The sequence below is a fragment of the Chitinolyticbacter meiyuanensis genome, from assembly GCF_008033135.1.
In the GTDB taxonomy this organism is placed as follows: Bacteria; Pseudomonadota; Gammaproteobacteria; order Burkholderiales; family Chitinibacteraceae; genus Chitinolyticbacter; species Chitinolyticbacter meiyuanensis.
In genome coordinates, this window is record NZ_CP041335.1 from 733,590 (window position 1) to 791,260 (window position 57,671).

The 57,671-nt window shown below is 64.6% G+C and carries 50 protein-coding genes (2 of these 50 cut by a window edge); 31 read left to right on the forward strand and 19 right to left on the reverse strand.

The features are described from left to right. The 5 genes from ftsE to leuS form a co-directional block, all read right to left on the reverse strand. Positions 1-218, reverse strand: the 5' end (the start) of a protein-coding gene (ftsE, locus tag FLM21_RS03490) for a cell division ATP-binding protein FtsE (RefSeq protein ID WP_148714237.1). Its footprint begins 436 nt before the window's first position; 218 of the gene's 654 nt are visible here — the first part of the coding sequence; it begins with the start codon at positions 216-218; its stop codon lies off the left edge, out of view. Positions 219-336: 118 nt separating this feature from the next. Beyond that, positions 337-1,788, reverse strand: a complete 1,452-nt coding sequence (gene rng, locus FLM21_RS03495) for a ribonuclease G (protein WP_148714238.1) — start codon at positions 1,786-1,788, stop codon at positions 337-339. 51 nt (positions 1,789-1,839) lie between these two features. Then, positions 1,840-2,856: a DNA polymerase III subunit delta gene (gene holA, locus FLM21_RS03500; protein ID WP_148714239.1), complete on the reverse strand. Its 1,017-nt coding sequence runs from the start codon at positions 2,854-2,856 to the stop codon at positions 1,840-1,842. Beyond that, positions 2,846-3,388: an LPS-assembly lipoprotein LptE gene (locus FLM21_RS03505; RefSeq protein ID WP_148714240.1), complete on the reverse strand. Its 543-nt coding sequence runs from the start codon at positions 3,386-3,388 to the stop codon at positions 2,846-2,848. Before FLM21_RS03505 ends, holA begins: the two co-directional genes overlap by 11 nt. Before the next feature lie 11 nt (positions 3,389-3,399). Then, entirely contained in the window at positions 3,400-6,027 is a 2,628-nt protein-coding gene (gene leuS, locus FLM21_RS03510; protein WP_148714241.1) for a leucine--tRNA ligase, read from the reverse strand. Between the two features lie 53 nt (positions 6,028-6,080). Between leuS and FLM21_RS03515 the strand changes: the two genes are divergently transcribed. After that, positions 6,081-6,950, forward strand: a complete 870-nt coding sequence (locus FLM21_RS03515; RefSeq protein WP_148714242.1) for a FecR family protein — start codon at positions 6,081-6,083, stop codon at positions 6,948-6,950. 12 nt (positions 6,951-6,962) lie between these two features. Here FLM21_RS03515 and FLM21_RS03520 read toward each other — a convergent pair whose 3' ends face one another. Continuing rightward, the gene (locus FLM21_RS03520; RefSeq protein WP_148714243.1) at positions 6,963-7,226 is read right to left on the reverse strand and encodes a hypothetical protein; all 264 of its coding nucleotides are present in this window, start codon (positions 7,224-7,226) and stop codon (positions 6,963-6,965) included. Between the two features lie 133 nt (positions 7,227-7,359). Between FLM21_RS03520 and FLM21_RS03525 the strand changes: the two genes are divergently transcribed. After that, a complete protein-coding gene (locus FLM21_RS03525) occupies positions 7,360-10,416 on the forward strand; it encodes an AAA family ATPase (RefSeq protein WP_148714244.1) in 3,057 nt (1,018 codons plus the stop codon). 4 nt (positions 10,417-10,420) lie between these two features. Here the strand turns inward: FLM21_RS03525 and FLM21_RS03530 are convergent, their stop codons facing one another. Continuing rightward, positions 10,421-11,158: a dienelactone hydrolase family protein gene (locus FLM21_RS03530; RefSeq protein WP_148714245.1), complete on the reverse strand. Its 738-nt coding sequence runs from the start codon at positions 11,156-11,158 to the stop codon at positions 10,421-10,423. 139 nt (positions 11,159-11,297) lie between these two features. On the opposite strand from FLM21_RS03530, the gene FLM21_RS03535 reads away from it, so the two are divergent. Then, entirely contained in the window at positions 11,298-12,830 is a 1,533-nt protein-coding gene (locus FLM21_RS03535; RefSeq protein WP_148714246.1) for a methyl-accepting chemotaxis protein, read from the forward strand. 31 nt (positions 12,831-12,861) lie between these two features. Here FLM21_RS03535 and ftsY read toward each other — a convergent pair whose 3' ends face one another. Then, positions 12,862-13,992 carry a signal recognition particle-docking protein FtsY gene (ftsY, locus tag FLM21_RS03540; protein WP_373281801.1) on the reverse strand — a complete coding sequence of 377 codons (1,131 nt, stop codon included), beginning with the start codon at positions 13,990-13,992 and terminating at the stop codon, positions 12,862-12,864. Between ftsY and FLM21_RS03545 the strand changes: the two genes are divergently transcribed. The 5 genes from FLM21_RS03545 to FLM21_RS03565 all read left to right on the forward strand — a co-directional run bounded on the left by FLM21_RS03545 (position 13,991) and on the right by FLM21_RS03565 (position 18,744). Continuing rightward, positions 13,991-15,400, forward strand: coding sequence for a M16 family metallopeptidase (locus tag FLM21_RS03545; RefSeq protein ID WP_187360067.1), 1,410 nt, complete (start codon positions 13,991-13,993; stop codon positions 15,398-15,400). The two genes, ftsY and FLM21_RS03545, sit on opposite strands and share 2 nt — an antisense overlap. Further along, positions 15,390-16,775, forward strand: a complete 1,386-nt coding sequence (locus tag FLM21_RS03550; RefSeq protein WP_148714249.1) for a M16 family metallopeptidase — start codon at positions 15,390-15,392, stop codon at positions 16,773-16,775. The genes FLM21_RS03545 and FLM21_RS03550 overlap by 11 nt, the downstream gene beginning before the upstream one ends. Continuing rightward, complete coding sequence (gene rsmD, locus FLM21_RS03555; protein ID WP_148714250.1) at positions 16,772-17,320, forward strand: 16S rRNA (guanine(966)-N(2))-methyltransferase RsmD; 549 nt, start codon at positions 16,772-16,774, stop codon at positions 17,318-17,320. The genes FLM21_RS03550 and rsmD overlap by 4 nt, the downstream gene beginning before the upstream one ends. Before the next feature lie 103 nt (positions 17,321-17,423). Continuing rightward, positions 17,424-17,672, forward strand: coding sequence for a YfhL family 4Fe-4S dicluster ferredoxin (locus FLM21_RS03560; RefSeq protein WP_148714251.1), 249 nt, complete (start codon positions 17,424-17,426; stop codon positions 17,670-17,672). A gap of 13 nt (positions 17,673-17,685) precedes the next feature. After that, positions 17,686-18,744 carry a hypothetical protein gene (locus tag FLM21_RS03565; protein ID WP_148714252.1) on the forward strand — a complete coding sequence of 353 codons (1,059 nt, stop codon included), beginning with the start codon at positions 17,686-17,688 and terminating at the stop codon, positions 18,742-18,744. Here the strand turns inward: FLM21_RS03565 and FLM21_RS03570 are convergent, their stop codons facing one another. Both FLM21_RS03570 and FLM21_RS03575 read right to left on the reverse strand, forming a co-directional pair. Next, on the reverse strand, positions 18,745-19,065 hold the full coding sequence (locus FLM21_RS03570; protein ID WP_148714253.1) for a hypothetical protein: 321 nt from the start codon (positions 19,063-19,065) through the stop codon (positions 18,745-18,747). A 62-nt stretch (positions 19,066-19,127) separates the two neighbouring features. Continuing rightward, complete coding sequence (locus FLM21_RS03575; RefSeq protein ID WP_246120813.1) at positions 19,128-20,483, reverse strand: deoxyguanosinetriphosphate triphosphohydrolase; 1,356 nt, start codon at positions 20,481-20,483, stop codon at positions 19,128-19,130. 210 nt (positions 20,484-20,693) lie between these two features. Here FLM21_RS03575 and FLM21_RS03580 point away from each other — a divergent pair, with 210 nt between their 5' ends. From FLM21_RS03580 to FLM21_RS03600, 5 genes are all read left to right on the forward strand, one after another. Further along, positions 20,694-21,782 (forward strand): ABC transporter ATP-binding protein, encoded by a 1,089-nt coding sequence (locus FLM21_RS03580; RefSeq protein WP_148714254.1) that lies wholly within the window; start codon positions 20,694-20,696, stop codon positions 21,780-21,782. Positions 21,783-21,791: 9 nt separating this feature from the next. Then, the gene (locus FLM21_RS03585) at positions 21,792-22,712 is read left to right on the forward strand and encodes an ABC transporter permease (RefSeq protein WP_148714255.1); all 921 of its coding nucleotides are present in this window, start codon (positions 21,792-21,794) and stop codon (positions 22,710-22,712) included. Further along, the gene (locus FLM21_RS03590) at positions 22,709-23,491 is read left to right on the forward strand and encodes an ABC transporter permease (RefSeq protein ID WP_148714256.1); all 783 of its coding nucleotides are present in this window, start codon (positions 22,709-22,711) and stop codon (positions 23,489-23,491) included. Before FLM21_RS03585 ends, FLM21_RS03590 begins: the two co-directional genes overlap by 4 nt. Before the next feature lie 104 nt (positions 23,492-23,595). After that, positions 23,596-24,654: a polyamine ABC transporter substrate-binding protein gene (locus FLM21_RS03595; protein WP_148714257.1), complete on the forward strand. Its 1,059-nt coding sequence runs from the start codon at positions 23,596-23,598 to the stop codon at positions 24,652-24,654. A gap of 177 nt (positions 24,655-24,831) precedes the next feature. Further along, on the forward strand, positions 24,832-25,929 hold the full coding sequence (locus FLM21_RS03600; RefSeq protein WP_148714258.1) for a VanZ family protein: 1,098 nt from the start codon (positions 24,832-24,834) through the stop codon (positions 25,927-25,929). Between the two features lie 9 nt (positions 25,930-25,938). Here the strand turns inward: FLM21_RS03600 and FLM21_RS03605 are convergent, their stop codons facing one another. Continuing rightward, positions 25,939-26,535, reverse strand: a complete 597-nt coding sequence (locus FLM21_RS03605) for a 6-pyruvoyl trahydropterin synthase family protein (protein WP_148714259.1) — start codon at positions 26,533-26,535, stop codon at positions 25,939-25,941. Between the two features lie 661 nt (positions 26,536-27,196). Between FLM21_RS03605 and FLM21_RS03610 the strand changes: the two genes are divergently transcribed. From FLM21_RS03610 to FLM21_RS03635, 6 genes are all read left to right on the forward strand, one after another. Next, entirely contained in the window at positions 27,197-29,971 is a 2,775-nt protein-coding gene (locus FLM21_RS03610) for a chitinase C-terminal domain-containing protein (protein ID WP_148714260.1), read from the forward strand. A gap of 95 nt (positions 29,972-30,066) precedes the next feature. Then, positions 30,067-30,435 (forward strand): GtrA family protein, encoded by a 369-nt coding sequence (locus FLM21_RS03615; RefSeq protein ID WP_148714261.1) that lies wholly within the window; start codon positions 30,067-30,069, stop codon positions 30,433-30,435. Continuing rightward, on the forward strand, positions 30,432-31,364 hold the full coding sequence (locus FLM21_RS03620; protein ID WP_148714262.1) for a glycosyltransferase family 2 protein: 933 nt from the start codon (positions 30,432-30,434) through the stop codon (positions 31,362-31,364). The genes FLM21_RS03615 and FLM21_RS03620 overlap by 4 nt, the downstream gene beginning before the upstream one ends. Before the next feature lie 4 nt (positions 31,365-31,368). Next, positions 31,369-33,372 carry a hypothetical protein gene (locus tag FLM21_RS03625; protein ID WP_148714263.1) on the forward strand — a complete coding sequence of 668 codons (2,004 nt, stop codon included), beginning with the start codon at positions 31,369-31,371 and terminating at the stop codon, positions 33,370-33,372. A gap of 90 nt (positions 33,373-33,462) precedes the next feature. Further along, entirely contained in the window at positions 33,463-33,963 is a 501-nt protein-coding gene (locus FLM21_RS03630; RefSeq protein WP_148714264.1) for a carbohydrate-binding protein, read from the forward strand. A 173-nt stretch (positions 33,964-34,136) separates the two neighbouring features. Next, entirely contained in the window at positions 34,137-35,066 is a 930-nt protein-coding gene (locus FLM21_RS03635; RefSeq protein ID WP_148714265.1) for a carbohydrate-binding protein, read from the forward strand. Between the two features lie 66 nt (positions 35,067-35,132). Here the strand turns inward: FLM21_RS03635 and FLM21_RS20730 are convergent, their stop codons facing one another. Then, a complete protein-coding gene (locus FLM21_RS20730) occupies positions 35,133-36,785 on the reverse strand; it encodes a methyl-accepting chemotaxis protein (protein WP_187360068.1) in 1,653 nt (550 codons plus the stop codon). 137 nt (positions 36,786-36,922) lie between these two features. Next, positions 36,923-39,745: a valine--tRNA ligase gene (locus tag FLM21_RS03645; protein ID WP_148714266.1), complete on the reverse strand. Its 2,823-nt coding sequence runs from the start codon at positions 39,743-39,745 to the stop codon at positions 36,923-36,925. Positions 39,746-39,945: 200 nt separating this feature from the next. Between FLM21_RS03645 and FLM21_RS03650 the strand changes: the two genes are divergently transcribed. From FLM21_RS03650 to FLM21_RS03660, 3 genes are read left to right on the forward strand one after another with little or no spacing between them, the layout of a single operon-like run. Then, positions 39,946-40,257 (forward strand): ElaB/YgaM/YqjD family protein, encoded by a 312-nt coding sequence (locus FLM21_RS03650; protein ID WP_148714267.1) that lies wholly within the window; start codon positions 39,946-39,948, stop codon positions 40,255-40,257. Between the two features lie 48 nt (positions 40,258-40,305). After that, entirely contained in the window at positions 40,306-40,674 is a 369-nt protein-coding gene (locus FLM21_RS03655) for a phage holin family protein (protein WP_148714268.1), read from the forward strand. Between the two features lie 14 nt (positions 40,675-40,688). Further along, positions 40,689-40,979: a hypothetical protein gene (locus FLM21_RS03660; RefSeq protein ID WP_148714269.1), complete on the forward strand. Its 291-nt coding sequence runs from the start codon at positions 40,689-40,691 to the stop codon at positions 40,977-40,979. A gap of 59 nt (positions 40,980-41,038) precedes the next feature. Here FLM21_RS03660 and FLM21_RS20735 read toward each other — a convergent pair whose 3' ends face one another. The 3 genes from FLM21_RS20735 to FLM21_RS03675 are packed head-to-tail and all read right to left on the reverse strand — an operon-like array spanning position 41,039 to position 44,263. Then, a complete protein-coding gene (locus tag FLM21_RS20735; protein WP_187360069.1) occupies positions 41,039-42,301 on the reverse strand; it encodes a hypothetical protein in 1,263 nt (420 codons plus the stop codon). After that, a complete protein-coding gene (locus FLM21_RS03670) occupies positions 42,298-42,747 on the reverse strand; it encodes a DNA polymerase III subunit chi (protein WP_148714270.1) in 450 nt (149 codons plus the stop codon). The genes FLM21_RS20735 and FLM21_RS03670 overlap by 4 nt, the downstream gene beginning before the upstream one ends. 28 nt (positions 42,748-42,775) lie before the next feature. Beyond that, positions 42,776-44,263: a leucyl aminopeptidase gene (locus tag FLM21_RS03675; protein ID WP_246120814.1), complete on the reverse strand. Its 1,488-nt coding sequence runs from the start codon at positions 44,261-44,263 to the stop codon at positions 42,776-42,778. Positions 44,264-44,397: 134 nt separating this feature from the next. On the opposite strand from FLM21_RS03675, the gene lptF reads away from it, so the two are divergent. Genes lptF through galE form a run of 3 tightly spaced genes read left to right on the forward strand, consistent with a single transcriptional unit; the run spans position 44,398 to position 47,578 of the window. Further along, positions 44,398-45,459: an LPS export ABC transporter permease LptF gene (gene lptF / locus FLM21_RS03680; protein ID WP_187360070.1), complete on the forward strand. Its 1,062-nt coding sequence runs from the start codon at positions 44,398-44,400 to the stop codon at positions 45,457-45,459. Then, positions 45,459-46,538, forward strand: a complete 1,080-nt coding sequence (gene lptG / locus FLM21_RS03685; protein ID WP_148714273.1) for an LPS export ABC transporter permease LptG — start codon at positions 45,459-45,461, stop codon at positions 46,536-46,538. Before lptF ends, lptG begins: the two co-directional genes overlap by 1 nt. A 26-nt stretch (positions 46,539-46,564) precedes the next feature. Then, positions 46,565-47,578 carry a UDP-glucose 4-epimerase GalE gene (gene galE, locus FLM21_RS03690; protein ID WP_148714274.1) on the forward strand — a complete coding sequence of 338 codons (1,014 nt, stop codon included), beginning with the start codon at positions 46,565-46,567 and terminating at the stop codon, positions 47,576-47,578. A 1-nt stretch (position 47,579) separates the two neighbouring features. Here the strand turns inward: galE and FLM21_RS03695 are convergent, their stop codons facing one another. Continuing rightward, positions 47,580-48,104 (reverse strand): acyloxyacyl hydrolase, encoded by a 525-nt coding sequence (locus FLM21_RS03695; protein ID WP_148714275.1) that lies wholly within the window; start codon positions 48,102-48,104, stop codon positions 47,580-47,582. A 125-nt stretch (positions 48,105-48,229) separates the two neighbouring features. Here FLM21_RS03695 and argA point away from each other — a divergent pair, with 125 nt between their 5' ends. From argA to FLM21_RS03725, 6 genes are all read left to right on the forward strand, one after another. Beyond that, entirely contained in the window at positions 48,230-49,546 is a 1,317-nt protein-coding gene (gene argA, locus FLM21_RS03700; RefSeq protein WP_148714276.1) for an amino-acid N-acetyltransferase, read from the forward strand. A gap of 142 nt (positions 49,547-49,688) precedes the next feature. Then, a complete protein-coding gene (locus tag FLM21_RS03705; protein ID WP_187360071.1) occupies positions 49,689-52,514 on the forward strand; it encodes an EAL domain-containing protein in 2,826 nt (941 codons plus the stop codon). A gap of 9 nt (positions 52,515-52,523) precedes the next feature. After that, positions 52,524-52,940: a CoA-binding protein gene (locus FLM21_RS03710; RefSeq protein ID WP_148714278.1), complete on the forward strand. Its 417-nt coding sequence runs from the start codon at positions 52,524-52,526 to the stop codon at positions 52,938-52,940. 70 nt (positions 52,941-53,010) lie between these two features. Continuing rightward, positions 53,011-53,841 carry a diaminopimelate epimerase gene (gene dapF, locus FLM21_RS03715; RefSeq protein WP_148714279.1) on the forward strand — a complete coding sequence of 277 codons (831 nt, stop codon included), beginning with the start codon at positions 53,011-53,013 and terminating at the stop codon, positions 53,839-53,841. Positions 53,842-53,851: 10 nt separating this feature from the next. Beyond that, entirely contained in the window at positions 53,852-54,547 is a 696-nt protein-coding gene (locus tag FLM21_RS03720) for a DUF484 family protein (protein WP_148714280.1), read from the forward strand. 7 nt (positions 54,548-54,554) lie between these two features. Further along, the gene (locus FLM21_RS03725; RefSeq protein ID WP_148714281.1) at positions 54,555-55,442 is read left to right on the forward strand and encodes a tyrosine recombinase XerC; all 888 of its coding nucleotides are present in this window, start codon (positions 54,555-54,557) and stop codon (positions 55,440-55,442) included. Here the strand turns inward: FLM21_RS03725 and FLM21_RS03730 are convergent, their stop codons facing one another. Beyond that, complete coding sequence (locus FLM21_RS03730; RefSeq protein WP_148714282.1) at positions 55,443-56,651, reverse strand: MFS transporter; 1,209 nt, start codon at positions 56,649-56,651, stop codon at positions 55,443-55,445. An 88-nt stretch (positions 56,652-56,739) separates the two neighbouring features. Next, positions 56,740-57,671, reverse strand: the 3' portion of a protein-coding gene (locus FLM21_RS03735; protein WP_148714283.1) for a cyclic-di-GMP receptor FimW-related protein. It continues 610 nt past the right edge of the window; 932 of the gene's 1,542 nt are visible here — the last part of the coding sequence; its start codon lies beyond the right edge, outside the window; it ends in the stop codon at positions 56,740-56,742.

Here is a 57,671-nt window from a genome sequence, read left to right on the forward strand (position 1 = left end):
GCCTTGCGGCCGAGCCGTGCCACGTTCTGGTTGTTCACCAGTACGGCGCCGCTGGAGGGCTTTTCGATCCCGGCGATCAGCTTGAGCAGCGTCGACTTGCCCGCACCCGAGTGGCCGGCGAGGAACACCAGTTCGCCAGTCTGGATCTCGAAGCTGAGGTTCTTCACGGCATCGAAGCCGCCGGGATAGCGCTTGCTGACTTGCTGGAACTGGATCATGGGCCGGGTCGGAATGGGCGCGATGGGCTGGATGTTAAAGCGCGCGGGCGGCGTGGGCTAGAGCCTGCCATCCCGGAATTCCGGCGCATTGCGGCGTGCCCGCCGCAAGCGGCCCGTCTCACACCAGCACCACATCGAACTGCTCTTGCGTATAGGCCGTTTCCACCTGCAGGTAGATCGGCTTGCCGATGAAGTCGGCCAGCATGGCGAGGCTGGCCGATTCCTCGTCGAGGAACATGTCGATCACGTTCTGCGACGCCAGGATGCGGTATTCGCGGGCGTTGAACTGCCGCGCTTCGCGCATGATCTCGCGCAGGATGTCGTAGCAGATGGTCTCGGCGGTCTTGATCTCGCCACGCCCCTGGCAGGTGGGGCAGGGCTGGCACAGCACATGGGCCAGCGATTCGCGGGTGCGCTTGCGGGTGATCTCGACTAGGCCCAGGCTGGTGAAATCGGACACCGTGACCTTGGTGCGGTCACGCGACAGTGCCTTCTGCAGCTCGTCGAGCACTGCGCGGCGATGCTCGTCGTTGTCCATGTCGATGAAGTCGACGATGATGATGCCGCCCAGGTTGCGTAGCCGCAGCTGGCGCGCGATCACGTGGGTGGCTTCGAGGTTGGTCTTGAAAATGGTGTCGTCGAAGTTGCGCGTGCCGACGAAGCCACCGGTGTTCACGTCGATGGTGGTCATCGCTTCGGTCTGGTCGATGATCAGATAGCCACCGAACTTGAGATTGACCCGGCGCGACAGCGCACGCTCGATCTCGGCCTCTACGCCATAGAGCTCGAACAGCGGCCGCTCACCGCCGTAGTGCTGGATGCGAGGCAGCACGTCCGGCACGAAGCTCGTTGCGAACTCGGTCATGCGCTGGAAGTTCTCGCGCGAATCGACCAGTACGTCGTCGGTCTGCTCGCTCACCATATCGCGCAGCACCCGCAGTTGCAGCGACAGATCCTGGAACAGCAGCGACTTGGCCGGCTGGATCTGCGACTTCTGCCGGATGTCCGCCCAGATCAGGTCGAGGTAGTCGATGTCGGCGCGCAACTCGCCATCGGCCGCATGGTCGGCGCTAGTGCGGATGATGTAGCCATGGTGGTCTTGCGGCAGCAGCTTCTCCAGCCGCTCGCGCAGATGCTCGCGTTCCTCACCGTTCTCGATCCGCTGCGACACGCCGATGTGGTGTTCCTGTGGCAGGAACACCAGGAAGCGCCCGGCGATGCTGATCTGGGTGGAGAGACGCGCGCCCTTGGTGCCGATCGGATCCTTGATCACCTGCACCAACACCGGCTGGCCCTCGTGCACGATCTTCTCGATGCGCTGCGCCTCGTTCGGGTGCTGGCGCTGCTCGATCACGTCGGCGATGTGCAGGAAGGCAGCCCGCTCCAGCCCGATCTCGATGAATGCGCTCTGCATGCCGGGCAGCACGCGCTTGACGATGCCGAGGTAGATGTTCCCGACCAGACCGCGCTGGCTGGCGCGCTCGATGTGGATGTCCTGCACCACCCCGTCCTCGACGGTGGCGACGCGGGTCTCCTGCGGGGTGATGTTGACGAGGATCTGCTCTTTCATGATGGAGGTCGGGTCCCCAGTGTTGCGCCGTGAGCCGGCGTCATTTGTAGTCTAGTGGTTGCGGAGCAGCGAGCGGCCCATCAGCAGCAGGCCGAGCTGCAGCAGCTCATCCCACACTTCCCCTTGGCCGATGCCCTTGTTCAACTGATCGATGCGGGTAGCGAGCGCCTGTGCTGCGCGCAACCGGCTGGCGTTGACGCGACTGAGCGCGCCGTCGATCAGCCGCTGCTTGTCGCCCCACACGCGGTTGTCCTTCAGGAGCTGCGCCATCGGCATGCCGCGGCTGCGGCCCTGGCCGATGCGCACCAGCGTACGGATTTCCTCGGCCATGGCCCAGAGGATCAGATGCGGCGCTTCGCCTTCGGCCTTGAGGCCCTGCAGCATGCGCACGAAGCGTTCGGCGTCGCCGGCGAGCAGCGTGGTGCCGAGCTGGAACACGTCGAAGCGGGCGACGTTGGCCACCGCCTGCTGCACGGCGTCGATGTTGAGCTCGCCTTCCGGATGCAGCAGGCCGAGTTTCAGTACTTCCTGGTGGGCGGCGAACAGATTGCCTTCGACGCGATCGGCAAGAAAATCGAGTGCTTCGCTGCTCATGCGCTGCTGCTGCGCCGCCAGGCGCTGGGCGATCCAGGCCGGGAGCTGGCTGCGCTCCACTGGCTTGGCCTCAACCACTTCACCAGCGCCAGCGAGGGCCTGGAACCACTTGCCGTTCTGTGCGGTGCGATCGAGCTTGGGCAGCTGCACCAGCGTGATGGTATCGGGCGGCAGATTGGTGCAGTACGCCTCGATGACCTTGGCGCCTTCGACACCCGGCTTGCCGGTGGGGATGCGCAGCTCGACCAGCTTCTGCTCGGCGAACAGCGAGAAGGAATTGGCGATCATGCCCAGTTGTGACCAGGCAAACCCGCTCTCCACCGTCAGCACTTCGCGTTCGGAATAACCGGCATTGCGGGCTGTGTCGCGCACCGCCTGCGCCGCCTCGATGGCAAGAAAGGCCTCGTCGCCGTGAATGGTGTACAGCGGGGCGAGGCCACGCGCCAGGTGGCGGGGCAGTTCCTCAGCGCGCATCCGGCAGGCCCGGCTGCGGCGTCGGGGTGACCGCGGTACGGGTCGCGGCCTGGCGCGCCAGCGCGGCGGTGCGGCGCAAGATCTGCTGGGCGGCGGCCTGCTGCATGTCGCGGATCAGCATCTGCTCCTGCGCTTCGTTGCCCAACGCATTGTTCTCGTCGTAGGTGTAGTCGCGGTTCAGCCGCAGCTCGCTGTTGCCTGCGAGCTCCTCACCCTCTGGCGAGATGACGCGATAGGTGAGGATGTAGAACATCCGGTACTCGGATACCCGGCCACTGCTGTTGAGTGTGCCGACCTTGCGCTCGCTGCGCTCGTTGCTCACATCGACCTGGGCAACGCCGCTGCGTGCGGCGGAAACCAGCGTGACATTGCCCAGCAACTGCAGGTTCTGCCGCAGCTGTGCTGCCACCGGGCCGGAACCGTTCACATAGGCGGTGCTGTACGGGAATTGCCCGCCCGGCCCCTGGCCGCGCAGATGGAAGCCGCAGGCGGTCAGCGCGGCGGCAAGGACGAGCAGGGCAAGCAGGCGCATAGGTTTTCCTGTCAGGCGACGATGTTGACGAGGCGGCCGGGCACCACGATCACTTTCTTCGGCGTGCCTTCGACGAACTTCTGCACATTTTCATCGGCCAGCGCCGCCGCCTCGATCGCTTCGCGGCTGGCATCCTTGGCCACCTTGATCTGTGCACGCAGCTTGCCGTTCACCTGCACCACCAGTTCGATCTCGTCCTGCACCAGCGCGCTGGCGTCGGCCTTGGGCCAGGGCTGTTCGAGCAGCTCGGTGCCCGGGCGCAGACTGGACCAGAGTGCATCGGCCGCGTGCGGCACGATAGGCGACAGCAGCAGTACAGCGGCTTCCAGCACTTCCTGCGCCACGGCGCGGCCAGCGTCGGAGTCGGTCTTGGCCTTGCCGTAGGTATTCAGGAGCTCCATCACCGCGGCGATGGCGGTGTTGAACTGCTTGCGGCGCCCATAATCGTCGCTGATCTTGGCGATGGCCGTGTGCAGCGCGAAGCGCAGGCCCTTCAACTCGGCGGAGAGTTCAACCGAACCCTCGTCGCCCTGGTACTTGGCGACGACACCGGCGGCAACATGCTCGTGCACGGTGCGCCACAGCTTGTTGAGGAAGCGGAATGCACCTTGCACGCCGGCATCGGACCATTCCAGGCCCTGCTCGGGCGGGGCGGCGAACATCATGAACAGGCGCGCGGTATCCGCGCCGTACAGCTCGATCAGCTGCTGCGGATCGACACCATTGTTCTTGGACTTGGACATCTTCTCGGTGCCACCTACCACTACCGGCTGGCCATCGGCCTTCAGTACGGCACCGGTGGTACGACCCTTGTCGTCGCGCTGCACGTCGACATCGGCCGGGTTGATCCAGTTCTTGTGACCGTCACCGGCGTCGCGGTAGAAGGTCTCGGCCACCACCATGCCCTGCGTCAGCAGGTTCTTGAACGGCTCGTCGCCCGAGACCAGATCCTCGTCGCGCATCAGCTTGTGGAAGAAGCGCGCATACAGCAGGTGCAGGATGGCGTGCTCGATGCCGCCGATGTACTGGTCGACGCCACCTTGGCCCAGCCAGTAGTCCGCTGCAGCTTTGTCGACCATGCCGCCGTCGAACTGCGGCGAGGCATAACGAGCGAAGTACCAGCTCGATTCAACGAAGGTGTCCATGGTGTCGGTTTCGCGCTTGGCTGCGCCGCCGCACTTGGGGCAGGTGGTTTCATAGAACTCGGGCATCCGTGCCAGCGGATTGCCACGACCATCGGGCACCACGTTCTCGGGCAGCTTCACCGGCAGCTGGTCGGCCGGCACCGGCACATCACCACAGCTCTGGCAGTGGATGATGGGCACCGGGCAGCCCCAATAGCGTTGGCGCGAGATGCCCCAGTCGCGCAAGCGATACTGAGTGCGCTTGGTGCCGTGGGTCTTGGCGGCCAGATCGGCGACGATGGCATCGAACGCGCCGGCAAAGTCCAGGCCATCGTATTTGCCGCTGTTCACGGTGGTCAGGTCTTCCTTGGCGCCATACCACTCTGCCCAAGTCGTAGCATCGAACGCTTGGCCTTCACCGGCGTAAACCTGCTTGAGCGGCAGGCCGTACTTGTTGGCGAACTCGAAATCGCGCTCGTCATGCGCCGGTACGGCCATTACCGCGCCTTCGCCGTAGCCCCACAGTACATAGTTGGCGACCCAGACCGGCAGCTTTTTGCCCGTCAACGGGTGGACGACGAACTGGCCGGTGGCCATGCCCTTCTTTTCCATGGTGGCGACATCGGCTTCGGCGACCGAGCCGGCCTTGCATTCGGCAATGAAGGCCTGCAGCGCGGCATTTCCCTCTGCGGCGCGGGTGGCCAGCGGGTGCTCGGCTGCGACGGCCACATAGGTCGCGCCCATCAGCGTATCGGGACGGGTGGTGTAGACCTTGAGCTGGCCGGCTTCACCGGTCGATTCGACGTCGTAGTCGAACACCACCTCGGCACCGAAGCTTTTGCCGATCCAGTTGCGCTGCATGGTCTTGACCTGCTCGGGCCAGCCATCGAGCTGGTCCAGGTCATTTAGCAATTCGTCGGCGTACTGGGTGATGCCGAAGTAGTACATCGGGATTTCGCGCTTTTCGACCAGCGCGCCCGAGCGCCAGCCGCGCCCGTCGATCACCTGCTCGTTGGCGAGCACCGTCTGGTCGACCGGATCCCAGTTCACGATGCCGGATTTCTTGTAGATCACGCCCTTTTCAAACAGCCGGGTGAACAGCCACTGTTCCCAACGGTAGTAGTCGGGCTTGCAGGTGGTGACTTCACGATCCCAGTCGATCGCCAGACCCAGGCTCTTCAACTGGATCTTCATGTAGTCGATGTTGGCGTAGGTCCACTCGGCCGGCGCGTGGCCGCCCTTGAGTGCCGCGTTTTCGGCCGGCATGCCGAAGGCGTCCCAGCCCATGGGCTGCAGCACGTTGTAGCCGTTCATTTTCATGAAGCGCGAGAGCACGTCGCCTATCGTGTAGTTACGCACGTGGCCCATGTGCAGCTTGCCGCTGGGATAGGGGAACATCGACAGGCAGTAATACTTGGGACGCGATGCGTCTTCCACGGCCTGGAATGCCTTGTTCTGGTCCCACTTCGTCTGGGCGGCGAGCTCGATCTCGCGTGGCTGGTATTGATCGTGCATGAGAAACCCGAAAACCGTTCGCAAAACACCGGATTATATGTCAAGGAGCCCGCATGAGAGCGTTGTTGATCGCAGCTTTGTTGCTCTGCACCAGCTGGGTCGGGGCGACCGAGGTGGAAGCGGTACAGGCGCCGGCCTGGCTGGTACGCGATGCGGTCAGGAAGCCGCTGGCACCGGGCATGGCGTTGCTGCCGCGCGATAAGGTGGTGACCGGCCCCGGCGCGCGGGTTTACCTGATGCTACCCGAGGGCAGCCGCGTGAAGCTGGGCGCAGGCGCCGAGTTCGTCATCGCGGCCAGCAACGAAGCCGATGGCAGCGCCACGCCGTTCCGTGCTGCGCTGGAGGTGCTGAAGGGCGCATTTCGTTTTACCACCGATGCGCTGAACAAGGTGGGCAAGCGCGAGGTGAATATCCGCGTGGCGACCGTGACTGCGGGCATCCGTGGCACGGACGTGTGGGGCAAGTCGGCGCCGGACAAGGATTTCGTCTGCTTGCTCGAAGGCCGTATTGCAGTCGCCGCCGACGGGCATCCGGAGCAGGCGATGACCGAGGCGGGTACCTTTTACCAAGTGCCCAAGGGGCAGGCACCGCTGCCGGTCGGCCCTATCCCGGAAGGCAAGCTCGCTGAGTGGGCGGCTGAGACCGAGATCGACCAGGGCGCCGGCGCAACGCGTGGTGACGGCGGCTGGCGTTTGGTGGCTGCGAGCGCCCCGCGCCAGGCCGACGCATTGCGTGTCTACGATGCATTGCAAGGTGCCGGCTATGCCGCCAAGCTGCGGCGCTACGGCAAGGGGCCTTATCTCGCTGTGATCGATGGCTATGCATCGGTGGCCGATGCCCGAGTCGATGCCGCACGCGTTGCGGCCTTGCTCGGTACGGCAGAAGGCGAGGTGGTGCAGTTCGTGCGGGAAAAGGGGCGCTAGGTGTTGGCTGGCTCAGCCATCCGGCAGCGCGTTGATCTCGTCGTAGAACAGGCCGACCAGGAAGCCCGGCGTTGCGGCATCGGGTACTTCGCGCAGGTCCACCGACAGTGTGTAGGTCGCGGGGTTGTAGAACAGGTGGCCGGCAATCTGCGGGGCAATCACGTGAAAACCGGTGGAGGTCGGATTCACTTCGAAGCCGGACTGGATCAAGCGTTGTTGCAGGCCGAGCAGTTTGCGGCTGGAGACACCGAGGATCTGGAAGGTGTGCAGGCCCATGTGGACTTTCCGAGCGGAGCGTCCGCTGTGTATGACAGCAGACATGTAAGCATGTTAAATAGGCTGACCTAGAATCGACGTATCAGTTGAGGATCAGTTGCCGCTCATCATCGGCAACGCTTCGACCCTGCCCATGAGTGATGCCTCTCCCGGCGCCAGCCGATCAATCACCCTGCCCGCCGGCCGCATTGCCGCCCTGCGCCGCGAACGGCTGCTGACTCAGGCCCAGCTGGTCGAGGCCTGCGTGCAGCGCCGCCTGTATGTCTCGATCGCCACGCTGAAGCGCGCGGAAGGCGGCCGTAGCGTCAGCCTGCGCACGGCCAGTGATCTGGCCCGGTTCTTCGAGATACCGCTGGCGCAACTGCTGGGCACTGCGGTGGTGGCTTCGCCGCCGCCGAGCTGGTCGGAAACCCGCACTATGCCGCTGCTGCAGCTGGCCGCCCCGCCATCCGGCAATCTGGCCGCGCGACTGGCGCAGGCCGGTGCCCAAGCACTGGATGGTACCGGTCTGAGTTTGGTGTTCGATCACGACGCGCCGCAGCGCATCGTCCATCTCGCACTCGAGGCGCAGGTCCACGATGCTGCGTTCGGTGCCTTCCTCGATTTCATCGACGTGGTGTGCGATGCCCACGGTGTGCAACCGTCGCGCCCCGCCTTGCCCCGCGTTGTGCAAGGGGGTGAGGTGACGATGGGCAGCGCGATGCAGGCGGCGCTGGGCGAGGCGCTGGTGCTCGAACCGTCCGGCGCCCGCTGGCGTGTGCTCGGCTGTGCGCCCAGCCAACTGCCGCAGGCACCGCGCCTCGTTGGGCGGCAGCTGGAGTGGCAGCGCCTGCGCGCCGGCCTGGAGAGCGGCGCCCAAGGTGGCGTCGCTTCACTGATGCTGCTGCGCGGCGGCATAGGCATCGGCAAGTCGCGCTTGGCTGGCGAGTGTGTAAGCCATGCGCAGTCGCTCGGGTATGCCTGCCATGTGCTGCCGGCGGGGCTGGATCTCGGTGGTGGCGACACGCTGCTGGAGCGGCTGGTGCTGCTGCTCGCCGGGTCCGGGCGCGCTGGCAAACCGCGTGGCTGGAGCCTGGAGCAACAGGCGTTGCTGGGCAAGCTGCGTGGTGATCCGCTCTCGACCATGATGCAGGGGCTGGTCGCGGCAATGAGCCCATCGCGTACCCAGTACTTGCTCGGCGAATTGCTCGGTGGCCTGCTGGGGCGCCACGCCGCAGCACAGCCGCAGTTGCTGGTGATCGACAACGGCCATGAGGCGAGCGAGCGCTTCTGGCAGACGCTGGTCGATACGCTGGCCGCGCACGCGGCCTACCCGGTGCTGGTATTGGCCACCTTGCGGCAGGGCGGTACCCAGGCGGTGGACCTGTCCGGCCGGGCCGCCCATGCCTGCGTGCCATGCCTGACGCTCGACCTGCCGCCGCTCAGCCAAGCCGATGCGTTGATGCTTGCCGAGGTGCTGGGCCGCGAGGCGCATCCACAACTGGCCCAGTGTGTGGCCCGGGCTGGCGGCAATCCTTTGTTTCTGTCCTGTCTGCTGGCCCAGCCGGTGGAGGAGGGCAGCCTGCCCGCATCGTTGCGGGCCGCGGTGCAGGCCGAACTGGCGCGGCTGGCGTCGCTAGAGCGCTATGCGCTTGGCATCATGGCCGTGGCCGGTGATGGCTGCCCGGCCGAGCTGCTCGCGGAGCTCGGCGGCGTGCGCGAGGCGGATTGGCCCTTGCTGGCTACTCGTGTGGGCGAGCACTGGCGCTTCGCCAGCACGCTGGTGCGCGAGGTGCTGTACCAACAGATGCCGACGGCAACGCGTCTGCAGCTGCATCGCCGGCTGGCCGACTGGTATCGCGAGCGCGATGCCGTCGCCTGCGCCCGCCACCTCGCGTTGGGCGGGGAGCCACGAGCGCTCGACGAGCTGCTGGCTGCCGCACGGGTGGAAGCGGATGCACTGCGTGACGAGCGCGCGCTGGGCCTGCTCGACATGGCCCGTGCGCTGCCGGCCAACGGCAGGCAGGCCGCGGCATTGCATACCTTGCAGGCGGAATTGCAGTTGCGCCATGGCAAGCCGACGCTGGCGGCCATGCACGCCCGCCTTGCGGTGGAGCATGCGGCAGACGTGCCGGCGTGGTCGGCGCGGCTGGCCGGCATAGAGGCACTGTTGCAGCTCGATCGCATCGACGAGGCACTGGCGGCGCTGGCGCAGATGGAGCGCGAGCTCGGTGCTGGCGGCGATGCACGCTGGCTGGCCCGACTTTATGCATTGCGCGGCCGAGCCTACTTCCCGCGCAACCGTATCGCCGAGAGTGCGTTGGCCCAGCAGTTGGCGTTGGCGCATGCGCGTGATGCTGGCGACGTGCGGTTGCAGGCGCGCGCGCACTCCGGCCTTGGCGACGCTGCGTATGCGCAGGGGGATTTCACCGCGGCGCGGAATGCCTACCGCGCGTGTCTGGCGCTCTGTGGCGCCGACAACCTGCTGCCGGAGCAGGCGGCGAATCGTTCGGCGCTGGGTTCGGTCTTGCTGTATCTGGGCGAGGTCACTGCCAGCCTGGAAGAGGCGCTGTATTCGCTCGATATCGCCCGTCGCATCGGCCAGCGGCGGGCCGAGGTGTTCGCGACGCTGGTCGCCGGTTGGGTATTGCTGGAAATGGACGAGCCCGATGCCGCGCGTGATTACCTTGCGCAGGGCCGGGCGGTCGCGGCGGCTGCCGGATTGCGGCGCTTCCTGCCGCTGCTTGATGAAGCGCTGGCACGCGCCGCTTACGAGTTGCGTGAGCCGGGCGAGGCGCTGTCGCTGGCGAGTGCGGCGTGTGCCGAAGTGGAGGCTGGGATGCTGCATGCCTATGTCGGGCCGTGGGCCCTGGCGACGCAGGCCGCGCTATCGGCAGCCGGCGAGCGCCCGGCCTTGCTGGCCCAGGCGAACACGCTACTGGCCGACAGCATGTATCACAACCGCCTGCAGTTTCATGCCCGGCTGATCGAGGCCAGCCTGCGCGAAGGCGACTGGGCGACCGTGGCGCGGCAGGCCAAGGTGCTGGCGGCCACCCGCCCGGATCTGCCTTGGGTGTTGTCCTATGCCGCGCTGGCTGGCGTCGATCGGGTGCCAGCCGAGCAACGGCATGCGTTGCTGTCCGATACTGCGCGCGATGCCGCTGCGCGTGGCTACCTGGCCCTTGCAAGGCGGCTGCGCTGCGCCGCCTGAGCGACTAGCGCAGCGTGCGTCCGAACAGGTCGAACACCAGCTCGTAGCCCAGCCGTTGCAGCTGGGCGTCGTAACGCTCGCCCTCGTCACGCATGAACGCGTGCTGGCCATTGAACTCGTGCCAGGTGAAATCGAGGCCGAGCGCGGCGAGCTTGGCATAGACCTCGGCGCGGCCGGTGGCCGGGATGTGCGGATCCTGCTTGCCCCAGATCATCAGCAACTCGCCACCGATCTCGCCCGCGCGCTCCATGCTGTGCTGACCTGGCTGGTTGGGAATGACCTGGCTGTGCAGATCGGTGGCGTAAAAGCAGGCGGTGCCGCGCACTTCCGGTTGCAGCGCGGCACGGAACGCGAGGTGGCCGCCGATGCAGAAGCCCATTGCGCCGAGCTGGCCCGCGTACCAGGGCTGGCTGGCCAACCAGTCGATCATGGCGCGGTTGTCGCTGTCGTAGCCTTCCACCGATTTGGCGGCCTTGTCGGCATTGCCCTTGTCGCGGCCGGGGTTGTCGTAGGCGAGTATGGTGCCGATCGGGTTGAGCTCATGGAAGACCTCCGGTACCAGCACCGCATAGCCGTGGCCGGCGAGCAAGCGCGCTGCGCGCTCGATCGGGCCGGTCTGCTGGAAGATTTCCGAGTAAAACAGCACCGCTGGATAGCGGCCTTCCGTGGCTGGCCGGTGCACATAGGTGCGCATGGTGCCGGTGGGCGTGGCGAGGTCGACGTGCTGGCTCTGGATGATCATGGCGTGGGCTCCGCTGGGAAATGGCGGCAGTGTAATCCAGGTGCGGCCGCTGCTGTGTCGATGACGGGAGCAAGTTTGGCAAAGCCGGCTAAGCTGGTAGGCGGGGTTGAACCACAACGAGAGAAGAAGGGGAAAGGGGATGGACTGGTTCAAGCAGTTGCGCCTGGCGACCAAGCTGACGGTGGCCTTTTTGCTGGTGGCGCTGGTGGCGGTGGTGATCGGCCTCGTCTCGATCTATCAGCTGCGCAAGGTCGACAGCATGATGAGCAGCATGTATTCCGACCGGCTGGTGCCGATCCGCGATCTGGGCGCCGTACAGGCCGAGACCATCCAGCACTATCGGCGGGTGTACGTGAGCTTGGCGCTGAACGATGCCGAGGAGACGGCTGAGCAGGCGCAGAAGAACAAGGCCTCCGAGCAGCAGATCGATACCGCCATCGGTGCCTATCGCCAGACGGTGCTGGTGCCCGACGAGGAGCGGCTGCTCGCTGAATACGACAAGGTCTCGCCGCGTTACCGCGAGTCGGTGCACAAGGTGATGCAGTTGCTGCAGACAGGCATGACGCAGGATGCGGATCATCTCGTTCGCACCGAGACCAAACCCTTGTTCGAGCAGTTGATCGCCGTGGTGTCCGGCATCGTCAAGGTCAATTCCGAAGTGGCCGACAAGGCGAACAAGGAATCCACCCAGATCGCTGCCGAGATCTCCCGCTTGATGATCATCTTCATCGTTGCGGGCTTTGCGCTGGCGGTGGCCATCGGCATCCTGATCACCCGGATGATCGTGCGCCAGGTCGGCGGCGAGCCGCAGGACGCTGTGCGCATCCTGCAGCGGGTGGCCGAAGGCGACCTCACGGTAAACGTGCAGCTACGCCAGGGCGATCAGACCAGCATGCTCTACAGCATCCAACAGATGATCGGGCGCCTGACCGATGTGATCGGCGATGTGCGCGGTGCCGCCGGCTCGATCGCCTCGGCGTCGGAAGAAGTGTCCGCGTCGGCGCAGGCGCTGTCGCAGAATGCGTCTGAGCAGGCGGCCAACGTCGAGGAGACCAGCGCCTCGGTCGAGGAGATCTCGGCCACGGTGGCGCAGAACGCCGAGAACGCCCGCGTGACCGACGGCATGGCGACGCAGAGTGCGCAGCACGCGGTGGAAGGGGGAGAGGCGGTGAAGCAGACGGTTTCGGCGATGCGGCAGATCGCCGGCAAGATCGGCATCATCGACGACATCGCCTACCAGACCAACCTGCTGGCACTGAACGCCGCGATCGAAGCCGCGCGGGCCGGCGAGCACGGCAAGGGCTTCGCCGTGGTGGCGGCCGAGGTGCGCAAGCTGGCAGAGCGCAGCCAGGTGGCGGCACAGGAAATCAGCTCGGTGGCCGGCAACAGCGTGATGATGGCCGAGAGCGCCGGCACCTTGCTCGACCAGATGGTGCCATCGATCCGTAAAACGGCTGATCTGGTGCAGGAAATCACAGCGGCGAGCACCGAACAGACAGCAGGGCTCGATCAGATCAACACGGCGGTGAGCCAGCTGGCGCAGACTACGCAGATGAACGCATCGGCCTCGGAGGAGCTGAGCTCCACGGCCGAGGAAATGAGCGCGCAGGCGATCCAGCTGCAGGAGCTGATCCAGTACTTCAAGATCGCCGGCCAGCGCAGCCGCGGATAAGGCGTGGGCGGCCTGCCGCCCGGCAGGCCGTTCAGTCGAACAGCGCGTCGACGTAGTCGTTGGCGGTGAAGGGGCGCAGATCGTCGATGCCTTCGCCGACGCCGATGAAGCGCACCGGCACCGGCCGTTGCTTGGCGATGGCGGCAATCACGCCGCCCTTGGCGGTACCGTCGAGCTTGGTCAGTACGAGGCCGGTCAACCCCAGCGCATCGTCGAAGGTCTTCACCTGGTTGAGCGCGTTCTGGCCGTTATTGGCGTCGAGCACCAGCAGTACCTCGTGCGGGCCGGTTTCGTCGGCCTTCTGCACCACGCGCTTCACCTTCTTGATTTCTTCCATCAGGTGCAGCTGGGTCGGCAACCGGCCGGCGGTATCGACGATGATCACATCGATGCCGCGTGCCTTGGCTGCATTCACTGCATCGAACGCTACGGCGGCGGCATCGCCCGAATCCTGTGCGATCACCTGCACGCCGTTGCGCTGCCCCCACACTACCAGCTGTTCGCGCGCGGCGGCGCGGAAGGTGTCCCCGGCGGCCAGTAGCACCGACTTGCCCTGGCTCTGAAAATACTTGGCGAGTTTGCCGATGCTGGTGGTCTTGCCGGCTCCGTTCACGCCGGCCACCATCAGGATGAAGGGCTTGTGCCCGCTGATGTCGAGCGGTACTTCCAGGGGCGAGATCAGCTCGGTCAGCGATTCCTTGAGTGCACCCTTGAGCTCGGTGCCGTCCTTCAGGCCCTTGAGCGAGACGCGGTTGCGCACGTCCTTCAGCAGATGCGTCGTAGCATCGACGCCCATGTCAGCGGTGATCAGCACCGTTTCGAGTTCCTCGTAAAGGTCCTCGTCGATCTGGCCGCCACCGAACAGCCCGGCCAGGTTCTTGCCGAGCGCATTGCGCGTCTTGGCAAGGCCCGCCTTGAGCCGCTCCGACCACGATAGCTTGGGTTTTTCCTGCGGCTCGGCAGGGACAGGTTCCGGCTGGACCAGCGTTTCGGCGGATGCCGCCGCGGGTTCGACCGCTTCCGAGGCGGGGGCGGGAGTCTTGGATTTGAAGAAGCTGAACATGTTCGCTCGGGGTAAGTGCGCGCAAAACAGCGGCGCAGGCTGGCAAATTGCTAGAATTCTAAACTTTTGTTGTCGAACCCGCCCACCCGGAATACCCATGATCCGATCAACATGCAGCAAGGCGGCGCTGGGCGTCGTGCTGGCGCTGCTCGCATTGTCGGCCCTGGCCGCAGAACTCAAAGGGGTGCTGCCGAGCAATCCGCAGGCCGAGCCCGAACTGATCCATCCGCTGACCAATAGCCGCGTCGAGCATCTCGACAACGGCCTGACCATCGTCCTGCATCAGGACCGCCGGGCGCCGGTGATCGAGCTGCAACTGTGGTACCGCGTCGGCGCCATCGATGAACCGGCCGGCCTGACCGGCATTTCCCATGCGCTGGAGCACATGATGTTCCAGGGCACGTCAACGACTCCGCCGGGCGAGTACAACCGCCGTATCGCCAAGCTGGGCGGGCGCAAGAATGCCTACACCACGCGCGACTACACCTATTACTACTCGGTGCTGCCGGCTTCGGACCTTGGCGTGGCCCTCAAGCTCGAAGCGGACAGGATGCTGCACCTGAGCCTCGCGGATGACCAGTTCGGCAACGAGATCAAAGTGGTGATGGAAGAGCGCCGACTCAATACAGAGAACAACGCCTTTCGTGCGTTCAACGAGCGGCTGGAGCGAGTGGTCTATCCCGAATCGGTGATGAGCAACCCGGTCATCGGCCATATGGACGATCTGAAGAAGCTCAAGGCCGCAGACCTGCGCCGCTGGTACCAGCAGTGGTATACGCCCAGCAACGCCATTCTAGTGCTGGCCGGGGATTTCGAGAGCGATGTGGCGCTGGCGCAGATCCGGCGCGAGTTTGGCGCGCTGCCTGGCAAGAGCTTGCCCGAGCGGATCAAGGTGACGGAGCCGATCCAGCAGGTGGGCAAGCGCCTCAAGAGCAAGCAGCCGGCCGCCAACAGCATGGTCACCTTTCGCTGGCGTTTGCCGACGCAGTTGCCAGAAAAGGATCGCGCTGCACTTGCCATGCTGGCCGAGATGCTGGACAACGACTACCAGGACCGCCGGTTGGCGCTGGCCAGCGACAGCCTGGGTGCTTATTTCGACTACCCGACCCGTGGTGAGCCGAGTTTCGTGCTGACCGCTACGCCGACCGATGACACTTCACTGTCCTCGCTCGAATCAGCGATGGACAAGCAGGTAAGCCTGTTGCGTGGTGCCGGCCTCTATGGCGAGATGCTGGAGCGCGGCAAGGCACGGATGCTGGCGCAGAACTACTTCTCGTTCGATTCCCTGTCCAACCGCGCCACCGAACTGGGCCGTAGTGTGCTTTATGGCGAAACTCCGCAGCAATATGTGGCCGGACTCGCTCGCATGCAGCAGGTCACGCTCGACGATCTTGAGCGCGTGGCCGAGACCTACCTCAACGAAACCAACCGCTCGGTCGGCGTACTGGATGCCTTGCCGGTCAGTGACATGCAAAGCGTGTCGCAGGAGGTGACCCATGGCCGCTAAATGGCTTGCTGTCGCCCTGGCATTTGTTGCCAGCGCCACAGTGCTGGCGTTGCCCACGCCGCAGCGATGGCAGACCGCCAATGGTGTGCCGGTCGCACTGGTGGAGCGGCATGATTTGCCGGTGATCGACGTGCAGATCGACTTCGATGCCGGCGAGAGCCGCTCGCCAGCCGATCAGCCCGGGCTTGCCACACTGGCGTTCGCCAGCATCATTGATAAACAGCTTGAAGACTACGAGTGGCGCACGCCCTATCAGCTGCTGACCGACAGCGGCAACCAGTACGGCGTCGATGTCTATCGCGACCGGGCCACGTTGCGGCTGCGCATGGTCAGCAATCGCAATAATCCAGGCACGCACATCAGCACGCTGGCGCAGCAACTGGCAAACGCCAAGTACCCGTTCGAAACCCTGAAGTACCGCCGCGACTGGCTGGGCGGGCGTTTCTCCAGCGATCCCAAGGCGGCTTCGGCCGAGCGGGCACTGGCCTACACGTTGTTCGGTGAGCATCCGCTGGGCCGTTCTGACCGGCGTACGCCCGACTCGATGCGTTCGGTCGGCAACAGCGATTGCCGGGGGTTCTACCGCCAGTACTTGGTACCGGGGAACGCCAACATCACCTTCGTCGGCGACATTGGCCGCGCAGAGGCGGAGCGATTGGCCGACCTGCTGACCGAGCATCTGCCAAAGGGCGAGGCCGCACCGCCTTTGCCGGAGTTGAAGATTGCAAGCAAGGTGGATTCGAAGCCGATCCGCATCGTGCGCAACAAGAACCAGAGCAGCATCGAGATGGGCCAGTTGCTGCCGCTGGACCGCAATGCCGACGATTACGCAGCGCTGCTGCTGGCAAACTACATGTTCGGTGGCGCCGGTTTCGAATCGCGGCTGATGCGGGAGCTCCGGGAGAAGCGTGGGCTGACCTACGATGTGTCGAGTTCGCTGACGACATTGCGCGGCGTCAGCTGGCTGTCGATCGAGGTGGCCACCCGCAGCGAGGAGGAGGCGAGCATGTTGGCGCTGCTGCGTGGCGAGGTCGAGCGCTTTACGCGTGACGGGCCGGAGGCCGACGAAATGGTGGAGGCCAAGGATCGCTTTCTGCGCGGCATGAAGTTCTGGGGGGACGACAACGCCGACCTGCTGCAATTGATCGCCAACATCGATTATTACCACCTGCCCGCCGATTACTACGATAGGCTGGCTGCGCGTATTACCAAATTGACGGCCGCCGACGTCAAGGCAGCGTGGCAACGCCATGTCGATCCGGCCCGTTTCGTCGTCGCAATCGAAGGTCCGCAGCCCAAAGCGGCGGAAGACAAGCCGGCACCCACGGCCAAGCAGGCTGCGGAGCCCGCAAGCGACAAGGCGGATGCGTCATGAGCCAGAATGCCCGCAACCAGCTGCGCATCGTCGGCGGCGAGTACCGGCGACGGGTGCTGCGCTTTCCAGACAGCGAGGGCCTGCGCCCGACGCCGGACCGAGTCCGCGAAACGCTATTCAACTGGCTGGGCCAGGATCTGACTGGCAAAAGTTGCCTCGACCTGTTCGCCGGCAGCGGCGCGCTCGGCTTCGAGGCGGCCAGCCGCAATGCCCGGCGGGTGGTGATGGTCGAGCAGGCGCGAGCGGTGCATGCCGCGCTCGTGGCCAATCGCCAGTTGCTGGGTGCGAAGCACATCGAACTCGCCAATGCCGATGCACTGCCATGGCTGGCACGCTGCAATGATCGCTTCGATGTGGTGCTGCTCGATCCGCCGTTTGCCTCCGATCTGCTGGCCCGCACGCTCGCCATCCTGCCCGAGCGATTGGCCGAAGGCGCGCTGGTCTATTGCGAGACGGCGGATTGGCCTGATCTCGCCGGCTGGGAGCGACTCAGGGAAGGCAAGGCCGGGCAGGTGCACTATGGCCTGTTGCGCCGCGCCGGCTGAGCGGCCGGCGTTGTTCGCCACCGCGTAACATGGGACAATCCCGATCCGGTCTAGCTCACTGTTTTTGCTGGTCTTTTTATCTGTTCTGCCAAGGAAGTCATTCATGTCCCTGATGATCACCGACGAATGCATCAATTGCGACGTCTGCGAGCCCGAGTGCCCCAATCATGCGATTTCGCAGGGCCCGGAGATCTACGTGATCGATCCCTCCCTCTGTACCGAATGCGTCGGCCACTTCGACGAGCCGCAGTGCCAGCAGGTCTGTCCGGTCGATTGCATCCCGCTCGATCCGGACCGCAAGGAATCGAAGGAAGAGCTGATGCAGAAATACCTCGTGATCTCCGCGGCCTGAACGGAGCACGACCATGACGCCCCGCCCGCGCGTGCACGACCTGCGTTCCGAAATCGACCAGACGCTGACGGTGGCGGGCACCATGGCCAACGTCTCGCCGGAACAGGCGCTGCAACTGGCGAGCCAGGCGCAGATGCTGGCGGATTCGATCGAGTACCACGCGGGCTTGGCGCGCGCGCTCTACACGCAGGCGGCGGCGCATAGCGCGCTCAACGACATGCCGCAGGCATCGGTGGTGGTGCAGCGGGCATTGGCGCTGGCGCATGAATACGGCCTGTGGCCGCTGTGGTTCGATACGCTGGACTTGGCCGCCGGCATTGCCTACGACCTCGACGATTACGAGGTCGCGATCGATGCCTGGCTTGCCAGCATGGAGCGTGGCTACGAGCACGACGCCATGCTGGCGGTGCTGCGCGGCTATGTCGGGCTGTCCAAGGTGTTCTTCATGTACGGCGATGTGCCGACCAAGCGTGCGTTGCTGGAAAAGGCGCGCGCCTTGCTGCCGCTGGTCGGTCCCGGCGACATCGCGTTCGGCCTCTATATCAACCTTGCTGCCGACGCCTGCCACCGCGGCGATCTGGCGCAGGCGCTGCAGGAGCTGGCGGCCGCGGAGGCCATGCTGCCTGACCTCGGCTACTGCCAGTACGAGCACGAGCTTTACTACTATCGCGGCCACGTCTATCGCCGCCAGGGTGAGCTTGCCGCCGCGATGCGGCAGCTGGAGCGTGGTCTCGCGCTCAATGCCAGTCGCAGCAATCTGTGGGGTACCACGGTCAACCTGATCGAACTGGGCGAGACCTGTCTCGACCTGGGGCAGCTGCACGCCGCCCAGTACTACCTCAACAGCGTGGGCGATGCGCCCAGCCTCTACCTGCGCATGCAGGTGCATGGTGCGCTGGCCAGGGTGAACGCAGCGCTCGGCCGTACTGATCGCGAGTTCGCGCACTGGCAGCAGCATTTCGCCATCGCCGAGCAGTTGTCCGCCTTCGGTGCCCGTCCGCAGGTGGCCGAGGTTCGCCGCAAGGCGCTGGCCGAGCGGATGCGCAGCGTGGAAAACCGGCTGCAGCCCTGATCACTCGCGATACGGTTCCACTGTGATGTCGGAATCACGCGGCGCCTCGGCCGCCTGCGCGACAGTTGGCGGCTGACTTTGCTGCGCGGAGGCCGCAGCCGGCGCATCGCGCTTGGCGGCATCGATGGCCCAGCCGGTTGCCGTGGTGGCGCCCGAGACCGTGGCCTTGCCCACATCCCAGGCCACGCCGGCGGCGGTGGTGGTGACATTCACGGCCGTTGCCGCAACGCTGACGGTGGCCGCGCCGACCGCCGCAACGGTGGAGACGGTGCCGCAGCCGGCAATGAGGCTGCTGACGGCAAGAAGAACGAACAGTTTCAAAGCGGATTCCACGGGGTGTATGCGAACAGTGAGACCGTGCCGAGCGCAGCGGTTCAACCCGTTCAGCGCCCCATGCCGCCCACCTGTTGGGCGAGGTAGGTGGCGTAGTTGTCGGTCATGCCGCCGATGAAGTCGAGCACGCGGCGATAGCTTTCATACAGCGGCCATTCGCGGCGCGGCGCATTGTATTCCATCAGATCGAGCACGCGCTTCATCCGGAACGGCATCTCGTCGGCCACCTTGAGTTGGTAAACCGCGTTGCAGAAGGCATCGAGCAGGATGTCGAGACAGGTGAACGAGCCGACCTCGATCTCGATCTTGCGCCGCTCATTGAAGATGCGGTCGCGTGCCAGTTGCTTGGCCTCGAAGATGCCGTGGCGCAGGCTTTCCGGGCAGTCGTTCAGCAGGTCGCCCTGGTAGCTGCCGGCCATCAGCCGCGGGTATTGGGTGAGGAAGGCCTGTGCCACATCGCGCACGCAGCGATCGATCGCCTTGCCGCGCAGCAGCGAGATCTTGCGCCGCACCGATGGCGCAGCGGCGACTTCCAGTGCCAGCAGTTCCCGCTCGCCGCCACACATTTTCATCAAAATGGGCTCGACCACCTCGAACGGCAGCATGCCGATCTCGATGCCATCCTCCAGGTCGAGGATGGCGTAGCAGATGTCGTCGGCCGCCTCCATCAGATAGGAGAGCGGATGTCGTGCCCAGCGGCCGGTTTCCAGTGGCGGCAGGCCAAGCTCCTGCGCCACTTCGGTCAGCAATCGATGTTCGGACTGATAGCAGCTGAACTTGCCTTTGGCGCCGGCGTGCTCGCTGGTCCATGGATATTTCAGCGTGGCGCCGAGCGTGGCATAGGTCAGCCGCAGCCCGCCCTCGAAGCGGTGGTTTTCCAGCTGGGTGATGATGCGGAAGCCCTGGGCATTGCCCTCATACAGCGTCAGGTCGCGCCGCTCCTCGCTACTGAGGTGCTGCATCAGGAACGCGTGTTCGGGGCGGCGGAACCAGTCGCGGATCGCGTATTCGCCAGCATGGCCGAACGGCGGGTTGCCGATGTCGTGTGCGAGGCAAGCGGCCTGTACGATGGCGCCCACGTCGTACGGCGTGATCTCGTGCGGTAGCCGCTTACCCAACTGCTGGCCGACCAGCACGCCCAGGCTGCGACCGACACAAGCGACCTCGATGCTGTGCGTCAGCCGGGTGTGCACATGATCGTTCTCGGTCATCGGGTGCACCTGGGTCTTGCGGCCCATGCGCCGGAACGGCGAGCAGAACACCACGCGGTCGTGGTCCTTGTGGTAGTTGCTGCGGCCGGCCTCGGCGCGCGGATCGGCTTCGCGTGGCGCGCCGAGCCGGTTGGCGGCGAGCAGCCGCGTCCAGTCCATCATGGTGTCGATCTTGGCAGGGTGGGACAGGCGCATGATACCGGATCGGGATGGCGCGCTCGTGAACTTGCCGTGCACCACGATCGGGCGGCCCGCCGCTCGCGCCAATCCCTTGTCGTGATTGACAAAAACGCCTGTCCCAGGGGAACGGATTTGGCTAGAATAGCGCGCATTTTTCGGGGCCCGGCCCCGGCTGAACCATAGAGCGCGACCAGTCCGCAGCCGGACCTGGCGCCGGGAGACAACATGGCGCTGCTGGAAATCCGCGACGTCGTCAAAACCTTTGGTGACTTCACCGCCGTCAATCACGTCAGCCTGTCGGTGGAGGCCGGCGAGTTCTTCACGCTGCTCGGCCCGTCGGGCTGCGGCAAGACCACGCTGCTGCGGATGCTGGCCGGCTTCGAGCAGCCCGATTCGGGCGAAATCCTGCTCGATGGCAAGAACATGGCTGGGGTGCCGCCGGAAAAGCGCCCGGTGCACACGGTGTTCCAGAGCTATGCGCTGTTCCCGCACATGACGGTGGCGCAGAACATCGCCTTCCCGCTGAAAATGGCCGGCGTGGCCGCTGCCGAGATCCCCAAACGCGTCGACGAGGTGCTGGAGGATGTGCGGTTGCAGCAGTTCGCACGGCGCCTGCCGCACGAGCTCTCCGGTGGCCAGCGCCAGCGCGTCGCCATCGCTCGCGCACTGGTGAACCGGCCGCGCCTGCTGCTGCTGGATGAACCGCTGTCGGCGCTGGATGCCAAGCTGCGTGAACAGATGCAGATCGAGCTGATCAATCTGCAGAAGGAAGTGGGCATCACCTTCGTCTATGTGACACACGATCAGGGCGAAGCGCTGGCGCTCTCCCACCGCATCGCGGTGATGAACGCTGGCCAGGTCGAGCAGCTCGACGCACCCGAGACGATCTACAGCTATCCTAAGAGCCGTTTCGTCGCCGATTTCATCGGCCAGTGCAACCTGCTGGATGCGACCATCGTCGAGATCGGCAGTGATCGGATGAAGGTGGAGATCGCTGGCGTCGGCGTGGCCGAGGCGCTGCCGGTGGCCGGGGCGGAAGTGGGTGCCAAGGGCACGCTGACGCTGCGTCCGGAAAAGATCAAGCTCGGCGCCACGCTGCCGGTGGGGGATGCCGACGAGGTGCACTTCAAGGGCAAGGTGCACGACTGCCTGTACCTTGGCGACGTGACCATCTACATCGTCGAGCTCGACAACGGCATGCTGGTCGAGACCATGCTGCCGAACTCGGCCTCGGGCAAGGCCAAGTTCTTCGACGACAACGATCTCGTCGAGCTGGCCTGGCGCTTCGATGCCGGCCACTTCGTGCTGCGCTGAGGTCCGTCGATGAAGAATCGCCTCGCCAAGTGGCTGATCTCCGGGCCACCGCTGCTCTACCTGATCCTGTTCTTCGCCATTCCATCCGGCATCATGGCCTTCGCCGCTTTCCGCTTCCCTGGCGACTACGGCGGCCTGCTGCCGCTGGTCGAGGTCGATCCGGACAGCGGCGCCCGCACGGTGCTGATCAACTGGAGCAACTACGCCGATTTCCTCACCTGGGAGAACTTCCAGCGCTTCTTCGAGGATTCGATCTATATCTCGCTGTTCCTCAAGTCGTTCTGGTATGCGGCCATCACCACGGTGGTCTGCATCGTGCTCGCGTATCCGCTGGCCTGGTTGATCGCGCGCAGCCCGAGGAAGACGCGTGATCTGCTGGTGCTGATGGTCATCCTGCCGTTCTGGTCCAACTTCCTGATCCGCGTGTACGCCTGGATGATCATCCTGGGGCCGCAGAGCTATTTCACCCGCGCGCTCAATGGCGTGCTCGGCGTGTTCGGCATCGAGCCGATCTCGCTGCTGTTCTCGCATGTCGCCGTGATCATTGGCCTGGTGTACGTGCACTTGCCGTTCATGGTGCTGCCGCTCTATGCCAATCTGGAAAAGCACGACATGGCCCTCTTGGATGCCGCGCAGGATCTGGGCGCCAACGCTTGGCAGCGCTTCTGGAAGGTGACCTGGCCGCTGTCGCTGCCGGGGGTGTGGGCCGGCACCGCGCTGGTGTTCATCCCCGCGCTCGGCATGTTCGCCATCCCGGATCTTCTTGGCGGGACGGACAGCATGATGATCGGGAACCTGATCAAGCAGCAGTTCCTCGACAGCCGCGACTGGCCGTTCGGCTCGGTGCTGTCGATCATGCTGACATTGTCGGTGTTGTTGATGGCGGCGCTGGCCGCCTGGGCGGGTAGCCGCGGGAAGTCCAAGCGATGAAGAAGGTTTCCAACTGGGTCTGGGCTGCGGCTGCGCTGGTCTACGCCTTTCTTTACCTGCCGCTGGCGGTGGTGGTGCTGTTCTCGTTCAACGATTCCAACCTGAATGCCGAATGGGTGGGCTTCACCTTCAAGTGGTACGTGATGCTGTTCCAGGACGAGGTGATGATTGAGGCGGCGATCCATACGCTGATCATCGGCTTCGTCACCTGCGTCGTTTCCACCGTGCTGGGCACGCTGGCGGGCTTTGCCATGTACAAGTGGCGGCTGCGCCTGTTGCCGGCGCTGGTGCTCACGCCGATCGCCATCCCCGAGATCCTGATGGGGGTGTCGCTGCTGATCTTCTTCGTGATGCTGAACATGACGCTCGGCCTCGTGTCGATCACGCTGTCGCATATCGCGTTCTGCATCGGTTTTGTCGCCATCGTGGTGCGCTCGCGGCTGCAGGGCATGGACGAATCGCTGGTCGAGGCGGCGCGCGACTTGGGCGCGAGTCCGGTGACGGCATTCCGTGCCATCACGCTACCGCTGATCATGCCCGGCATCATCGCCGGTGCGCTGATGGCGTTCACGCTGTCGATCGATGACTTCGTCATCAGCTTCTTCACCGCCGGCGTCGGCTCCAACACGCTGCCGCTGGAAATCTACTCGCGGGTGAAGGTGCCAATGAAGCTCAACCCCGAGGTGAACGCGGTATCGACCCTGCTGATGCTGTTGACGCTGTCGCTGATCCTCATCGTTTCCAAGGTGGCGCCGAGTGCGCTGCGTGCCGGTGACTAGGGGCGAGCTTACAGCGCGCACAATCGTGGCATAATCTGGCGGATTGCGGCGCGATCCGCCTTTTCTTTGATTTTTCTTTGTTTAATCCGAGGGATATCACCGACATGAAAAAGCTGCTTCTGGCGCTGTCGCTGCTGGCAGGCGTGGCGCAAGCCGAGGATGTGTTGCACGTCTACAACTGGAACAACTACATCGCGCCGGAAACGGTGAAGCGCTTCGAGAAGGAGTGCAAGTGTCGCGTGGTGCAGGATTACTACGGCGCCATGGAGGAAATGCTGGCCAAGCTCGCGGCCGGTGCCAAGGGCTACGACATCGTGGTGCCGACCGGCTTTGCGATCCCGCCGCTGGTGAAGCAGAACCTGACCCAGCCGCTCGACAAGGCCAAGGTGCCGAACCTGAAGAACGTGAATGCCGCGTTCCTGAACACCGAGTTCGACAAGGGCAACACCTTTTCCGCCCCGTACGCGTTCACGACCACCCTCGTCGGTTACAACGACAAGAAGATCAAGGAACTGGGGATCGACGCGACCAGCTGGGCCGTGATCTTCGATCCCAAGGTGCTCGCCAAGATCAAGGGCAAGGTCACCGTGCTCGACGACAGCCGCGAGCTGTTCGCCGCCGCGTTGATGTACAACGGCTATTCGGCCAACTCGACCAATCCGGCCGAATGGAAGAAGGCTGCCGACACCATCAAGGCCGCCAAACCGTTCTGGGCCGCGTTCAATACCCAGAGCTACATCAAGGAACTCACCGTCGGCAACATCTGGGTGGCGCACGGCTACTCCAACGACATGTTCCAGGCCAATCAGGATGCCAAGGCGGCCAAGCGCCCGTTCGGCATTGCCTATGGCCTGCAGAAGGAAGGCAACACGCTGTCGCTCGACAGCATGGTGGTGCTGAAGAACGCGCCGCGCCCCGATCTGGCACACCGCTTCATCAACTTCATGCTGGATGGCAAGAATTCGTCCGAGCTCACCAACATGATCGGCTCGGGCAACCCAAATGCCGCCGCGGCCCAGTTCGTGCAACCGGACATCAAGAAGATCAGTGCCGTGTTCCCGGATGCCAATGCGATGAAGCGCCTGCAACAACTGAAGGATCTGCAGGGCAAGCAACTGCGTGATCTGAATCGCCTCTGGACCGAGGTCAAGACCGCGAAGTAAGTGCGGGCAGGGTGGCGTTGCAGCCGCCCTCGCTGAACAAAGCCGGGCACGCGTAGCCCGGCTTTTTCACGTACACTCGGGCTCGCGCCTTTACTGGTGCGGCCCGGTCGGGATGCCCGCGCGGCCCGTTGGTCCTTCTTGCCGTACGCGCGTTTTCAGGCCTGCTCCCCGCTCTCCATGCGCAGCTTCCCACCCGTCAGCTACCTGGCCCGTGAGGCCCCGCAGACGCGTATCGCGCGCTACTTCCTCGCCTGCTACCTGCTGCTGGTGCTGGTGCTGAGCTTCTACCCGTTCAGCGGCTGGCATTACAACGGCGAGCCGGTGCTGGCTTTCTACAGCTACCCGCTGCCGTATTACTTCACCTTCTTCGACAACTTCGCCAATGTGCTCGCCTATGTGCCGCTGGGGCTGGGCTTGGCGCTGCTGGTGCGGCGACGTTTGCTGTCGCTGCTAACTGGCACCCTGGGCGGCACGCTGCTGTCGGCGCTGGTCGAATTCGTTCAACAGTTCCTGCCGGAGCGGGTGGCGTCGAACATGGACATCCTCGCCAACGGCACCGGCGCCTTCATTGGCGCCGTATTCGCATTGCTGGTGGCGAGCCGCCGCTGGCAACGCCGCTGGCTGGTGTTCCGCCATAGCTATCTGGTGGCAGGGCGGCGTGGCGAGTGGGGGCTGGTGTGGCTGGGGCTGTGGTTCATCACGCAGTGCGACCCGTCGGTGCCGCTGTTTGGCGTGGTGGTCGAGGCGGTGGTGCTGCCGCAGCCGTTCATTTCGCCGATCGCCAATGCCCGGCTGTTCCTCGATCTGCTGGAAGGCTGTGGCGTGGTGCTGCACGTCTTCGGCCTCGGCATGTTCGTGTCGGTGCTGGTGCGCCACCAGCGGCATGTGCCGCGGGTGGTGACGGCTACGCTTGCCGTCGGCATCGTGCTGAAGCTGCTGTTCGCCGGCATGCTGCTCAAGCCGGACCAGTTCTTCGCCTGGGTAAACGCCAACGTGGTGATTGGCGCCTGTCTCGCCTTCGGCCTGCTTGCCCTCTGCCTGCGGCTGCGCCGCCGCCTGCGGGCGTTGCTGGGCGCCTGGGCGCTGATTGCGGCGCTGGTGGTGAGCTGGCTATGGCCGCTGGCGCCGCAGCTGTCCGCCTCGCTGGAGATGTTCCGCTGGCGCTATGGCCATCTGCAGCATTTCAGCGGCATGGCCGCCATGGTCGGCGACATCTGGCCCTACGGAGCCATTGCGCTGATGCTGGCGCTGGTGTTGCGCCGTGCCGATGATTGAGTCGGCCCGTTACTTGACCTGGCGCTCGACGGCGGGATTGAGGAAGCGCTCGCCGGCCAGCAGCTTGTCCATCATCGCCGGATCGGCCCACTCCATCTTCACCTGTTCCGAGAACACGATGTCGGCGAGGCGGAGCTCGCCCATGCGCGGGTTGTAGGCGTCGTCGCGGAATGCCTGGGCATAGCCGGTATCGGTTTCGTGGGCGATGACCGAATGTAGCCGCACGTCGTTGCTCTCGCCGTTCTGCATGTCGGTCTGCTGCAGCAGCGCATCGATCACCACGAAGAACAGCCGGGCGAACTGTTCAGCCGAAGGTGACACCGGCAGTGCGATCCAGCGTGCCGAATATTGCTGGCACAGCCGGATGTACTCGGCATCGTCCTTGTCCCAATAGCAGATCGCATGGTCGAAGGCATCGATCGCATCCTTGATCGTGCCCTTCATCAAGCCGAAGTCGTACACCATCTGCCCATGATCGAGCGCATGCGCTTCCAGCAGCACTTCCACCTTATAGCTGTGGCCGTGGATGGAGCGCCGGCAGCGGTCACTGGAACAGTTGCGCACGATGTGCGCGTTTTCGAACTTGTAGAGCTTGCGGATCAGCATGATCAATCCCGAGTAGAACGCTCGGGTTTTATCAGAAGCAGCGATTGCATTCAAGCCGACTATTGCGCCGCACCTTTACCCAGTTAATACCAATTCCCATTCGAAGCAAAACAACCACGACTGCAAGTTCAAACATATCAAATTACTAATTTGATATTAATAAGAAAGATCAAAGTAATTAAAAAAGTGATTCGGTCAGATGAATTGCCTCATATCGAAAAAAAAGACGCAACCGACTGTCGTGGATAAGTGGCATGTCATCAGTAAATGACTACACACCAATGCACTAAAACGCTACATCAGAGCTGTCTAATGATGTGAGGCAATACTTTTTTTTTGCAAAAAAACCGTTTTTAAACAATATGTTGATTTATTGTTGTTGCGATGCGGCATTGGGGGGTAAGGGGTTTTATGTAGTGCATCGGTGGTCTTGCTGGTGCGTGAGTGGTAAGACCACTGATCGTGCCTACCGGCGGGAGTTGACAAGGTGGGGCCGCTATCCGGTAATCGGAAGCGTCACACCGGGTGTAGTGGCTTTCAGCCCGGGGTACGGGGGCGATTCAGTTTTTTACTTACAAAAAAATGACGCCTTCGGGCACTGACCAGGCTCAGTTTGGCGGTGCCGATAATGCCAATTTCAACAGGATGGAGACCCCTGACTATGTCGACCACTCGACTGTCGCTCGCGTTGCTCCCCGCCGCCCTGATCGCTTCGTATGCCTACGCAGCGTTCCCGGCCTGGCAGGAGGGCAGCACGTACGCTGCTGGCACCAAGGTCAGCTACAACGGCCATGACTATGAATCGCTGGTGACCCACACCGCTTATGTCGGTGCCAACTGGAACCCGGCTGCTACCCCGACGCTGTGGAAGGATCTGGGCGTCTCGTCCGGTACCGCCACCCCGACGCCGGTTCCGGTGACCAACACGCCGACCCCGCCCGCTGTGGTGACCAACACTCCGACCCCGGTCGTGGTGACCAACACCCCGACGCCGGTTTCGGTAACCGCTACCCCGACGCCGGTGGTTGGCCAGTACCCCGAATGGGCTGCCAGCGCCGTCTATACCGGCGGTCAGCGCGTGACCTACCAAGGCTCGGTGTACCAAGCCCAGTGGTGGACGCAGGGTGACAACCCGGCTCAGTCCGGCGAGTGGGGCGTGTGGCGCAAGGTCACCACCGGTGGCCCGACCCCGACTCCGGTAACGAATACCCCGACCCCGACGGTCACCCCAACCGTGACACCGACTCGTGTCACACCGACCCCGACCGTCACCCCGACTGGCGTGACGCCGACGGTCACCCCGACCGTGACGCCGACTCGTGTCACGCCGACCCCGACCGTCACCCCGACTGGTGTGACCCCGTCGCCGACGCCGGTCACCCCGACCGTGACTCCGTCGCCGGTTACCCCGTCGCCGACCCCGATCCCGGGCCAGGACTGCCGTCCTGACGGCCTCGTCTCCGAAGTCTCGGGCGTGCCGTACTGCACCGTGTACGACGGCGAAGGCCGCGAAAAGCTGGCCAACGGCCTGAAGCGCCGCATCATCGGCTACTTCACCGCATGGCGTAACGGTTCCAACGGCCAGGCGCGCTACATCGCCTCGGATATCCCGTGGGCCGACATCTCGCACATCAACTACGCGTTTGCCCACGTCGATGGCAGCAACAAGGTGTCGATCGGTAACCCGACCGCCGCTGGCAATGCCGCCACCAACATGGAATGGCCGGGCGTACCGGGTGCTGAGATGGATCCGACCCTGCCGTACAAGGGCCACTTCAACCTGCTGAACAAGTACAAGAAGCAGTACCCGAACCTGCGCACCCTGATCTCGGTCGGCGGCTGGGCGGAAACCGGTGGCTACTTCGCGGACAACGGTGATCGCGTGGCTTCGGGTGGCTTCTACACCATGACCACCAACGCCGATGGCTCGGTCAACACCGCTGGCATCAACACCTTCGCTGATTCGGCCGTTGACTTCATCCGCAAGTACAACTTCGATGGCGTGGATATCGACTACGAATATCCGACCACCATGGACAAGGCCGGCAACCCGCTCGACTGGTCGGTTTCCAGCCCGCGTCTGCGTGGCCTGCAAGCCAGCTACCGCGAACTGATGCGCGTGCTGCGTCTGAAGCTCGACAACGCTTCGAAGGCCGATGGCAAGTACTACATGCTGACCATCGCTTCGCCGTCGTCCGCTTACCTGCTGCGCGGCATGGAGGCTTATCAGAGCGCCAAGTACCTCGACTACGTGAACATCATGTCTTATGACCTGCATGGCGCGTGGAACGAGTTCGTGGGCCCGAACGCCGCCCTGTTCGACGATGGCAAGGATGCCGAGCTCGCCAAGTGGTCGGTCTACAGTGCTGCGCAGTACGGCGGCATCGGCTACCTGAACACCGATTGGGCCTTCCGCTACTTCCGCGGCATGCTGCCGGCCGGTCGTATCAACGCCGGTATGCCGTTCTACACCCGTGGTCACAAGGATGTTCAAGGTGGCAACAACGGTCTGTGGGGCACTTCGCCGAAGTCGACCAATTGCGGTCCTGGCCTGACCGAGTGCGGCCTGGGTGCAACCGGTATCGACAACATCTGGCACGATCTGGATCAGAACGCCAAGGAAATGGGCGCCGGTTCCAACCCGATGTGGCACGCCAAGAACCTGGAAAAGGGTATTGCCGGTAGCTACCTGTCGCAGTACGGCCTGTCGGCTGCTGACCTCGTCGGCACCTACGCCCGCAACTACGATGCAACCCTGGTTGCTCCGTGGCTGTGGAATGCCCAGAAGAAGGTCTTCATCTCGACCGAGGACGAGCAATCGATCCAGAAGAAGGCCGAGTGGGTGATCGCCAACGGCGTCGGCGGTGCGATGTTCTGGGAAATGGCCGGTGACTACGACTGGAACGCCGCGAAGGGCGAATACGGTCCTGGTTCGACGCTGACCCGCCTGTTGGCTTCCAACTTCCGCGCTGCCTCGCCGTACGGCAACAAGCGTGCGAAGAAGGCCATGCCGGGTGAGACCGTCGATCTGCAGTTCGACCTGACCAACTTCAAGCTGGGTGATCAGAACTACCCGATCAACCCGTACCTGAAGATCACCAACAAGTCGAACGTGACCATCCCTGGCGGTACCAAGGTGCAGTTCCAGTACGGTGTTTCGGCACCGGGCACGATGACCGACCAATCGGGCGCTGGCCTGAAGACGGTTGCGAGCGAGCATACTGGCAACAACATCGGTGGCTTCAAGGGTGACTTCCACACCGCCGAGTTCGCACTGCCGTCGTGGCAATCGCTGGCTCCGGGTGCATCGATCGATGTCACGCTGAACTACCAACTGCCGATCGCGATGCCGTCCAACTACATCGTGACGATTGGTACCAAGCAATACAGCATCAAGCAGGAGTATCCGAACCTGCCGGCCGCTACCCTGCAGTAAGCGCGGTCTGTAGTATCCAGACGGGCAAGCCTTCGGGTTTGCCCGTTTTTCATTTATAGGAAGGGTCGGCACGGCGCCGGCCGCAGGGGGCAGTCTTGCAGTCGCAGTTTCTCCGCTATCTGCTGGTGGGCGGCGCGTCGTTCGCGCTGGAATACGGGCTGTACTGGCTGCTGTACCGGTGGCTGGGCCTGCCTTATCTGTGGGCCAACTCCTCGGCCTATCTCACGGTCTTCGTCGTGAACTTCCTGCTGAACCGCAGCTGGACCTTCGGCTCGTCCGGCCATATGGGGCGGCAGGCGCTGCTGTATCTGTTGCTGGTGCTGTTCAATTTGCTGGCGAGCAATGTGGTGCTCTATCTGCTGGTCGAGCTGGCGCAGGTGCCGGCGCTCGTGGCCAAGGTGGTGGTGATGCTGATGATCGTCAGCTGGAATTTCGTGCTCTATCGCAAGGTGATCTACCGATGATTTCCATCGTGATGCCGGTCTACAACGAAGGTCCGCATATCGAGGCGAGCGTGGGGACTGTGCACGCGCTGCTCGCCGCGCACGGTCTTGATGTGCAGTTCGTGCTGGTCGATGACGGCTCGCGCGACGACAGCTGGGCTGCACTCTCGCGGCTGGCGCAGTCGCTGCCGGGCATCAAGGCGATCCGGCTGTCGCGCAATTTCGGCAAGGAGGCGGCGCTGTGCGCCGGGCTGGAACAGGCTGATGGCCAGGCTTGCCTTGTCATGGACTCCGACTTGCAGCATCCGCCCGAGCTGATCCCGCAGATGGTCGGGCTGTGGCGCGAGGGCTGGGATGTGGTCGAGGGCGTGAAGGCGCACCGTGGCCAGGAAGGCGGCGTGTACAAGTTCGGTGCGCGCGTGTTCTACCGCCTGTTCCACAAGCTCTCGGGCTTCGATCTCTCCGGCGCGTCGGATTTCAAGCTGATGGACCGCAAGGCGGTCGAGGCCTGGCGCAGCATGAAGGAGCGCGACACCTTCTTTCGCGGCATGTCCGCGTGGGTGGGCTTCAAGCGCCACCGGCTGCCCTTTGTCGTCGCGAGCCGGGTGCAGGGCACCACCAAGTGGTCGCCGATGAAGCTTGGTCGGCTGTTCATCTCGGCGATCAGCGCGTTCTCGTCGTTGCCGCTGCAGATCGTCACGGTCATGGGCGGCCTCTTTTTCATTGGCGCGCTCGGCATGGCGGTACAGACGCTGTACACCAAGCTGTCCGGCCATGCCGACGACGGTTTCACCACCGTGATCCTGCTGCAGTTGATCATCGGCAGTGCGCTGATGTTCAGCCTGGGCATCATCGGCACCTATCTCGCGCGCATCTACGACGAGGTCAAGGGCCGGCCGCGCTATCTCGTCGCGGAAACCGCCATCTCCCCCGCCAAATCACAGGAATGACATCGTGCTGGGTCTGCTCTATCTGATCGTCGCATTCGCCTTGGGCTGGCAGCTGCTGCCGCGCCTGCTGCCATGGGTGCTGCAGGTGCCTGAACGCACCAGCCTCTTTGGCACGGCCATCCCGCTGCCGTTGTGGGTGATCCGCTGGCCTGCAGCGTGGCTCGTCGGCACGCTGCTGATGAACTGGACCACCTTCGTGTTTTGCAACTGGCTGGGCGCCATGCAGCCGTGGGCGGTGTTGGGCCTCGCCATCGTGGCCACAGCCATGTTGATGTGGTTCAACGGCCTGCAGCGGCCGGCCGCGTTCAAGCCCGAGGCCGGCTGGTGGCGCAAGCTGTTGGGCGTGGAGGGTGCCTACCTGCTGGTGGCGCTGCTGCTGGCAAGCTTCATTGCCTGGCACACGCTGATGATCAAGGATGGCGTGCTGCTGATCGGCAACACCGTCTGGTCTGATTTCGGCCCGCACCTGGCGGTGATCCGCTCGTTCTCGTGGGGCGACAATTTCCCGCCGCAGTACCCGCATTTTCCCGAAGGCAACATCCGCTACCACTTCCTGTTCCAGTTCCTGGTTGCCACGCTGGAAAAGCTGGGGCTGCCGCTCGACTGGGCGTTCAACCTGCCGAGCATCCTGTCGCTGGTGGCGGTGTTCTTGCTGCTCTATGCGCTGGCGGTGGCGATCACCGGCTCGCGCGCGGTCGGTGTGCTGACCGGCGCCTTCTTCATCTTCCGCTCGTCCTTTGCTTTCTTCACCTTTGCCAAGGACCACCTGGGTGGTGACCTGTGGCAGGCGCTGTGGAATGTGTCGCTGCACATCGGCAAGACGCAGAACGAGCATTGGGGGCTGTGGGCGCAGAATGTCTACGCCAACCAGCGCCACTTCGCCTTCTCGATCGGCATCATGCTGTTGATCCTGATGGCGCTGCTGCCGCTGATCCAGTCCGCGGCCAGTGAGCAGACCGGTGTGAAGGCGCGGCTGGTGCATTGGTGGCGCACGGTGATCTCGTTCGGCGGCTGGTGGCCGCAGGATTGGCGCCGCGCCGTGGCGCTCGGCGTGCTGCTGGGGCTGATCGGCTTCTGGAACGGCGCGGTGGTGATCACCGCGCTCTTGATCCTGGCGGTGATGACGCTGTTCAGCCGTGGCCGGCTGGAGTACGCCATCATTGCCGTGCTGGCGGTGCTGCTGGCCACGCTGCAGTCGCGCTGGTTCATCGGCGCCGGGGCTTCGGCGGTGTCGCCCACGCTGTTCTTCGGCTTCCTCGCCGATCAGAAGACCGTCGCTGGCGTAATCTGGTTCGTGATCGAGCTGATGGGCCTGTTTGTGCCGTTGTTCATCCTCGGCTGGCTGGGCGCCTTGCCGGCCGGGCGTAATACGCGCGGCCTGACGCTGGCGTTCTTCGTGCCCATCGTGTTCGCGCTGACGGTGTCCCTGACCACCGATATCAATGCCAACCACAAGTTCATCATGATCGCGACGCTGCTCGCGAACATCGTGGTCGCCGTGCTGGTGGTCGGCCTGTGGCGCAGTGGTCTCGTCACCCAGCGCATCCTGGCCGTGGTGTTCACGTTGTTCATGACCATTACCGGCTTTGTCGACCTACGCACGCTCTACAACATGAATCAGGGCAGCGTGCAGTTCCGCATGGATGACCCGGTCACCCTCTGGGTGCGGCAGCACAGCAAGCCGGGCGACGTGTTCCTTACCGACTGGGCCACGCTGCATCCGGTGCAGTTCGCCGGACGGCCGATCTACTACGGCTGGCCGTACTACGCCTGGTCCGCTGGCTATGACACCGATACGCGTGTACAGATCATGAAGCGCATCTATGGCACGCCCAACCCGTACGAAATGCGTGGCCTCGCCCAGCAGGCAGGCATCCGCTACATCGTGATCGACGATGCCGTGCGCAACAACCGCGAGTACACGGTGAACGAGATGCTGATGGCGCGGGTGTTCCCGCTGGTGTTTGCCCACGAGAAGGACCACACGCTGATCTTTGCTGTGCAGTGAGAGCTGCTTCACACGCCGGGCAGACTCGGTCAACCCGGCGTGCCCTCCATGCATTGATGGTGCACAGGAGGCAAACCAAGGAGGAGCTCCATGAAGACCATCATCACTGCACTGACGCTTGCCGGTGCCATGCTCGCGGCCCAGGCCCATGCATCCCCACACTGGCGTGAAGGCCGCGACTATCGCGCTGGCGAAGTCGTCGAGTACCGTGGCCAGCAATGGCGCGTGGTTCAGAGCCACACCGCCTGGCGCGGCGCCGGCTGGACCCCCGAAGCCGCACATTCGTTGTGGGAGCCGGCGCGCGGCCACCGCGATCGCCGCTACTACGACGGACGCGGCCACGACACGGGGCAATGGCGCGGTCCCAGCGGTTACCCGGGTGATCCCGGCTATCGCGAGGACAAACCATGGCGCCGCGACCCGCATTGGCGGCCCGCAGGCTGGGGCCACGACCGTGGTTACCATCGCGGTGAATGGGTGTGGTACGACGGCTATGCCTACCAGGCCCGGCGCGATGTCGGTTCCAGCGTATCCGTGAACTGGCGCCCGGACCGTGCGCCGGATGTGTGGTTGAAAGTGCGCATTCCCTGAGCGCCATCCCGCACGGTTTCAATCCAGAGCCGCCTTTATCAGGCGGCTCTTTTATTGACGAAAGTTCCACCAGAAATCCGATACCAGTGGTCGGTTTTGCTTTCAGTGTTTGTATTACGATGGTCCAGCCATGCATTCGTCATGGCGTACACAAACACAGGATGGAAGCAGAGATGAAAACAACGAAGCTCTTAGGGTTGCTCGTCACAGCCCTGATCGGCCCGATGGCCTTGGCGACCACGCCCACGCCAACACCTCCCTATCCCACGCCGGTCCTGCCATCGGCACCGGGAGGGGATGCCACATGGTCATGCCAAACCACCAATACGGCGTTGGTGCTACATCCGGTGACGCCGGTGTCTACAGCGCCCGTGACGCCACCGACGCCGTCCCCGGTTGGCTGGCCACTGCCGATCCCCGTGTCGACGCCGACACCGATTCCACCAGCAACCCCTACGCCCACGCAGCCCAACTCGCCCGAGTGGCAAGCAGGCCAGGCGTATACCGCAGGGCAGACCGTGCGCTACCAGGGTGGCGCATACCGCGCACGCTGGTGGACCCAGAATGAAACACCGCAGTCGGGTGGCTGGGGCGCTTGGGAGTTGCTTGCCGGCAGCACCAGCATCCCGCAGTGGAGCAATACGCAGACCTTTCTCGCGGGCCAGCAAGTGCGCCATCAGGGCAAGATCTACCAGGCGCGCTGGTGGACGCAGGGCGATACGCCCGGCAATGAAAACGGCGTGTGGCAGTTCGTGCGGAACGATAGCCTTGAGGCGATGAACGCGGTCTGGGCGAATGCACGGCTGTTCGAGAAGAGCTGCATGCGGCCGGAAGGTGGGTATCGGATGGAATTCTTCCGTGCTGGTGTCTACATGATCCAGAATGTGGTCGACCCCCAGCAGGTGGTGACGACGCTCAAGATCACAGGCTTTCAGCCTCGTACCGAGCCATGGGTTTCAACGCCATACAAGCAGGTCGCGGCCTATACCTATCAGGGCATCTGGGACGATATCGTCGGCAAACCGCCGATGAATGTGGTCGGTGGGGTGCAGTTTCCATGGCTGTGCTCGGCTGACGAAATCTGCCGGCCATTCAACAAGTAGGCCGAGCTTGGTATCAGCAACAACAGCGCCTCAAGGCGCTGTTGTTGTATGGGGCAATGCAGTGGCTCAGCTCCTGAACCGATCGAGCTCGCCGCGCAAGGCATCGGACTTGCGACCGAGCTCGGCCGCCGCTGCATAGATGTCGTCGGCGTCGCGGGCGCTGACGGCGAACGATTGCTTGAGCGTATCCACCTCGTTGCCGATGTGGTTGACCGCGTTCTCGATCGCCTGGGTCTGTGCCGCACTGGCGCCGACGTGGCGTTCGGCAGCCTGCATGGCACCTACGCTGTCGCCGATCGCCGCCAATGCGCCGTCGGCGCTGGCCACCAGTTGCTGGGCCTGGCGCGCGGTAGCGGCCATGCGGCTGCTGGTGGTCTCGATCGCGCCGACGATACCGGTCACCGCGCGTTGCGAATCGGCGAGTGCCGTGTCGGTCTGGCTGGCGAGCTTGCGCACTTCGTCGGCCACCACGGCAAAGCCGCGCCCGGCTTCGCCGGCGCGTGCCGCTTCGATGGCGGCGTTGAGCGCCAGCAGGTTGATCTGGTCTGAAATGCCCTTGATCGCATCGAGGATATGGGTGATCTGCTCGGCTTCGCGCGTGAGCTGCTGCAACTCGCTGGCAATGGCCTGGCTGGCATCGGCACTGTCGTTCACCGCGCGCACCATCTGATCGAGCTCGCCCCGTGCGTTGCTGAGCTTGGCGGCTGCGGACGAAACGCCGCTACGCACCGCTGCGGCAAGATGTGCCGCTTCGGCGGCGGCGTCGCGGATATGGCTGACCTCGCCACCGATCTCGCCGATCTGGCGCACGCCCTGGCCCACTTCGTTGCGCAGCTCCTGCGCCAGGCCGACGAACTGCTGGGCCATGGTCGCCGTCTCGTTGGCGCTGCCGCGTGTGGTGGTGAACACCTCGCGCACCATGGCCAACAACCGGTTCAGCTTCTCGGCGATGCGCGCGATTTCGTCGCTGCCGAGCACGGCCACTGGCCGGGTCAGGTCGCGGGCGTCGGCCACGGCGTCGATGTCGCGTGCCATCTGCTGGATCCGTGCCGCCAACCGCCGGGCCGCCACCACGGCGAGCGCCACGCCGAGGGCGAGGCACACCGCTGCGATCAGCAGCATCTTCAGCAGCGTGCGCTGCAGCGCCTTCGTCACATGATCGAGCGTGATGTCTACGCCGATCAGGTAGGGCGTGCCGTTGCTGGTCTTCATCGGCATGAAGATCGAGCGGAAGCGCCCGAACTTGTCCTCGTACTCGGCGAACTGCACGTTGCCGCTGCGCCAGGCTTCCAGCGTCGCCGGGTCGGCATCGTTGTAGTGCTCGTAGTACTTGGCATAGTCGCCGGCCTCGACCTCGGCGTGCGGAGCGCCGTCGGCGATGTAGATCACCTTGCCGTCCTCGACCTTGAGCAGATAGGTGTAGGCGAGACCCACCTGTTCGGCGTAGCCGCCAAGGCGCAGCACCAGCGCCTTGTATTCATCGGCTCCGATGGCCTGGGCATCCTTGGCGCGTGCCGGATAGTCGCTGGCGATGATGTAGGGCACGGCATGGGCCGCGGCGCGCAGCCGGCCATCGATCTCGGCGCGTACGTCACGCACCTTGTCGAAATAGCTGTTGGCGGCAAAGCCGGCGATAACGATGATCTCGACCGCGATGATCCAGAACAGGATGCGGCGGAACAGCGAGCCTTGCTGGGTGGCGAGGGTAGGGGCGTTCAAGGGGGACTTCCGTGCAACGGGAGCTCCCAGTTTACGAATGGGAGTCAGCCCGCTTCAAGCACCAATCAAGGTGAATGCAAGCAATTTGCCCAGCTTGCGGGCATAGGGCGCCGCATTGCACGGCGCCCTTGTCAGGCTCAGCCGAGCTTGGCGAGCTGCGCCTTCAGTTGCGCGAGCTTGGTCGAGAGCTCGGCCACGAGCGCCTTGTCCTTCTCCACCAGATGGGCCGGTGCTTTGTCGATGTAACCCGGCTTTTCCAGCTTGGCGACCATCTTGCCAAGGCCATCCTCGGTCTTGGCAATTTCGCGCGCCAGCCGCGCGGCCTCCGCCTCGCGGTCGACTTCGACCTTGAGCATCAGCCGTGTGCTGCCGGCCACGGCCACCGGGGCGTCGTCGTCCGGCAGCGTCGCGACCACATGCACTTCGGACAGCTTGGCCAGCGATTTCAGGTACTCGGCAAAGCGCGCCAGCTCAGCACCGCCCTCGACATACAGTGGTACCTTCTGCGACGGCGCCAGGCCCATCTCGGCCCGCAGGTTGCGCGCAGCAAAGGCCAGCGCCTTCAGCTCGTCGACCACCGAGCTCGACGCGGCGTCGAGCTTGCCCTCGTCGGCGAGCGGCCAGGCGGCCACCATGATGGAGTCGCTGTCCTTCTTGCCGGCGAGCGGCGCCACCACCTGCCACAGCTCCTCGGTGATGAAGGGCATGATGGGGTGGGTGAGGCGCAGGATCACTTCCAGCACGCGGATCAGCGTGCGGCGGGTGGCGCGCTGCTGCGCCTCATTGCCGGTCTGCACCGACACCTTGGCGAGCTCGATATACCAGTCGCAGTATTCGTTCCAGACGAACTCGTAGATCGCCTGCGCGGCCAGGTCGAAGCGGAAGGTGTCGAGCGCCAGCGTGACGGCCTGCTCGGCTTCCTGCAGCCGGCTGATGATCCAGCGATCGGCGAAGCCGTAGTCGAGTTCGGCACCGGCCGCGAGGCCGCAATCCTTGTCCTCGACATTCATCAGCACGAAGCGGGTGGCGTTCCACAGCTTGTTGCAGAAATTGCGATAGCCCTCGCAGCGCTTCTGGTCGAAGTTGATCGAGCGGCCCAGCGAGGCCAGCGAGGCAAAGGTGAAGCGCAACGCGTCGACGCCATAGGCTGGAATGCCTTCCGGAAATTCCTTCTCGGTCTTCTTGGCCACCTGCGGTGCCTTTTCCGGGCGGCGCAGGCCAGAGGTGCGCTTTTCCAGCAGTGGCGCCAGCGCGATGCCGTCGATCAGGTCGACCGGATCGAGCACGTTGCCCTCGGACTTGCTCATCTTCTTGCCTTCGCCGTCGCGCACCAGCCCATGCACGTAGACGTGCTTGAACGGCACCTGACCGGTGAAGTGCGTGGTCATCATGATCATCCGGGCCACCCAGAAGAAGATGATGTCGTAGCCGGTGACCAGCACGCTGGAGGGCAGGAAGGCCTTCAGTTCGTTGGTGGCGTTGGGCCAGCCCAGGCTGGAGAACGGCACCAGCGCCGAGCTGAACCAGGTATCGAGCACATCGTCGTCACGGCGCAGCGCCTTGCCGCCGGATTGCGCCAGCGCCTCGGCCTCGGTGCGCGCCACGTAGCAGCGGCCTTCGTCGTCGTACCAGGCCGGGATCTGGTGGCCCCACCACAGCTGACGACTGATGCACCAGTCCTGGATGTTGTTGAGCCAGGCGTAATAGGTGTTCACCCAGTCGCCCGGTACGAACTGCACTTCGCCGTTCTGCACCACTTCCAGCGCCTTCTGGGTGATGCTCTTGCCGGTGGCCTCGTCCGGCTTGCTCATCGCCACGAACCACTGGTCGGTCAGCATGGGCTCGATCACGGTGCCGGTGCGGTCGCCACGCGGCACCATCAGCTTGTGTTTCTTGGTCTCCAGCAACAGGCCCGCTGCTTCCAGATCCGCCAGGATGGCCTTGCGCGCATCGCGCGTGGAGAGACCGGCGTAGGCGGCGGGCAGGGCGATCGAATCGTGAGCGCTGCCGTCGAAACCGAACACCTGCGCCTGCGGCAGGATGGTGGCGGTGAGGCTCATCACGTTGACGAGGCGGGTGTCGTGGCGCTTGCCGACCTGATAGTCGTTGAAGTCGTGCGCCGGCGTGATCTTGACGAAGCCGGTGCCGAATTCCTTGTCGACGTAGTCGTCGGCGATCACCGGGACGGTGCGGCCGGTGAGCGGCAGCTCGAGCTGCTTGCCCAGCAGGTGCTGATAGCGCTCATCACCTGGGTTGATCGCCACGGCGACGTCGCCCAGCAGCGTTTCCGGGCGGGTGGTGGCAACGATGACGAACTCATCGCTCCCCACCACTGGATACTTGATATGCCACATGTGGCCATCTTCTTCCTCGCTGACCACTTCGAGGTCCGAGACGGCGGTGCCGAGCACCGGATCCCAGTTCACCAGCCGCTTGCCACGATAGATCAGGCCCTGTTCGAACAGGCGCACGAATACTTCGGTCACGCTGCCCGACATCTTGTCGTCCATCGTGAAGTATTCGCGGCCCCAATCGACCGAGGCGCCCATGCGGCGCATCTGGCCGGTGATGGTGTCGCCCGATTGCTTTTTCCAGTCCCACACTTTCTCGATAAAGGCCGGGCGGCCCAGGTCATGGCGGCTGATGCCCTGCGCGTCGAGCTGACGCTCGACGACGATCTGCGTGGCGATGCCGGCATGATCGGTGCCCGGCAGCCACAGCGTGTTGTCGCCGCGCATCCGGTGGTAGCGCGTCAGGCCATCCATGATGGTCTGGTTGAAGGCGTGGCCCATGTGCAGCGTGCCGGTCACGTTGGGCGGCGGCAGCTGGATGGCGAACGACGGTGCCGACAGATCCATGCTGGGGCTGAAGTAGTTCGCGCCTTCCCAGCGCGGGTACCAGTTCGCCTCGATGGCGGCAGGTTCAAAGCTCTTGGCGAGTTGGTCGAGTGCGGTGCTCATGGGCAACGGAGGCAGAATCAAGGGAAACCGCGAATTATACCGGCAAGCGGCGTCTGCCGGTCCGGCGCACGCCGTTGTGGGCATTGGGTATGGACTTGTCGGCGGGTTCCTACGCGTGTTTGTCGTTTTTCCTATGGTTTTATTCAGTTTGGGACCAAGATAATGAAAGTCCTCACGCCATCCATCCAAGGAGCATTGCCATGAGCGAAAAGCTGAAAGCCGATCAGGACGTCCTCTTGGGCGACTTGCGCAACGTGATTGCCGACACCGAAGTCATGCTCAAAGACGTGGCGCAGGCCGGTGGCGCAGAAGCGCAGGCGCTGCGCGAGAAGATTTCCGCCAATCTGTCTGCCGCCAAGACCAAGCTGATCGAAACCGAGCAATTGGTGGCGGAGAAGGCGCGCGTTGCCGCCAAGGCGACGGATGAGTATGTGCACGAGCACCCATGGACCTCGATCGGCGTCGCCGCCGGCGTGGGTTTTCTGTTGGGCCTGTTGGTCTCGCGCCGTTAAATCGCCAGGGCGACGGCATGCCGTCGCCCACTGCCTTCCTGGGAAACGATGTCCGATTCCACTTCGTCACCGCGCCCGCTGCACCGGCTGGCCGCAGCCATCGTCGGTTTGCTGCATGCGCATCTCGGCATCTTCAGCATCGAGCTGGAGGAGGCGCGCGAGCGCGTGTTGCGCACGCTGATCCTTGGCGTGTTTGGCGCCGGCCTGCTGCTGCTGTGCCTCGTCTCCTTTGCCTGGGCGCTGGTGCTCTACCTGCCGCACACGTCTCGCATTGCGATGCTGGCGATCTTTGGTGCCGTGTTCCTGCTCTGCGGTGGCATCTGCCTCTGGCTGGCATGGCGCGGCGTGGCTCGTGGCCCGCAGCCGTTTGCCGCTACGCTGGAAGAGCTGCGGCGTGATCGGGAGCGCCTGCTATGAGCCGGGAAACCCGTATGAGCCGGGATGCTCGCAAGCAGCTGCTGCGGCTGGAGGCCGAGATGCACAGGCTGGAGTTGTCCGCATCGCTGTCCGATCTACGCCAGCCCTTCGTTGCAGCTCAGCACGGCAGCTGGCTGTTGCGGCTGATCCAGCAGCCGGGCGACTGGATGGGCATGCTGTCCGGCCTGCTGGCCAGCGGCAAGTTCGCCCAGGTATCGCGGCTGCTGCCGTTGGCGATGGGTGCGTGGAAGATTGCGCGCTTATTCCAGCAGTTCCTGCGCCGCCGTCGCGCCAAGGCGGACTGAGCCGCATCAGCAGCGCCATGCAAACAGCCCACCATCCGGTGGGCTGTTTGTTTTGCTACCTAGTCGATCAGGCCCTGACGCCGCAGCTCGTTGTTGACGAGCTCCGCCACGCGCGGTGCGAACTTCGCTTCGAGCTCGTGGCTGATCTGGGTGGCGAGGGTGGTGGCCGCCTCGGTGTAGAGCGCACTCATCAGCGTCTTGAAATGCTGGCGTGACAGCCGGTCGACCTCCATCGCGATATCCACCGCCAGATGTGCTGCCACGCCGGCGGTGAGTTCGGCCACCGCGGCTTCGTCGAGCTTGGGCGGTGGCGGAGGCAGTGTCGGCTCCGGCGCCGGCTGCTCCGGCAGCGCGTCCGGCTCGATCGCCAGCGGCTCGGGCTCGATCGAGGCGTCCCCAAGCGTGTTGACTATGGCGGGCTCGATCTCATTGCTGTGTGCCGCTTCATCGACATGGGCGTCGAGATGCAGCTCGATATGCGGATCATTGCCGAGCGCGATATGCAGTTCGTCGTCGGCCGGCTGCTGTGCCTCCGCCCGGCGGTTGAATTCGGCCAGCACGCTGGACAAATCGGAGTCCGGCGCGACAATGCTGACGGCTTCGACGGCTTCGACGGCTTCGACGGCTTCGACGGCTTCGACGGCTTCGACGGCTTCGACGGCTTCGACGGCTTCGTCAGGCTGCGCCGGCTCCAGCTCCAGATCGAGCCGGCGTGGTGGTGCCGCATGTTCCACCTCGTCGAAACGCAACGTTGCGGTCGGCGCGGGCGGCGGCTGTTCGGGCTGACGGGCACTCGCTGGTGCGGGCAGCAGGAAGCTCTCTTCCTCCTCCCAGCGCAGCCCGGATGATGAAGCGGTCGACGTGGTCGTACCGCTGGGCATGACGGTTTCGCTGCTGCCGAACGGCGGCGCCTCGGTGACGAGGGCATCAAGATCGAGCAGCGGCAGGTCGAGGAAAATTTCCTCCACTGCGGGCGCGCGTGGCGGCTGCGGCGCCTGGGCCGGCGCGGCTGTGGTCGGCAGTACTGGTGGCGGGCGATGAAATTCGTCCGGATCGAACAGCAACGCCTCGGATTCGCCGGCCGGCTGCGGCGCCGGTTCGGCAATCGCGGGGGCTGCGGTTACGGCCTGCACCGGCTCGTCGATCACATCCTCGAGTACCGGGATGTCATCGACCGCCTCGGTCAGTACCGGGATGTCGTCCAGCGCGTCGGTCAGCACGGGGATGTCGTCGTCGTTGCCGGGGCGGTTGCCACCGCGGTGGCGCGCCATCAGCGCATCCATCTTGTTGAACAGCGGGCTGACGCTTTCTTCTTCGCTCATGGCGTCTCGCTTCGCGCTGCGGCAAGGTCCAGCATGTCGATGGCACTGGGCGTGATGCCCAGCGCGGCATAGGCGCGCCAACGCTCGCGGGCGCGGTTGCGGTTGGCATCGTCGCGGTCGACGATCTCGAAGATCCGCCCCTGGCGCAGCGCTTCAGGCGGTGGCGCATCGGTCCAGTTGAACAGTGCGGCGCGCGGCTGCATCAGGTCGTCGCGATGATCGACCACGATGGGGGTGCGGGCGGCGAGCGCGTCGTCGGCGGCACAATGCGGCAGGAAACCCGTTTGCGGGATTTCCCACAACAATCGGTCCAGTGCGGCGCTGCCATTGGCGTCACGCGCCAGCACGTTGATCTCGATCCGTTGCGCCAGCGCCTTGCCGATCAGCTGGCAGAGCGCCTGCTCGCGGCTCTTCACATTGAAATAGAAGGTGACCACGGCGCTCATGCGTGGGCGAATCCGCGTCGTGTCACGCTCACTGCTTGCCCTTCTTCACAGCGGCGCGACGGGTCAGGAAATCCAGCAGCAGCGGCACCGGGCGGCCGGTGGCGCCCTTGGCCGCGCCGCTCTTCCAGGCGGTACCTGCGATATCGAGGTGGGCCCAGCGGTAGTCCTTGGTGAAGCGGGCGAGGAAGCAGGCGGCGGTGACCGAGCCGGCGGGGCGACCGCCGATATTGCCCATGTCGGCGAAGTTGGATTTGAGCTGTTCCTGGTAGTCGTCCCACAGCGGCAGGCGCCAGGCCTTGTCGCCGGTGTCGTCGGCGGACGCCAGCAGTTCGGCGGCCAGTGCTTCATCGTTGGCGTAGAGCCCGGTGGCAACGTGGCCGAGCGCGATGATGCAGGCACCGGTCAGCGTGGCGATGTCGATCACCGTTTCCGGTTCGAAGCGTGCGGCGTAGGTCAGCGCATCGCACAGGATCAGCCGGCCTTCGGCGTCAGTGTTCAGCACCTCGATGGTGAGGCCCGCCATGCTCTTGACGATGTCGCCCGGCTTGTTGGCGTTGCCGGCCGGCATGTTCTCGCACGTGGGGATGATGCCGACGATGTTGATCGGCAGCGCCAGCGCGGCTGCAGCCTGCAGCGTGCCGAGCACGGTGGCGGCACCGCACATGTCGTACTTCATCTCGTCCATGCCTTCGCCCGGCTTGAGCGAGATGCCGCCCGAGTCGAAGGTGATGCCCTTGCCGACCAAGGCGATGGGCTTGGCGCCTTTCTTGCCACCCTTGTATTCGAGCACGATCAGCTTGGGCGGCTCGACCGAACCCTTGGCCACCGACAAGAAGGAGCCCATGCCCAGCGCTTCGAGCTCGGGCTGGTCCAGTACCTGCACCTTCAGCTTGTGCGACTTGCCGAGCCGTACCGCTTCCTCGGCGAGGAAGGTCGGGGTGCAGACGTTGCCGGGCAGGTTGCCGAGCTGGCGTGTCAGGTTCATGCCCTGGCCAAGCGCCTGACCACGGGCGACACCGGCTTCCAGTGCGGCGGCATCGGCTTTCTTGCCGGTGGAAAAATTCACGCGGGCGAGTGCCGAACGCGGTTCGGGCGAGGATTTGAAATCGTCGAAGCGATAGCTTTCGAACACCAGAGCCTGAGCGAAGGCGGCGGCGAGTTCGTCGGCGGCTACACCCTTGGGCAGCGCCGCGGCGATGTCGGCGCTGCTGCCCTTGGCGGCCAGCAGCGCGCGCGCTGCGCCGCTCGCTGCCTGCCGCACGGCCGCGGCGTCGATCGATTCACCGAGCTGCACGATGATCAGCCGCACGAGCCGGCCGGCCAGCGTGGCATGGCTGCTTGCCACCGAACCGGCCTTCGCGGCGAGCTCGCCGGCAGCGAGCAGTGAGGAGATGGTGCCACCGATGGCTGCGTCGAGCTTGGCGTAGGCCCCCGGCAGGGCGTTGCCACTCACGGTCAGGACCAGGCTGTCGCCGGTGGCTTTTTCGGGGGCGAGGCTATTTATGCTAAATTCCACGGCGAATCTCCTGGTGCTGAGCGGTGTCATCGATGGCACGGCAAGGCCGTGCGGGTGTGCCGCCACGGCTGCCTGACGATGACTTACAAGGTTCGCCCGATTATTTCCCAGCCCCCCGCGCAAGTCAAAAACGCATGCTCTTTCGCAAAAGCCTGATCCACGAGATGTCCTGGGTGGCGCTCGCGGTGTTTACCGTGATGCTGCTCCTGGTGATGACGACGCAGATCGTGCGCTTCCTGGGCCAGGCGGCGATCGGCGCGCTGTCGTCCGGCGCAGTCTGGGCCATGATGGGCTTCACCTCGATCCGCTACCTGCCGGTGTTGTTCTCGCTGATGCTGTTCGCTGCCGTGCTGTCGGTGATGATGCGGCTGTGGCGCGACAACGAGATGGTGATCTGGTTTGCCAGCGGCCGCTCGATCAAGAGTTTCATCGCGCCCATCCTCGAATTCGCCATTCCCATCGTGCTCCTGATCGCCGGGCTGGCGCTGTTCGTCTCGCCGTGGGCGATGAAGGAAGGCGACGAATTCCGCCGCGAATCGCTGGCCCGCCAGGAGGTGACCCAGGTTGCGCCGGGCGTGTTCCGCGAATCGCGAGGCTCGGACCGCGTCTACTTCGTTGAAAACTTCGGCGACAACGCTTCGGGCAGCAACGTGTTCGTGCAACTGAAGCGCGACGACAAGATCTCGGTCATCCTCGCCGAACGCGGCGGGCTGACGCTCGGCGCCGATGGTGAGCGCTGGCTGTGGCTGGCGGACGGCCGGGCCTATTCGGGCAAGCCGGGCACGCAGGAATTCGAGGTGCTCAACTTCAAAAAGGCCAACCTCTTGGTGGAGTCGAACGAGCGCACAGCCAGCAGCACCTCGACGCGGGCGACGCAAAGCCATGACCTGTGGGGCAGCAGCGAGCTGGAGCACCAGGCAGAGCTCGCCTGGCGGCTGGCGCTGCCGATCTCGGCGCTGATCCTCACGCTGGCCGCGCTGCCGCTGGCGTTCTTCAACCCGCGTGGCGGGCGGGCGTTCAACCTGTTGTTCGCTGCCTTCCTCTACTTCTTCTATTACAACTGCATCAACCTGTTCCAGGTGTGGATCGCCACCGGCAAGATACCGGTGTGGCTGGGCATGTGGCCGCTGCATGGCGCCGCTGCGCTGCTCACGGTCTGGCTGTTCCGTTGGCGTGGCCGGGTGAGGGCGCGTTGATGAGCCTGCTCGCTCGCTATTTCTTCAAGGAGCTCACCGTCTTCGTGCTGTTCACGCTGGCGGGTCTGCTCGGGCTCTACACCTTTTTCGACCTGATTGCCGAATTGTCGGATGTGGGCAAGGAAGGCTACCGGCTGGTCGATGCGGTGATCTTCGTGTTGCTGCGCGCGCCGGGCAATGCCTACGAGCTGATGCCGATTGCGGTGCTGATCGGCGCGATCTTCGCGCTGGCGAGCCTGTCCGGCCATTCGGAACTCACGGTGATGCGCGCGGCCGGCGTATCGGTGCGCCGCCTGCTGGTGTGGCTGCTGCTGACTGGTGCCGTCTACTCTGCGGCGACGGTGGCGCTGGGCGAATTCGTGGTACCGCAGGCCGAACGCTGGGCCAATCAGCACCGCTTGTCGGCGACAAAGAAGATGCTGGTCGGCGAGTTCCGCTCCGGTGTCTGGGTGAAGGACGAGCGCCAGATCGTCAACATCGGCGAGATGCTGCCCGACCTCACCATCCTCGGTGTGCGCATCTACGAGTTCGGCGACAAGCTGGCGCTGAACCGCATCGTGGAAGGCCAGATGGGGCGCTATCAGGACAATGGCCGCTGGCGACTGGAAACGGCGCGCGAAACGCGGTTTGGCAAGGACCTGCAGGCGGTCGACGTCGTCACCCCGAGCAGCATCGAATGGAAGACCTCGATCACGCCGGAAATGCTGGCGGTGTTGCTGGTGTCGCCCGATCAGATGTCGGCGCAGGCGCTCTACAGCTACATCGATCACCTCGAACGCAACAAGCAGGACACCAGTCGCTACCAGTTGGCGCTGTGGGGCAAGTTGTTCTACCCGCTTGCCTGCCTGTCAATGATGGTGATCGCGCTGCCGTTCGCACAGGGGCAACGTCGCTCGGCTAACGTGGGCACGCAGCTGTTCATCGGCATCCTGGCGGGGCTCGCCTTCCACTTCCTCAACCGGGTGGTGGTGTTCCTTGGCCAGCTCAACCAGTGGCCGGCGCCGTTGGTCGTGTCGATCCCGACGCTGCTGTTCATGGTGCTTGCCGTCGTGCTGCTTTGGCGGCAAGAACGCCGCTGACCCTCAATCCGCATCTGGAGTCCGCAGTGCATATCCTGCTTACCGGCGGCGCCGGCTATATCGGCTCGCATACCTACGTCGAACTCGTCGCCGCCGGCTTCACGCCGGTGATCTTCGACAACTACAGCAACAGCAAGCCCGAGGTGCTGGCGCGCCTGGCGACCATCACCGGCAAGCCGGTGGCCTTCGTGCACGGCGACATCCGTGATCGCGCGGCGCTCGATGCAGTGTTCCGCGAGTACCGCTTCCAGGCCGTGGTGCATTTCGCCGGGCTCAAGGCCGTGGGCGAATCGGTGGCCAAGCCGGTCGCGTATTACGACAACAACTTCGTCGGTACCGTGCGCCTGCTGGAGGCGATGAGCGCGGCGGACGTGAAGCAGCTGGTGTTCTCGTCGTCGGCCACCGTTTATGGCGATCCGGCCTCGGTGCCGATCCGCGAGGATTTCCCGCTGTCGGCAACCAACCCCTACGGCCGCTCCAAGCTGATGATCGAGGATATGCTGCGTGACCTCTATCGCAGCGACAGCGGCTGGGATCTCGCGATCCTGCGTTACTTCAACCCGGTCGGCGCGCACGACAGCGGCCTGATCGGCGAGGACCCGCAGGGCATTCCCAACAACCTGCTGCCCTTCGTGGCCCAGGTCGCGGTCGGCAAGCGCGCTGAGTTGTCGGTGTTCGGTGGTGACTACCCGACGCCCGATGGCACCGGCGTGCGCGACTACATCCACGTGGTCGACCTCGCCCGTGGCCATGTGAAGGCGCTGGAAAAGCTGGTGACCCGGCCTGGCTGCTTCGCCGTCAACCTGGGCACCGGCCACGGCTATTCGGTGCTCGACATGGTCAAGGCCTTCGAGGTGGCCAGTGGCCGGCCGGTGCCGTACCGCATCGTCGACCGGCGTCCGGGTGACGTGGCGAGCTGCTACGCCGAGCCGGCGCACGCCGCCGATTTCCTCGGCTGGCGTGCCGAGAAGGACCTTGCTGCCATGTGTGCCGACAGCTGGCGCTGGCAGAGCGGCAACCCGAACGGCTACGGCGACTGAATCAGAACACGTAGCCGTAGCGCAGCGTGACGAACTCGATGCCGGGATTCGGCGTATCGATATAGGCGTTGGAATAGTGCATGGCCTCGAGCGCGAGCTCGTGCCGGCCATCGAGACGGCAGCCCAGCGCCAGTCGGTTCACGAACTGAAAATAGGTGCTGAAGCGGCGTTTTTCGGTCACCTGCAGGTCGGATAGCAGGCTGGCGCCCAGGCCATACTCGGCATAGGGCTGGCAGGCCCAGTCGTCGGCCAGCGTGTAGCGCAGCACCGGCGTGATGGCGGGCACCCAGTTGCTGTGTCCGTCGAGCTGCCAATGCGACAGTGACAGGTCGAGCTGCAGGCTGAGTCGCTTGCTGGGCAGCCATTCGGGCTGCCAGCTGCGGCGCCAGGCCAGTTGCTGCAGCTCGCCGCCATCCTTGCCGTCGTGCCGGATCGAGGCGCCGAGGTTGAGCTGCAGCAGGTCTTCGGCGTGGCCGGGCTGGGCGAGCGCCAGCCACGCGATCCATCCCAGTCCGCGACACTTCATGACGCTGCTCCTGGGTTTATCTTCTTGTCATGAACTCATGCTAGCCACTCCGGCGATGATTCAAAGGCGCCGGGTCTGCAGGTATGCTTACGGGGCGCCGGACGGCGCATACATGGATCGCATCGATGCAAACAGACGAAATCGTCCAGTGGTTCCGCCAGGCTGCACCCTACATCCACGCCTTTCGCGGCCGCACCTTCGTGATCGCGCTCGGTGGCGAGGTGGTGCGCGATGGACGCTTCGTCACGCTGACCCATGACATCAACCTGCTGACTAGTCTTGGTGTGCGTCTGGTCGTGGTGCACGGCGCACGGCCGCAGATCGAGACCCGCATGGGCGAACGCGGGCTCGACGTGCGCTACCACAAGGGTTTGCGCGTCACTGACGCCGAAACGCTGGAGTGCGTGATCCAGGCGGTCGGCCAGGTGCGGGTCGAGATCGAATCGCTGTTGTCGATGGGGCTCGCCAATTCGCCGATGGCCAACGCCGATATCCGCGTCTCGGCCGGCAATTTCATCACTGCGCAGCCCATGGGGGTGCGCGACGGCATCGACTTGATGTACACCGGCGAGGTGCGCAAGGTCGACACCACGGCCATCAACTACCGGCTCGACGACGGCGAGATGGTCTTGTTGTCGACGCTGGGCTACTCACCGACCGGCGAGGTGTTCAACCTGCCGCTGGAGGATGTGGCCACCAGCGCGGCGATCGCACTCAAGGCCGACAAGCTGCTGTTCCTGTCCGAGCACGACGGCGTGTTCAGCCCGGAGGGCGAGATGCTCACCGAGCTCACTGCGCTGGAGGCCGAGCAGTTGCTGGCGCGCTGCGACAAGCAGCCCGAGGACATCCGGCTCTACCTGCCGTGCGCGATCCGGGCGGTGCGCCAAGGTGTGCTGCGGGCGCACCTGGTCAGCCACCATGTCGACGGCGGATTGCTGATGGAGCTGTTCACCCGCGACGGGATCGGCACCATGATCTCGCGCGAATCACTCGAGACCTTGCGCCAGGCCACCATTGACGATGTCGGCGGCCTGCTTGCCTTGATCGAGCCGCTGGAGGACCAGGGCGTGCTGGTCAAGCGCGGCCGCGAGCTGATCGAGCGCGAGATCTATCGCTATTCGGTGCTGGAGCACGATGGCAAGATCATCGGCTGCGTCGCCATCCATCCGTTTCCGGAAAGTCGCATGGCCGAGCTCGCCTGTCTCGTGATCGACCCGGATTATCGGGATGCCGACCGCGGCGCCACGCTGTTGCGCCACGTGGAGCAACAGGCGCGTACACTGGGGATGGCCCAGTTGTTCGCCCTGACCACGCGTACCAGCCACTGGTTCGTCGAACGTGGTTTCGTGCAAGGCTCGGTCGACGAACTGCCGATCGAGAAAAAGCAGCTATACAATTACCAACGGCGTTCCAAGGTGTTCATCAAGACGCTGAGGCGTTGACCGCCACAGGAGAGGGCGCCGCGCACGCGAGGTCGGCGAGCGGTGCCGGTGGCGCCGGCGCAACATGCCGCGCGGCCGATTGCAGGACCACACCGATTACAAGAGGAGGCCGTGCCGCTGCCCAGGTGGCGAGCCAGACCCGATGCGTCTCATCCCCGTGCCCGCTTCCCTGCGTACCCGGCTGATCGTCGCCAGCGTGCTGGTGCAATGCACGATCCTCGCCTTTCTGTTGTTCAACACCTCGCGCATCTGGTCCGAGACCACTGCGCTGTCCACCGCCTCGCGCGTCGAGGAACTTGGCCGGCTGCTCAATGCCGCGCTGTCCGGGCCGCTTGCCAACAACGATTTCGCCAAGGCCGCCGAGCTGATCGACACGCTGCGCGCCCCCGAGGGCATCGACTACCTGGTGTTGTACGACAACCGGCGCAACGTGGTCGCCAGCCGTGGCTGGGACATCGCGCAGACGCTGCCGTCGCCTACCCCGCTGACGGGGCTGCGCGACATTCCGCCGATGATCCATGCCCGGATGCCGGTGCAGTACGGTGGCGAAACATTGGGTGAACTGCATTTCGGCATCACCACCGGCATCATGCGCGAGGCCATCGACCGGCTGACGCTGCAGAACGCCACCACCATCATCGCCGGCATCGTCGTCTCGGTGCTGCTGATGGCAGGGCTCGGCGTCTGGCTGACCCGGCGGCTGTACCAGTTGATCGGCGCGGCCGAGGCGGCGGCCACCGGCGACTACGCTGCGCTGCCTGAACCTGTGGGCAGTGACGAGGTGGCACAGCTCACCCGGCGCTTCAATGAGATGGCGAGCTCGATCCGCGAGCGCATCGAGGCGATGCGGCACAACGAGGAAAAATTCCACGCCATCGCCGACTACACCTATTCGACCGAATTGTGGCTGGACCCGGAAGGCAAGCTGGTGTGGGTGAATGCCTCGGTCACGCGTTTGTCCGGCTATGCGGTGGCCGAGTGCATGCGCCTGGGCGATTTTCCGCTGTCGCTGGCCAGCCCCGAGGAGCGGATGCGGCTGACCGAGGCGTTCGACCGTGCGCTGCTGGAGCGCTCGTCGGTGCAGGATTTCGAATTCCGCGCGGTGCGGCGCGACGGCAGCCTGTTCTGGGCGTCGGCCTCATGGCAGCCGATCTACGACAGCAACGGTGTCTACCTGGGCCTGCGTGCATCGATCCGCGACAACTCCGAGCTGAAGGACGACCGGCTGGCGTTGAGGAAGGCGGTGATCGAGCTGCGGCAGATCCAGGCGCTGGGCCAGAGCTACCTGCAGCGTGCCGAGGCCGAGCGCGCGCGTCTCAATGCGCTGTTGTCGGCGATGCGCTTCGGCGTGCTGTTCGTCGACCACGACAACCGGGTGATCTTCCACAACCCGGCGTTCTGCGCGCTATGGGCCATTCCGTTATCGGTGTCGATCATCGACAAGCCGATCGGCCAGGTGCTGCAGCATGCCGAGAACCGCCCGGCCATCGGCGACATCGTGGCGCACTACCTGCAGGAATCGGCGCTGGCCGACGAGCGCGTCGACTACGGCGAACTGACGATGAACGACGGCCGGGTACTGACACAGCAGTGCTATCGCGTCGGCGGCGGCAGCGATCGTGGCCGGATGTGGGTGTACGAAGACGTGACGCAGGAGCGCATCCTTGCCGAGCGCATGATCAACCTGGCCGAGCGCGATGCGCTGACCGGGCTCTACAACCGCCACCGCTTCCAGCAGGAGCTGGAGCGCATGGTGTCCGAGGCGGACCGCCGCCAAGCGTCGATGGCGCTGCTGTTCTTCGATCTCGACGAGTTCAAGCACGTCAACGACACCTTCGGCCACGGCATCGGCGACGAGCTGCTCAAGGCCATCGCCCGCGAGATCGGCGGCCAAGTGCGCCGGCACGAGGTGCTGTCGCGGCTGGGCGGCGACGAGTTCGCCATCCTGGTGCCGGACTGTACTGAGTTCGAGGTCGGCAAACTCGCCGAGCGCATCGTCGCCAGCGTGTCGCAGATCCAGTTCAACATCGACGGCCATGTGCTGCGGCCGTCGTCGTCGGTGGGCGTTGCCATGTTCCCGCAGCATGCCAACAACGCCGCCGAACTGGTGGCGCACGCCGATTCGGCGATGTACCAGGCCAAGTCCGCCGGCAAGTCGACCTGGCGGTTGTACCGCCCCGATGCCGACCTGTCGCGCAGCGCCCTCACCCGGCTGTCGTGGAAGGACCGCATCGTCGAGGCACTGGAAACCGATGGCTTCGAGCTGCACTTCCAGGGTATCTACGATGCCAAGACCCGCGAGCTGGTGCACCTGGAAGCGCTGCTGCGGATGAAGGACGTGCAGAACCCGGGCAGCCTGGTGATGCCGGGGCACTTCATCCCGCACGCCGAGAAGACCGGCAAGATCGTCGACATCGATCGCTGGGTGATCAAGCGCACCATCGAGTTGTTGGCGCTGCGCCCCGAGGTGTCGATCGCCATCAATGTCTCCGGCCGGTCGTTCGACGAGCCGGAGCTGCCCGAATTCATCAATCGGTTGCTGATCCTGCATCGTGTCGATCCGCGGCGATTGCTGGTCGAGTTGACCGAAACGGCGGCAGTGTCCGATCTTTCCGATGCGCAGCGCTTCATCGATGCGTTGCGCGCCACCGGCTGCACTGTCTGTCTCGACGATTTCGGCAATGGCTTCGCCTCGTTTGCCTACCTGAAGCAGCTGAAGGCCGACATCCTGAAGATCGACGGCTTCTTCGTGCGCGACCTGCCCAATGACCGCGACAGCCAGGTGTTCGTGCGTGGCATGGTGGACATGGCGCATGCGATGGACAAGACCACCATTGCCGAATTCGTCGAGAACGAGACCATCTACAACATGCTGGTCGAATTCGGCGTCGATCTGGTGCAGGGCTATTACCTCGACAAGCCGCATCGTGACCACCCTGGCCTGCTGGCGGCCGGGGCCGAAGCCTGAGGAGCAAGCATGGCATTCCAGAATCCCAGTGACGACGAGATCCGCGCGCTGCTCAAGCGGGTGAAGCGCATTGCCGTGGTCGGTCTGTCGCCGAACGAGGCGAGGCCGAGCTTCGGGGTGTCGCAGTTCATGCAGCGCGCCGGCTACGGCATCGTGCCGGTGCGCCCGCATGTGACCGAGGTGCTGGGCGAGCCGGCCTATGACCAGCTCGCCGACGTGCCGGACAGCGTCGATCTGGTAAACGTGTTCCGCCGCGCCGAGGAGATTGATGCGGTGGTCGACGAGGCGATCCGGCTCAAGCTGCCGGCGGTGTGGATCCAGCTTGGCATCGTCAATGAAGCGGCTGCCCAGCGTGCGGTTGCCGCTGGCCTGACCGTGGTGATGGATCGCTGCATCAAGATCGAGTACCTGCGGCTGATGCTGTGAGGCGCCGCCGGCTTGTCGCGACGGCGACAGGCGTTTAGCCTTGTAGCCGAAGCGATCCACAGAGAGTGCAATGAACCTGAGCTTTACCAAGATGCAGGGCCTGGGCAACGATTTCATCGTGCTCGACGGCGTGCGCCAAACCCTCAGCCTCGATACCGAAACCGTGCAGCGGCTCGGCGATCGCCACTTTGGCATCGGTTTCGACCAGTTGCTGCTGGTTGAGCCACCGGCCGATCTGGCACACGATTTCCGCTATCGCATCTTCAATTCCAGCGGCGAGGAGGTCGAGCAGTGCGGCAATGGCGCGCGCTGTTTTGCGCGCTTTGTCCACGACCAGGGCCTGACCACCAAGACCGAAATCGCCGTCGAGACGGCGCGCGGCGTGATCTATCCCAAGCTTGAGGCGAACGGGGAGGTGACGGTCGACATGGGTCCGCCGGCGCTGCTGCCGGCCGAGGTGCCGTTCGTGGCCGATGCCGATGCCGTCATCCATCCGCTCGAGGTGGGTGGCCGCAGTGTCGACATCACCGTGGTGTCGATGGGCAATCCGCATGCAGTGCAGGTGGTCGACGATGTCGACACCGAGCTGGTGCAGACACTTGGTCCGCTGATCGAGCGGCACGCGCGCTTTCCGCGCAAGGTGAACGCCGGCTTCATGCAGATCGTCGGCCGCGACGAGATCCGGCTGCGCGTATACGAGCGCGGCGCCGGCGAAACGCTGGCCTGCGGCACTGGTGCTTGCGCCGCCGTGGTGGCGGGCATCCGTCGCGGTTTGCTGGGCGATACCGTGCGCGTGCACACCCGTGGTGGCGATCTCACCATCCGCTGGCAGGGCAGCGATGCGCCGGTGCTGATGACCGGGCCCGCCGTCACCGTCTTTCAAGGCCATATCCAGATCTGAGGGAAACACCATGCAGGCAGAGGACATCCTGGGCTGGCTGAAACAGAATCCGGCGTTCTTCGACGATTACGCGGATGAAGTGGCCGATATCTACGTGCCGCATTCGCACCGTGGCCAGGCCGTTTCGCTGGCCGAACGCCAGCTGTTGACGCTGCGCGACAAGAACCGCGCGCTGGAAGGCCGGCTCACCGAGCTGCTGCAGTTCGGCGAGGACAACGACGTGATCTCGGAGCGGCTGCACAAGCTCACCGTCGACCTGATCCAGGCCGAAGATCTGCCCGGCGTGATCGGCACATTGGAATACCACCTGCGCGAGCGCTTCCACGTGCCGCATGTCGCGATCCGGCTGTGGCTGCCGTCCGATTCGGGGCTGCGCGAGTTCGAGCCGGTGGGCGAGGGCGTGGTCAAGCTGGCGCAGAACCTGGTTTCGCCGTATTGCGGCCCCTATGTCACCGACGAGGTGCTGGCCTGGTTCGACGATGCCGGCCCTGCGCTCAAGTCGTTCGCCCAGTTTGCATTGCGCACCGGCGAAGAGCCGTTCGGCGTGCTGGTGCTGGCGAGCGAGGACGAAAACCGCTTCTACCCGGACATGGGCACGCTGTATCTGCAGCGGTTGTCCGACATCGTCTCGGCCACGGTGCTGCGGCTGGCGCCGACCACGGCACGGGTCGAGGTCGAGGAACTGCCGGCCGAGGTCGGCGACTGAGCTTGCCATGGATGACGCACTGGCCCACTTCGCCCGCTACCTCGCGGGCGAACACACGGCGTCCCACCACACCCGCAAGGCCTATGGCGACGACGTGGCCCGGCTGGTGCGCTATGCCAAGGACAAACCGCTCGATGCGCTGACGCCGACCGAGGTGCGCGGTTTCGTGCGGCAGATGCGCTCCGGCGGCTTGTCGCCGGTCAGCATCGCCCGGGTGCTGTCCGCTTGGCGTACCTTCTACAAGATCATGCAGCGCGACCTGGGCTGGACGGCCAGCCCGCTTGCCGGCATCCGCCCGCCCAAGCGCGCGCAGCGGCTGCCGTCGGCAATGACGGTCGACGCTGTCAGCGCCTTGCTCGACGGCATGCCGGATGACGAGCCGTTGTCCTGTCGCGACAAGGCGATATTCGAATTGGCGTATTCGTCGGGCCTGCGCGTTTCGGAGCTGGCCAACCTGACGCTGACCGAGCTCGATCTCGACCATGGCCTTGCCCGCGTGACCGGCAAGGGCAACAAGACCCGCATCGTGCCGGTGGGCAGCGTCGCCGTGGAGGCGCTGCGGCGCTGGCTGCTGATCCGCCCGCAACTGGCGCGTGGCGATGTGTTGACGGTGTTCGTCGGGAAGACCGGGCAGCCGCTTTCCATCGGTGCGATCGAGGGCCGGCTTCGTACCTGGCGCGAGCGGCTCGGCATCGCCGAGCGGCTTTATCCGCACAAGCTGCGCCATAGTTGCGCCACGCACCTGCTGCAAAGCAGCCACGACCTGCGCGCGGTGCAAGAGCTGCTGGGCCATGCCAACCTGTCGACCACCCAGGTCTACACCCATCTCGACTACATGGCGCTAGCGCAGGCCTACGACCAGTTCCACCCGCGCGCCAAGCGCCAGGACGATTGATCAGCTGCCAGGCAGCGCCTTGAGCCGCGCCACCGGCGAGGCGGCAAGATAGCCTGCCTGGGCGATCAACAGCACCCCAGCCACCACCAGACAGCCGATTTCCCCGCCGATGGCCCCCACGCCGGTCGCCAGTGCCGCACCCAGCGGCCGCGCGCCGTAGGTCGCCATGGTGTTGATCGCCGATACCCGGCCGAGCATTGCCAGTGGCGTCACCGCCTGCCGTAGCGTGGTGCCGGCGATGGTCCACAGCACCGAGCCGATGCCGACGAAGAAGAAGCTCGCGCCTGCCAGCCAAGGCGTCGGCCACAGCAGTGTGGCGAGGATGGCCAGCGCCGCAACCACACCGCCTGCTGGCCCCACCAGCAATTGCACCGCCGGGGCCAATCGCCGGCCGATCACGGGTACCAGCAATGCGGATAGCAGCATGCCGGCGCCATAGGCGGCCAGCGTGGCGCCGATGCCGCTGGCGGACAGCCCGAGCACGCGCGCGGCATACGGTACGTAGACGGTCTGCAGCGCGAAGTAGCCGATGTTGAAGATCACCGAGGTGATCAATAGGGGGCGCAGCAGCGGTTGGGTAAAGGCGAACACCGCGCCTTCGCGCAGTTCCTGGCTGAAGTTGCGTCGGGTGCTTGCCGGTGGCGCTTCGGGTAGCCGCCATAGTGCACCAGCGGCACACAGCGACAGCGTGGCGGCCAGCGCATAGGCGGGCGCCGCGCCGGTCGCACCGACCAGCAATCCGGCCAGCGCGGGGCCACCGGTGAGTGCCAGGCTGCGTACCAGCTCGATGCGGCCGTTGGCGCGCGCCAGGTCTTCGCGTGCCACCAGTGCCGGGATCAGCGCCGGGGTGGCTACGCTGTAAGCGACGGCACCGGCGGTGCCGATGAAAGCGAGCAGCGCCAATACTGACAGCGTGAGCCCGCCATGCAGCACCAGCGCCACGATGGCAATGTTGCATGCGGCACGCACCAGTTCGCCCGCCGCCATCAGCCGCCGTCGTGACACCCGGTCGGCCAGCACGCCCAGTGGAATCGACAGCAACAGGAAGGGCAGCGTCTGCGCCAGCTGCAGCAGCCCGGTGCCGGTGACATCAGTGCCCAGCGCCAGCACCGCGATCAGCGGTGCGGCAGCGAGGCCGATCTGCTGGGCGCTCTGTGCAGCGAGGTTGGAGGCGGCAAGGCGGGTGAAGGCGAGTGGCAGTGCGGGCATGGACGGGCAGGCGGACGACGACGGACACTGCAGTGTAACGGCAGCGTCATGGTGGCGCTTCCCGCATCTTGCGCAGTTGCCGGTGGTTTCAGTCCGCCGCGTATTCGAACAGGTCGAAGCCCATCTGCTGCTCGACCAGCCGGGTGGCGCGCACGACTCGTTCGCCCTCGGGCGTGAGCAGCGTCAGTTCGCGCAGCGGTGCGTAGTGGCCCTTGCCGGCAGCGATCAGTGCCGGCTGGTTCAGCGCGGTGATCGGGGGCAGCAGCAGGGCGGTATCGAACTGTGCCTCGGCCGCGGTATGCGGGCGCAGCAGCGCCGCTTCGGCCCGCACCGCCAGGATCTGCAGGCCCATTTCCAGCGCACCGTCCTCGCATTGCTGCAGCCAGCGGATCGCGCCGACCATCCAGCCTTCGCCGCCATGCTGGCGCAGTGCAACGATGTCGCCGGCGTGCAGCCTGCCGGTCGGGGCATCGCGAGTGGTGACGGCATAGCCGCCGGGGCTTTCATTGAGGATGCGCCAAGCCGTGATCTGCGGCAGCGTGCTGAGCCCGATATGGGCAGCGTGTGGATCGAGCACGGCGGCGTGGCCGTTGAGCAGGCTCTGCGCGGTGGCCTTGAGGCCGTGCGCCAGCTCGACATGGGCATCGGTACGCATGCGCTGGAACACCCGCTTGGGCGCGATGCTCCATTGCTTGATCAGCCGGCGCATGGTTTCCATCCACAGCAGCAGCTTGATCCGGTCTCCTGCCATTGGTGCCTTGGCCTCCAGCCCGGCCAGCGCACGATGCAGCTTCTTGCCGAGCTCGATGGTGTCGAGCAGCATGGCCATGCCCTGGTAGTTTTCGACGGCGCGGCTGCCGATGTAGTGCGGCGGTTCATCCACGTCGAGCCGTACCAGGAAGAAGCCGGCGGCGCTGGTCTGCTGGGTGGCCACCGGCTGGAAGTGCGCGTGATGGCCGTAGTTGTCGACTGCGTCGATCACGCGCGACAGCTCGGCCGGTGCGAAGCGCATCGGATCGG

Bases quoted from the DNA above. Each gene is read 5' to 3' on its own strand.
- rng (WP_148714238.1), bottom strand. From the start codon at position 1,788: ATGAAAGAGCAGATCCTCGTCAACATCACCCCGCAGGAGACCCGCGTC.
- holA (WP_148714239.1), bottom strand. From the start codon at position 2,856: ATGCGCGCTGAGGAACTGCCCCGCCACCTGGCGCGTGGCCTCGCCCCG.
- FLM21_RS03505 (WP_148714240.1), bottom strand. From the start codon at position 3,388: ATGCGCCTGCTTGCCCTGCTCGTCCTTGCCGCCGCGCTGACCGCCTGC.
- leuS (WP_148714241.1), bottom strand. From the start codon at position 6,027: ATGCACGATCAATACCAGCCACGCGAGATCGAGCTCGCCGCCCAGACG.
- FLM21_RS03515 (WP_148714242.1), top strand. From the start codon at position 6,081: ATGAGAGCGTTGTTGATCGCAGCTTTGTTGCTCTGCACCAGCTGGGTC.
- FLM21_RS03520 (WP_148714243.1), bottom strand. From the start codon at position 7,226: ATGGGCCTGCACACCTTCCAGATCCTCGGTGTCTCCAGCCGCAAACTG.
- FLM21_RS03525 (WP_148714244.1), top strand. From the start codon at position 7,360: ATGAGTGATGCCTCTCCCGGCGCCAGCCGATCAATCACCCTGCCCGCC.
- FLM21_RS03530 (WP_148714245.1), bottom strand. From the start codon at position 11,158: ATGATCATCCAGAGCCAGCACGTCGACCTCGCCACGCCCACCGGCACC.
- FLM21_RS03535 (WP_148714246.1), top strand. From the start codon at position 11,298: ATGGACTGGTTCAAGCAGTTGCGCCTGGCGACCAAGCTGACGGTGGCC.
- FLM21_RS03545 (WP_187360067.1), top strand. From the start codon at position 13,991: ATGATCCGATCAACATGCAGCAAGGCGGCGCTGGGCGTCGTGCTGGCG.
- ftsY (WP_373281801.1), bottom strand. From the start codon at position 13,992: ATGGGTATTCCGGGTGGGCGGGTTCGACAACAAAAGTTTAGAATTCTA.
- FLM21_RS03550 (WP_148714249.1), top strand. From the start codon at position 15,390: ATGGCCGCTAAATGGCTTGCTGTCGCCCTGGCATTTGTTGCCAGCGCC.
- rsmD (WP_148714250.1), top strand. From the start codon at position 16,772: ATGAGCCAGAATGCCCGCAACCAGCTGCGCATCGTCGGCGGCGAGTAC.
- FLM21_RS03560 (WP_148714251.1), top strand. From the start codon at position 17,424: ATGTCCCTGATGATCACCGACGAATGCATCAATTGCGACGTCTGCGAG.
- FLM21_RS03565 (WP_148714252.1), top strand. From the start codon at position 17,686: ATGACGCCCCGCCCGCGCGTGCACGACCTGCGTTCCGAAATCGACCAG.
- FLM21_RS03575 (WP_246120813.1), bottom strand. From the start codon at position 20,483: ATGCGCCTGTCCCACCCTGCCAAGATCGACACCATGATGGACTGGACG.
- FLM21_RS03580 (WP_148714254.1), top strand. From the start codon at position 20,694: ATGGCGCTGCTGGAAATCCGCGACGTCGTCAAAACCTTTGGTGACTTC.
- FLM21_RS03585 (WP_148714255.1), top strand. From the start codon at position 21,792: ATGAAGAATCGCCTCGCCAAGTGGCTGATCTCCGGGCCACCGCTGCTC.
- FLM21_RS03590 (WP_148714256.1), top strand. From the start codon at position 22,709: ATGAAGAAGGTTTCCAACTGGGTCTGGGCTGCGGCTGCGCTGGTCTAC.
- FLM21_RS03595 (WP_148714257.1), top strand. From the start codon at position 23,596: ATGAAAAAGCTGCTTCTGGCGCTGTCGCTGCTGGCAGGCGTGGCGCAA.
- FLM21_RS03600 (WP_148714258.1), top strand. From the start codon at position 24,832: ATGCGCAGCTTCCCACCCGTCAGCTACCTGGCCCGTGAGGCCCCGCAG.
- FLM21_RS03605 (WP_148714259.1), bottom strand. From the start codon at position 26,535: ATGCTGATCCGCAAGCTCTACAAGTTCGAAAACGCGCACATCGTGCGC.
- FLM21_RS03610 (WP_148714260.1), top strand. From the start codon at position 27,197: ATGTCGACCACTCGACTGTCGCTCGCGTTGCTCCCCGCCGCCCTGATC.
- FLM21_RS03620 (WP_148714262.1), top strand. From the start codon at position 30,432: ATGATTTCCATCGTGATGCCGGTCTACAACGAAGGTCCGCATATCGAG.
- FLM21_RS03630 (WP_148714264.1), top strand. From the start codon at position 33,463: ATGAAGACCATCATCACTGCACTGACGCTTGCCGGTGCCATGCTCGCG.
- FLM21_RS03635 (WP_148714265.1), top strand. From the start codon at position 34,137: ATGAAAACAACGAAGCTCTTAGGGTTGCTCGTCACAGCCCTGATCGGC.
- FLM21_RS03645 (WP_148714266.1), bottom strand. From the start codon at position 39,745: ATGAGCACCGCACTCGACCAACTCGCCAAGAGCTTTGAACCTGCCGCC.
- FLM21_RS03650 (WP_148714267.1), top strand. From the start codon at position 39,946: ATGAGCGAAAAGCTGAAAGCCGATCAGGACGTCCTCTTGGGCGACTTG.
- FLM21_RS03655 (WP_148714268.1), top strand. From the start codon at position 40,306: ATGTCCGATTCCACTTCGTCACCGCGCCCGCTGCACCGGCTGGCCGCA.
- FLM21_RS03660 (WP_148714269.1), top strand. From the start codon at position 40,689: ATGAGCCGGGATGCTCGCAAGCAGCTGCTGCGGCTGGAGGCCGAGATG.
- FLM21_RS20735 (WP_187360069.1), bottom strand. From the start codon at position 42,301: ATGAGCGAAGAAGAAAGCGTCAGCCCGCTGTTCAACAAGATGGATGCG.
- FLM21_RS03670 (WP_148714270.1), bottom strand. From the start codon at position 42,747: ATGAGCGCCGTGGTCACCTTCTATTTCAATGTGAAGAGCCGCGAGCAG.
- lptF (WP_187360070.1), top strand. From the start codon at position 44,398: ATGCTCTTTCGCAAAAGCCTGATCCACGAGATGTCCTGGGTGGCGCTC.
- lptG (WP_148714273.1), top strand. From the start codon at position 45,459: ATGAGCCTGCTCGCTCGCTATTTCTTCAAGGAGCTCACCGTCTTCGTG.
- FLM21_RS03695 (WP_148714275.1), bottom strand. From the start codon at position 48,104: ATGAAGTGTCGCGGACTGGGATGGATCGCGTGGCTGGCGCTCGCCCAG.
- argA (WP_148714276.1), top strand. From the start codon at position 48,230: ATGCAAACAGACGAAATCGTCCAGTGGTTCCGCCAGGCTGCACCCTAC.
- FLM21_RS03705 (WP_187360071.1), top strand. From the start codon at position 49,689: ATGCGTCTCATCCCCGTGCCCGCTTCCCTGCGTACCCGGCTGATCGTC.
- FLM21_RS03710 (WP_148714278.1), top strand. From the start codon at position 52,524: ATGGCATTCCAGAATCCCAGTGACGACGAGATCCGCGCGCTGCTCAAG.
- dapF (WP_148714279.1), top strand. From the start codon at position 53,011: ATGAACCTGAGCTTTACCAAGATGCAGGGCCTGGGCAACGATTTCATC.
- FLM21_RS03720 (WP_148714280.1), top strand. From the start codon at position 53,852: ATGCAGGCAGAGGACATCCTGGGCTGGCTGAAACAGAATCCGGCGTTC.
- FLM21_RS03725 (WP_148714281.1), top strand. From the start codon at position 54,555: ATGGATGACGCACTGGCCCACTTCGCCCGCTACCTCGCGGGCGAACAC.
- FLM21_RS03730 (WP_148714282.1), bottom strand. From the start codon at position 56,651: ATGCCCGCACTGCCACTCGCCTTCACCCGCCTTGCCGCCTCCAACCTC.